The sequence below is a fragment of the Bacillus mesophilum genome, assembly GCF_008923265.1.
Taxonomy (GTDB): domain Bacteria; phylum Bacillota; class Bacilli; order Bacillales; family Cytobacillaceae; genus Cytobacillus; species Cytobacillus mesophilum.
In genome coordinates this window covers 576447-632478 of record NZ_WBOT01000002.1, presented here as the reverse complement: position 1 = coordinate 632478, position 56032 = coordinate 576447, and the positions used below count along the sequence as shown (strand labels likewise).

At 39.6% G+C, this 56032-nt stretch carries 69 protein-coding genes, 1 other RNA gene and 2 pseudogenes (1 of these 72 running past the window's edge); 56 read left to right on the top strand and 16 right to left on the bottom strand.

Annotated features, from left to right (window positions below; translation table 11 throughout):
• The 3 genes from aspS to F7732_RS08110 all read left to right on the top strand — a co-directional run.
• A protein-coding gene (gene aspS, locus F7732_RS08120) for an aspartate--tRNA ligase (protein WP_151573390.1) crosses the window boundary here: on the top strand, positions 1-263 show its 3' portion. 1513 nt of this gene lie to the left of the window's left edge; only the last 263 of its 1776 coding nucleotides appear in the window; its start codon lies off the left edge, out of view; its stop codon occupies positions 261-263.
• Between the two features lie 62 nt (positions 264-325).
• Positions 326-514: non-coding RNA, 6S RNA (gene ssrS, locus F7732_RS08115), on the top strand.
• A 183-nt stretch (positions 515-697) separates the two neighbouring features.
• Complete coding sequence (locus F7732_RS08110) at positions 698-1129, top strand: AraC family transcriptional regulator (protein WP_151573389.1); 432 nt, start codon at positions 698-700, stop codon at positions 1127-1129.
• Positions 1130-1442: 313 nt separating this feature from the next.
• On the opposite strand, the gene adhE is transcribed toward F7732_RS08110, so the two are convergent.
• Both adhE and F7732_RS08100 read right to left on the bottom strand, forming a co-directional pair.
• Positions 1443-4037, bottom strand: coding sequence for a bifunctional acetaldehyde-CoA/alcohol dehydrogenase (gene adhE, locus F7732_RS08105; protein WP_151573388.1), 2595 nt, complete (start codon positions 4035-4037; stop codon positions 1443-1445).
• A gap of 57 nt (positions 4038-4094) precedes the next feature.
• Entirely contained in the window at positions 4095-4322 is a 228-nt protein-coding gene (locus F7732_RS08100) for a hypothetical protein (protein ID WP_151573387.1), read from the bottom strand.
• Between the two features lie 446 nt (positions 4323-4768).
• Here F7732_RS08100 and F7732_RS08095 point away from each other — a divergent pair, with 446 nt between their 5' ends.
• Positions 4769-5536: a tRNA threonylcarbamoyladenosine dehydratase gene (locus tag F7732_RS08095; protein WP_151573386.1), complete on the top strand. Its 768-nt coding sequence runs from the start codon at positions 4769-4771 to the stop codon at positions 5534-5536.
• 263 nt (positions 5537-5799) lie between these two features.
• Here F7732_RS08095 and F7732_RS08090 read toward each other — a convergent pair whose 3' ends face one another.
• Positions 5800-6240, bottom strand: a complete 441-nt coding sequence (locus F7732_RS08090) for a hypothetical protein (RefSeq protein WP_151573385.1) — start codon at positions 6238-6240, stop codon at positions 5800-5802.
• A 132-nt stretch (positions 6241-6372) separates the two neighbouring features.
• Between F7732_RS08090 and F7732_RS08085 the strand changes: the two genes are divergently transcribed.
• The 5 genes from F7732_RS08085 to F7732_RS08065 are packed head-to-tail and all read left to right on the top strand — an operon-like array spanning position 6373 to position 10133.
• Positions 6373-7158 carry a hypothetical protein gene (locus F7732_RS08085; protein WP_151573384.1) on the top strand — a complete coding sequence of 262 codons (786 nt, stop codon included), beginning with the start codon at positions 6373-6375 and terminating at the stop codon, positions 7156-7158.
• Between the two features lie 5 nt (positions 7159-7163).
• A complete protein-coding gene (locus F7732_RS08080) occupies positions 7164-7532 on the top strand; it encodes a GntR family transcriptional regulator (protein WP_066443213.1) in 369 nt (122 codons plus the stop codon).
• Positions 7529-8242 carry an ABC transporter ATP-binding protein gene (locus tag F7732_RS08075; RefSeq protein ID WP_151573383.1) on the top strand — a complete coding sequence of 238 codons (714 nt, stop codon included), beginning with the start codon at positions 7529-7531 and terminating at the stop codon, positions 8240-8242. Before F7732_RS08080 ends, F7732_RS08075 begins: the two co-directional genes overlap by 4 nt.
• Positions 8243-8255: 13 nt before the next feature.
• Entirely contained in the window at positions 8256-9170 is a 915-nt protein-coding gene (locus F7732_RS08070; RefSeq protein ID WP_151573382.1) for an ABC transporter ATP-binding protein, read from the top strand.
• Between the two features lie 3 nt (positions 9171-9173).
• Positions 9174-10133 carry an ABC transporter permease gene (locus F7732_RS08065; protein WP_151573381.1) on the top strand — a complete coding sequence of 320 codons (960 nt, stop codon included), beginning with the start codon at positions 9174-9176 and terminating at the stop codon, positions 10131-10133.
• A 62-nt stretch (positions 10134-10195) separates the two neighbouring features.
• Here the strand turns inward: F7732_RS08065 and F7732_RS08060 are convergent, their stop codons facing one another.
• Positions 10196-11455: a replication-associated recombination protein A gene (locus tag F7732_RS08060; RefSeq protein WP_192913014.1), complete on the bottom strand. Its 1260-nt coding sequence runs from the start codon at positions 11453-11455 to the stop codon at positions 10196-10198.
• A 173-nt stretch (positions 11456-11628) separates the two neighbouring features.
• On the opposite strand from F7732_RS08060, the gene F7732_RS08055 reads away from it, so the two are divergent.
• The 10 genes from F7732_RS08055 (at position 11629) to F7732_RS08015 (ending at position 20287) form a co-directional block, all read left to right on the top strand.
• Positions 11629-12303, top strand: coding sequence for a YczE/YyaS/YitT family protein (locus F7732_RS08055; protein ID WP_151573379.1), 675 nt, complete (start codon positions 11629-11631; stop codon positions 12301-12303).
• Entirely contained in the window at positions 12300-12719 is a 420-nt protein-coding gene (gene cymR / locus F7732_RS08050; protein WP_066443218.1) for a cysteine metabolism transcriptional regulator CymR, read from the top strand. The genes F7732_RS08055 and cymR overlap by 4 nt, the downstream gene beginning before the upstream one ends.
• Before the next feature lie 559 nt (positions 12720-13278).
• Positions 13279-14418: a cysteine desulfurase family protein gene (locus tag F7732_RS08045; protein ID WP_151573378.1), complete on the top strand. Its 1140-nt coding sequence runs from the start codon at positions 13279-13281 to the stop codon at positions 14416-14418.
• Between the two features lie 188 nt (positions 14419-14606).
• Positions 14607-15722: a tRNA 2-thiouridine(34) synthase MnmA gene (gene mnmA / locus F7732_RS08040; protein ID WP_151573377.1), complete on the top strand. Its 1116-nt coding sequence runs from the start codon at positions 14607-14609 to the stop codon at positions 15720-15722.
• Positions 15723-16031: 309 nt separating this feature from the next.
• The gene (locus tag F7732_RS08035) at positions 16032-16682 is read left to right on the top strand and encodes a tetratricopeptide repeat protein (RefSeq protein WP_151573376.1); all 651 of its coding nucleotides are present in this window, start codon (positions 16032-16034) and stop codon (positions 16680-16682) included.
• A gap of 63 nt (positions 16683-16745) precedes the next feature.
• Positions 16746-19160, top strand: a complete 2415-nt coding sequence (recD2, locus tag F7732_RS08030) for an SF1B family DNA helicase RecD2 (RefSeq protein ID WP_151573375.1) — start codon at positions 16746-16748, stop codon at positions 19158-19160.
• 72 nt (positions 19161-19232) lie between these two features.
• Positions 19233-19382 (top strand): hypothetical protein, encoded by a 150-nt coding sequence (locus F7732_RS22585; protein ID WP_156495713.1) that lies wholly within the window; start codon positions 19233-19235, stop codon positions 19380-19382.
• Between the two features lie 34 nt (positions 19383-19416).
• A complete protein-coding gene (locus F7732_RS08025) occupies positions 19417-19911 on the top strand; it encodes a PRC-barrel domain-containing protein (RefSeq protein ID WP_338024081.1) in 495 nt (164 codons plus the stop codon).
• A 20-nt stretch (positions 19912-19931) separates the two neighbouring features.
• A complete protein-coding gene (locus F7732_RS08020; RefSeq protein ID WP_080844771.1) occupies positions 19932-20123 on the top strand; it encodes a hypothetical protein in 192 nt (63 codons plus the stop codon).
• A gap of 29 nt (positions 20124-20152) precedes the next feature.
• Positions 20153-20287, top strand: coding sequence for a YrzQ family protein (locus F7732_RS08015; RefSeq protein ID WP_151573374.1), 135 nt, complete (start codon positions 20153-20155; stop codon positions 20285-20287).
• 100 nt (positions 20288-20387) lie between these two features.
• Here the strand turns inward: F7732_RS08015 and F7732_RS08010 are convergent, their stop codons facing one another.
• A complete protein-coding gene (locus F7732_RS08010; protein WP_151573373.1) occupies positions 20388-20582 on the bottom strand; it encodes a hypothetical protein in 195 nt (64 codons plus the stop codon).
• A gap of 287 nt (positions 20583-20869) precedes the next feature.
• Between F7732_RS08010 and F7732_RS08005 the strand changes: the two genes are divergently transcribed.
• The 13 genes from F7732_RS08005 (at position 20870) to F7732_RS07945 (ending at position 35034) form a co-directional block, all read left to right on the top strand.
• A complete protein-coding gene (locus tag F7732_RS08005) occupies positions 20870-21952 on the top strand; it encodes an AI-2E family transporter (protein ID WP_151573372.1) in 1083 nt (360 codons plus the stop codon).
• Positions 21953-22272: 320 nt separating this feature from the next.
• Positions 22273-24906: an alanine--tRNA ligase gene (gene alaS / locus F7732_RS08000; protein ID WP_151573371.1), complete on the top strand. Its 2634-nt coding sequence runs from the start codon at positions 22273-22275 to the stop codon at positions 24904-24906.
• Between the two features lie 113 nt (positions 24907-25019).
• Positions 25020-25286, top strand: a complete 267-nt coding sequence (locus F7732_RS07995; protein WP_066443228.1) for an IreB family regulatory phosphoprotein — start codon at positions 25020-25022, stop codon at positions 25284-25286.
• A 2-nt stretch (positions 25287-25288) separates the two neighbouring features.
• A complete protein-coding gene (gene ruvX, locus F7732_RS07990) occupies positions 25289-25705 on the top strand; it encodes a Holliday junction resolvase RuvX (protein ID WP_151573370.1) in 417 nt (138 codons plus the stop codon).
• Positions 25706-25719: 14 nt separating this feature from the next.
• Positions 25720-26004: a DUF1292 domain-containing protein gene (locus tag F7732_RS07985; protein WP_066443231.1), complete on the top strand. Its 285-nt coding sequence runs from the start codon at positions 25720-25722 to the stop codon at positions 26002-26004.
• Positions 26005-26456: 452 nt separating this feature from the next.
• Positions 26457-27590 carry an endolytic transglycosylase MltG gene (gene mltG / locus F7732_RS07980; protein WP_151573369.1) on the top strand — a complete coding sequence of 378 codons (1134 nt, stop codon included), beginning with the start codon at positions 26457-26459 and terminating at the stop codon, positions 27588-27590.
• 516 nt (positions 27591-28106) lie between these two features.
• A complete protein-coding gene (locus F7732_RS07975) occupies positions 28107-28745 on the top strand; it encodes an O-methyltransferase (protein ID WP_240056565.1) in 639 nt (212 codons plus the stop codon).
• A gap of 5 nt (positions 28746-28750) precedes the next feature.
• Positions 28751-29680, top strand: coding sequence for a peptidase U32 family protein (locus tag F7732_RS07970; protein WP_151573367.1), 930 nt, complete (start codon positions 28751-28753; stop codon positions 29678-29680).
• 19 nt (positions 29681-29699) lie between these two features.
• On the top strand, positions 29700-30968 hold the full coding sequence (locus F7732_RS07965; RefSeq protein ID WP_151573366.1) for a peptidase U32 family protein: 1269 nt from the start codon (positions 29700-29702) through the stop codon (positions 30966-30968).
• Between the two features lie 3 nt (positions 30969-30971).
• Positions 30972-31607 carry a uridine kinase gene (udk, locus tag F7732_RS07960; protein ID WP_151573365.1) on the top strand — a complete coding sequence of 212 codons (636 nt, stop codon included), beginning with the start codon at positions 30972-30974 and terminating at the stop codon, positions 31605-31607.
• Between the two features lie 199 nt (positions 31608-31806).
• Positions 31807-32283, top strand: coding sequence for a transcription elongation factor GreA (gene greA / locus F7732_RS07955; RefSeq protein ID WP_151573364.1), 477 nt, complete (start codon positions 31807-31809; stop codon positions 32281-32283).
• A gap of 70 nt (positions 32284-32353) precedes the next feature.
• Positions 32354-34120 carry a peptidoglycan D,D-transpeptidase FtsI family protein gene (locus tag F7732_RS07950; RefSeq protein WP_151573363.1) on the top strand — a complete coding sequence of 589 codons (1767 nt, stop codon included), beginning with the start codon at positions 32354-32356 and terminating at the stop codon, positions 34118-34120.
• A 227-nt stretch (positions 34121-34347) separates the two neighbouring features.
• Positions 34348-35034 carry a YrrS family protein gene (locus F7732_RS07945; RefSeq protein ID WP_151573362.1) on the top strand — a complete coding sequence of 229 codons (687 nt, stop codon included), beginning with the start codon at positions 34348-34350 and terminating at the stop codon, positions 35032-35034.
• Between the two features lie 236 nt (positions 35035-35270).
• Here F7732_RS07945 and F7732_RS07940 read toward each other — a convergent pair whose 3' ends face one another.
• Positions 35271-35474 (bottom strand): DUF2536 family protein, encoded by a 204-nt coding sequence (locus F7732_RS07940; RefSeq protein WP_151573361.1) that lies wholly within the window; start codon positions 35472-35474, stop codon positions 35271-35273.
• Between the two features lie 174 nt (positions 35475-35648).
• Here F7732_RS07940 and F7732_RS07935 point away from each other — a divergent pair, with 174 nt between their 5' ends.
• The 6 genes from F7732_RS07935 to F7732_RS07910 all read left to right on the top strand — a co-directional run bounded on the left by F7732_RS07935 (position 35649) and on the right by F7732_RS07910 (position 40256).
• Entirely contained in the window at positions 35649-36287 is a 639-nt protein-coding gene (locus tag F7732_RS07935; RefSeq protein ID WP_151573360.1) for a class I SAM-dependent methyltransferase, read from the top strand.
• Between the two features lie 18 nt (positions 36288-36305).
• Positions 36306-37010 carry a 5'-methylthioadenosine/S-adenosylhomocysteine nucleosidase gene (mtnN, locus tag F7732_RS07930; RefSeq protein WP_151573359.1) on the top strand — a complete coding sequence of 235 codons (705 nt, stop codon included), beginning with the start codon at positions 36306-36308 and terminating at the stop codon, positions 37008-37010.
• Between the two features lie 17 nt (positions 37011-37027).
• The gene (locus tag F7732_RS07925) at positions 37028-37951 is read left to right on the top strand and encodes a PLP-dependent cysteine synthase family protein (protein ID WP_151573358.1); all 924 of its coding nucleotides are present in this window, start codon (positions 37028-37030) and stop codon (positions 37949-37951) included.
• Positions 37952-39088, top strand: a complete 1137-nt coding sequence (locus F7732_RS07920) for a bifunctional cystathionine gamma-lyase/homocysteine desulfhydrase (protein ID WP_151573357.1) — start codon at positions 37952-37954, stop codon at positions 39086-39088.
• Between the two features lie 180 nt (positions 39089-39268).
• Positions 39269-39526, top strand: a complete 258-nt coding sequence (locus F7732_RS07915) for a YrhC family protein (RefSeq protein WP_066443250.1) — start codon at positions 39269-39271, stop codon at positions 39524-39526.
• Between the two features lie 589 nt (positions 39527-40115).
• The gene (locus F7732_RS07910) at positions 40116-40256 is read left to right on the top strand and encodes a YrzI family small protein (RefSeq protein ID WP_080844821.1); all 141 of its coding nucleotides are present in this window, start codon (positions 40116-40118) and stop codon (positions 40254-40256) included.
• A gap of 396 nt (positions 40257-40652) precedes the next feature.
• Here F7732_RS07910 and F7732_RS22580 read toward each other — a convergent pair whose 3' ends face one another.
• Complete coding sequence (locus F7732_RS22580) at positions 40653-40820, bottom strand: hypothetical protein (protein ID WP_161598847.1); 168 nt, start codon at positions 40818-40820, stop codon at positions 40653-40655.
• A gap of 295 nt (positions 40821-41115) precedes the next feature.
• Between F7732_RS22580 and sigK the strand changes: the two are divergent.
• Positions 41116-41550: pseudogene (gene sigK, locus F7732_RS07905) on the top strand (RNA polymerase sporulation sigma factor SigK); the annotation flags it as partial.
• 113 nt (positions 41551-41663) lie between these two features.
• Positions 41664-42023: a hypothetical protein gene (locus F7732_RS07900; RefSeq protein WP_151573356.1), complete on the top strand. Its 360-nt coding sequence runs from the start codon at positions 41664-41666 to the stop codon at positions 42021-42023.
• Between the two features lie 25 nt (positions 42024-42048).
• Here the strand turns inward: F7732_RS07900 and F7732_RS07895 are convergent, their stop codons facing one another.
• Positions 42049-43605, bottom strand: coding sequence for a recombinase family protein (locus F7732_RS07895; RefSeq protein ID WP_151573355.1), 1557 nt, complete (start codon positions 43603-43605; stop codon positions 42049-42051).
• Between the two features lie 204 nt (positions 43606-43809).
• Here F7732_RS07895 and F7732_RS07890 point away from each other — a divergent pair, with 204 nt between their 5' ends.
• From F7732_RS07890 to F7732_RS07880, 5 genes are all read left to right on the top strand, one after another.
• Positions 43810-44055, top strand: a complete 246-nt coding sequence (locus F7732_RS07890; protein ID WP_151573354.1) for a hypothetical protein — start codon at positions 43810-43812, stop codon at positions 44053-44055.
• A gap of 84 nt (positions 44056-44139) precedes the next feature.
• Positions 44140-44496 (top strand): primase alpha helix C-terminal domain-containing protein, encoded by a 357-nt coding sequence (locus F7732_RS23025; protein ID WP_240056564.1) that lies wholly within the window; start codon positions 44140-44142, stop codon positions 44494-44496.
• A gap of 3 nt (positions 44497-44499) precedes the next feature.
• Positions 44500-44964 (top strand): hypothetical protein, encoded by a 465-nt coding sequence (locus F7732_RS23020; RefSeq protein WP_240056563.1) that lies wholly within the window; start codon positions 44500-44502, stop codon positions 44962-44964.
• A 62-nt stretch (positions 44965-45026) separates the two neighbouring features.
• Complete coding sequence (locus F7732_RS23015) at positions 45027-45962, top strand: DNA primase family protein (protein WP_240056562.1); 936 nt, start codon at positions 45027-45029, stop codon at positions 45960-45962.
• Positions 45962-46399, top strand: a complete 438-nt coding sequence (locus F7732_RS07880) for a hypothetical protein (RefSeq protein WP_151573353.1) — start codon at positions 45962-45964, stop codon at positions 46397-46399. Before F7732_RS23015 ends, F7732_RS07880 begins: the two co-directional genes overlap by 1 nt.
• A gap of 47 nt (positions 46400-46446) precedes the next feature.
• Here the strand turns inward: F7732_RS07880 and F7732_RS22575 are convergent, their stop codons facing one another.
• Positions 46447-46605: a hypothetical protein gene (locus tag F7732_RS22575; protein WP_161598846.1), complete on the bottom strand. Its 159-nt coding sequence runs from the start codon at positions 46603-46605 to the stop codon at positions 46447-46449.
• Between the two features lie 31 nt (positions 46606-46636).
• Between F7732_RS22575 and F7732_RS23230 the strand changes: the two genes are divergently transcribed.
• On the top strand, positions 46637-46768 hold the full coding sequence (locus tag F7732_RS23230) for a hypothetical protein (protein ID WP_275670918.1): 132 nt from the start codon (positions 46637-46639) through the stop codon (positions 46766-46768).
• Here F7732_RS23230 and F7732_RS23225 read toward each other — a convergent pair.
• Together F7732_RS23225 and sda are read right to left on the bottom strand one after the other, a co-directional pair.
• A complete protein-coding gene (locus F7732_RS23225; RefSeq protein ID WP_275670917.1) occupies positions 46765-46893 on the bottom strand; it encodes a hypothetical protein in 129 nt (42 codons plus the stop codon). The genes F7732_RS23230 and F7732_RS23225 overlap by 4 nt on opposite strands.
• 261 nt (positions 46894-47154) lie before the next feature.
• A complete protein-coding gene (gene sda / locus F7732_RS22570) occupies positions 47155-47295 on the bottom strand; it encodes a sporulation histidine kinase inhibitor Sda (protein WP_161598845.1) in 141 nt (46 codons plus the stop codon).
• Positions 47296-47433: 138 nt separating this feature from the next.
• On the opposite strand from sda, the gene F7732_RS07870 reads away from it, so the two are divergent.
• Both F7732_RS07870 and F7732_RS07865 read left to right on the top strand, forming a co-directional pair.
• Positions 47434-47700, top strand: a complete 267-nt coding sequence (locus F7732_RS07870; protein ID WP_151573351.1) for a hypothetical protein — start codon at positions 47434-47436, stop codon at positions 47698-47700.
• Between the two features lie 50 nt (positions 47701-47750).
• Positions 47751-48029 (top strand): hypothetical protein, encoded by a 279-nt coding sequence (locus F7732_RS07865; protein ID WP_151573350.1) that lies wholly within the window; start codon positions 47751-47753, stop codon positions 48027-48029.
• Positions 48030-48118: 89 nt separating this feature from the next.
• Here the strand turns inward: F7732_RS07865 and F7732_RS07860 are convergent, their stop codons facing one another.
• From F7732_RS07860 to F7732_RS23010, 3 genes are all read right to left on the bottom strand, one after another.
• A complete protein-coding gene (locus F7732_RS07860) occupies positions 48119-48478 on the bottom strand; it encodes a YybH family protein (protein ID WP_151573349.1) in 360 nt (119 codons plus the stop codon).
• A gap of 115 nt (positions 48479-48593) precedes the next feature.
• The gene (locus F7732_RS23350) at positions 48594-49040 is read right to left on the bottom strand and encodes a CBO0543 family protein (protein WP_151573687.1); all 447 of its coding nucleotides are present in this window, start codon (positions 49038-49040) and stop codon (positions 48594-48596) included.
• A gap of 37 nt (positions 49041-49077) precedes the next feature.
• Positions 49078-49386 carry a hypothetical protein gene (locus F7732_RS23010; RefSeq protein WP_240056561.1) on the bottom strand — a complete coding sequence of 103 codons (309 nt, stop codon included), beginning with the start codon at positions 49384-49386 and terminating at the stop codon, positions 49078-49080.
• Between the two features lie 637 nt (positions 49387-50023).
• Between F7732_RS23010 and F7732_RS07840 the strand changes: the two genes are divergently transcribed.
• A complete protein-coding gene (locus F7732_RS07840; RefSeq protein ID WP_151573347.1) occupies positions 50024-50326 on the top strand; it encodes a hypothetical protein in 303 nt (100 codons plus the stop codon).
• Between the two features lie 386 nt (positions 50327-50712).
• Here F7732_RS07840 and F7732_RS07835 read toward each other — a convergent pair whose 3' ends face one another.
• A complete protein-coding gene (locus F7732_RS07835) occupies positions 50713-51159 on the bottom strand; it encodes a hypothetical protein (RefSeq protein WP_151573346.1) in 447 nt (148 codons plus the stop codon).
• A 212-nt stretch (positions 51160-51371) separates the two neighbouring features.
• On the opposite strand from F7732_RS07835, the gene F7732_RS07830 reads away from it, so the two are divergent.
• The 7 genes and pseudogenes from F7732_RS07830 to F7732_RS07800 all read left to right on the top strand — a co-directional run bounded on the left by F7732_RS07830 (position 51372) and on the right by F7732_RS07800 (position 55563).
• Positions 51372-51662 carry a hypothetical protein gene (locus F7732_RS07830; RefSeq protein WP_151573345.1) on the top strand — a complete coding sequence of 97 codons (291 nt, stop codon included), beginning with the start codon at positions 51372-51374 and terminating at the stop codon, positions 51660-51662.
• Between the two features lie 139 nt (positions 51663-51801).
• Positions 51802-51939: a hypothetical protein gene (locus F7732_RS22830; RefSeq protein WP_192913004.1), complete on the top strand. Its 138-nt coding sequence runs from the start codon at positions 51802-51804 to the stop codon at positions 51937-51939.
• Between the two features lie 177 nt (positions 51940-52116).
• The gene (locus F7732_RS07820) at positions 52117-52335 is read left to right on the top strand and encodes a hypothetical protein (protein WP_151573344.1); all 219 of its coding nucleotides are present in this window, start codon (positions 52117-52119) and stop codon (positions 52333-52335) included.
• Between the two features lie 60 nt (positions 52336-52395).
• Positions 52396-52587 (top strand): hypothetical protein, encoded by a 192-nt coding sequence (locus F7732_RS07815; protein WP_151573343.1) that lies wholly within the window; start codon positions 52396-52398, stop codon positions 52585-52587.
• A gap of 342 nt (positions 52588-52929) precedes the next feature.
• Positions 52930-54651 (top strand): ATP-dependent nuclease, encoded by a 1722-nt coding sequence (locus F7732_RS07810; RefSeq protein WP_240056560.1) that lies wholly within the window; start codon positions 52930-52932, stop codon positions 54649-54651.
• Positions 54652-54714: 63 nt separating this feature from the next.
• A pseudogene (locus F7732_RS07805) lies at positions 54715-55017 on the top strand (sigma-70 family RNA polymerase sigma factor); the annotation flags it as partial.
• A gap of 192 nt (positions 55018-55209) precedes the next feature.
• Entirely contained in the window at positions 55210-55563 is a 354-nt protein-coding gene (locus F7732_RS07800) for a hypothetical protein (RefSeq protein ID WP_151573341.1), read from the top strand.
• Between the two features lie 10 nt (positions 55564-55573).
• On the opposite strand, the gene F7732_RS07795 is transcribed toward F7732_RS07800, so the two are convergent.
• Positions 55574-55954, bottom strand: coding sequence for a hypothetical protein (locus F7732_RS07795; protein ID WP_151573340.1), 381 nt, complete (start codon positions 55952-55954; stop codon positions 55574-55576).
• Positions 55955-56032 lie beyond the last annotated feature (78 nt).

Genomic DNA, 56032 nt, shown 5'->3' with positions numbered 1-56032 from the left:
TTGGCTTCTCAAAAGAAGAAGCGAGAGAGCAATTCGGCTTCCTTCTAGAAGCATTCGAATATGGAACACCTCCGCATGGCGGAATTGCACTCGGTCTTGACCGTCTTGTAATGCTGCTTGCAGGCAGAACCAATCTGCGTGATACCATTGCATTCCCTAAAACAGCAAGTGCAAGCTGCGTGCTGACAAATGCACCTGGTGAGGTTAGTGAGACGCAGTTAAATGACTTACACTTAGCTTTAAATCTGAAAAAAAGTGAATAATTGCCTATTCCTTACTCGTTGTAAGAGCTTTCATTTCATGATATAATGAGTTCAATTCATAAAGAGTCCTGATGTGTTCGTTGTTATACCTGAAATTTTGACCGAACATTATTCCTTCGGGAGTCCAGAGTTTCCAAGCCGCGTAAATGCCTCCATGTTAGAGGACTTGCAAATGCAGGAACAGGACACCCACCTGCTGAGTGCGGGTTCAAAACGAAGGCACATGAGGCGACGGCATGATTGGGACTCTTTAACTACATACTTGTGATTGAATGAAACCCTGCGCTAATTGCGCGGGGTTTTTTTTGCTGTTGTTTTAAAATAATTGGAAAAAATTTTAAAATTAATGGTGAAATTCATTTTAATGACTGTTACATTCATTTTGGACGTACAAACAAAATGGAGGTAATAAGGATGAAAAGAAAAATTGAAAATTGCCCGCAGCACGTATTGCGTATGTTCGGCATGTTGGACCTTATGGGATGGGGAATATTGAAGCGATGAGGAGAATAAAAGAGTGGGGAAGGGAAAACGGGCTGATGCAGGGAGTAGGGGTGATTGTGGGGCTATCCCATGACGATCCGGAAACGACACGGTCAGAACACTGCAGATATGATGCGGGAATTGTGATTCCTGAGGGAGTGCTTTTAGATGATCAAGTTAGTGAAGGGGTTCTTTTACCAGGAAGATATGCTATTTACGAAATTGAGCATACAGCTGAAGCGATTGGGACAGCCTGGGGCATGATATTTTTGGATTTGAAAAGAGATGGAATACTTGTGGACATGGATCGGCCGGCATTGGAGCGATATTCCGAAGAAAAGATAGAGAGGCATCTTTGTGAAATTTGTGTACCTGTTAAATAGTGGCGATTTAGCGGGTTTGATAGGAAACTCGGAAAATTTGATAGGAAAGTCAGGAATTTTGATAGGATAAACCCAAACTTTGATAGGAAACCGAGGTATTTTGATAGGATAAACCCAAACTTTGATAGGAAACCGAGGAGTTTTGATAGAATAAACCCCAACTTTGATAGGAAACCCAGAAAATTTGATAGCAAACCCAAACCTGCCTGGCTCATTCTCATGAGAAACAAGCATTCCAGGCTCAATATAAAGCAAAATTCATACACAAAGACAAAAAAACCGGAGATTTTCTCCGGTTTCACGTCTAATTTGATTACCAAGCCTGGCGATAAATCTCAGCGAGCTCCGTGATCAGTGGTAGTTTTGGATTAGCGGTTGTGCACTGATCTTCAAATGCACGTTCTGCTAAGAAATCAACTCTGCTTTCAAATATTTCTTTATTTACGCCGTTTCCTTGAAGGGTCATTGGTATTTCCAGTTCTTTTGCCAAGTCACAGACAGCTTGAATCAGCGAATTTACGCCTTCTTCTGTTGTCCGGGCAGGCAATCCTAGTGATCTAGCAATTTCAGCATAACGTTCGTTTGCAACAAAGCGTTCATATTTAGGAAATGCGGTGAATTTTTTTGGTTTGACTGCATTATAGCGAATCACATGCGGCATTAGGATTGCATTGGCACGGCCATGTGCAATATGAAATTCCGCGCCAAGCTTATGGGCAAGGCTATGATTGATTCCTAAAAAGGCGTTAGCAAATGCCATTCCGGCGATGGTGGAGGCGTTATGCATTTTTTCCCTTGCCAATTCATCTGCTCCATTACGATAAGCTTTAGGCAAATAATCAAAGACAAGCTGAATGGCTTTCATGGCTAGACCGTCTGTGTAATCATTTGCCATGACGGAAACATAAGCCTCAATGGCATGTGTTAAAACGTCCATGCCTGTATCTGCCGTAATATGCTTCGGAACGGTCATAACATATTGAGGATCAATGATGGCAACATCAGGCGTTAACTCATAGTCTGCCAAAGGGTATTTAATGTTTGCTTCTTTATCGGTAATAACAGAGAAGGAAGTGACTTCAGAACCAGTGCCAGAGGTTGTTGGAATCGCCACAAATTGTGCTCTCTCACCGAGTTTTTTATATTTTACGATTCTTTTTCGGATATCTAAAAACTTCTGCTTTAACCCAAAAAATTCAGTATCAGGATGCTCATAAAATAGCCACATTCCTTTGGCTGCATCCATTGCTGAACCGCCGCCAAGAGCGATAATCACATCTGGATTAAACTGTGCCATCTGCTCAGCACCTTTTATGACCGTTTCAATTGAAGGATCTGGCTCCACATCAGAAAAAATCTCACAATGGACATAGTCTGGACGCTTACGCAGATAATAAAGTACTTTATCGACATAACCGAGCTTCACCATACCGGGGTCTGTCACAATAAAGGCTTTCGAGATCTTTGGCATTTTTGCTAAATATTGAGTTGAATTCTTTTCAAAATAAACTTTTGGCGGGATTTTAAACCACTGCATATTATTATTCCTTTGTGCCATTTTTTTAATATTGATAAGATGTACAGCTCCTACATTCGTAGATACAGAGTTTCCGCCGTAAGTGCCGCATCCAAGCGTCAGTGAAGGCATGTAGGCATTGTAGATATCTCCAATGCCTCCTTGAGAGGATGGAGCATTTAAAATAATTCTGCCTGCCTTCATTCTTGTTCCAAATAAGCGCTGCACATGCTCACTGCTGGAATGAAGAACAGCTGAATGCCCTAAACCGCCAAATTCCAGCATTTCCTCACATCGTGTCAATCCTTCTTCAAGGCTGTTTACTTTATAGCAGGCAAGTACAGGACTTAGTTTTTCCCGGGATAATGGGTAGTCTGCGCCAACCCCTTTCAGCTCGGCTACAAGAATTTTTGTCCCTTCTAGCACATGGAAACCGGCTTTTTCAGCGATTGCAGCTGCAGGCATGCCTACGATTTCTGCATTGATGGCACATGTGTGTTCATTGATGACAAGTTTCTCAAGCTTCTTCTTCTCATCAGGATTAACAAAATAACAGCCATTTTCGATCATTTCATTCCTGACTTCATTGTAGATTTCTTTATCAATGATGACAGCTTGCTCAGACGCACAAATCATCCCGTTGTCAAAGGTTTTGGAGAGAATTAAATCATTGATGGACCGTCTGACATTGGCTGTTTTTTCAATATAGCAAGGAACGTTTCCAGGGCCAACCCCTAGAGCGGGCTTTCCTGAACTGTATGCAGATTTGACCATTCCGGAGCCGCCGGTTGCAAGAATGAGTGATATATCAGGGTGTGTCATTAATTGTTGTGTAGCTGCAAGAGATGGTGTTTCAATCCATTGAATACAATGTTCTGGAGCACCGGCCTGTATGGCCGCATCCCGCAGAATACGCGCCGCTTCACTGCTGCATTTTTGTGCGGAAGGATGAAAAGCAAATATAATAGGATTTCTTGTTTTTATTGATATTAGAGCTTTAAACATGGTTGTTGATGTTGGATTCGTAACAGGTGTCACTCCAGCAATAACACCGATTGGTTCAGCAATTTCATAGATGCCTTCATGATTGTTTTCATGGATGATGCCAACGGTTTTATCGTATTTGATATTGTGATAGATGTATTCTGTTGCAAACATATTTTTTATGATTTTGTCTTCGTAGACACCTCTGCCGGTTTCCTCTACAGCAAGCTTGGCAAGCGGCATATGCTGATCAAGTCCTGCAAGAGCCATTGCTTTGACAATACTATCGATTTTTTCCTGAGAAAAACTGCTGAAATTTTTTAATGCCTGCAGTCCATTGGCAGCAAGCTGGTCAACTTCTGTTAAAGCTGAAGCTTTTTCAGTTAGTTGTTTTTCATCAATAGCCATGATTAAACCCTCCAATTGAATTGTGAAATATTTCACATGATAGAATAAAAAAATAAACTATGCACTTACAGGGTTGCGGGGCACTTTTTTGAAAGTGATGTCCGTAAAGATTTTAGAGCTTCTTTTAACAATGACGACATAATTGACAGTCCAAATATAAGTTGGAATGGGATCATCCTTCGCAAAAAACATGGATTCAAATGCATCACCAATTAGTGCTTCAAACGACGTTTGCGTATACTCCTCACGATCTGTTGCGAAAGGCATCCACTCATAGACCATCATATCAATCACTCCTTTTCTTTTTCTGAATTTAGAATAGCATATGTCAGAAGGAATAAGATTGTGAAATGTTGAACAAATTATGAATTATGGTAAATTATTCTATTAACAAATTAGTTATGTTGTATTCTGCTGTTAGGTCAATTGATCAGATAAAGTAAGAAAGAGATCGATAAATCCTTAGAATTGATCGAGTGAATTAGGGAAATAATCGTATGTGGTGGGGAAATGATCGATAAGACCAAGGAAATGATCGATTGTTACCTTAAATCTGCTGTCGTCGGTTTCAATGACGCAAGCTCCAGGTTAAAAGCCGTTAACCTGGAAAGAAAGAGTGTAACTAATATATTCCTATCGAACTACTTGTATTTATAAAGAAGTATGATATATTCATTATCGGGTAAATGATAATAAATAAGATGATTACAATAGGTTGGAGTTGAATAAATATGTTGCATCAGTTTTCAAGAAATGAGCTTGCGATCGGCAAGGAAGGCATAGACATCATGAAAAATAGTACGGTTGCCGTACTGGGAATTGGCGGAGTAGGTACGTTTGCAGCGGAAGCACTTGCCCGTTCAGGTGTTGGCAGATTGATACTTGTTGATAAAGATGATGTTGATATCACCAATGTGAATAGACAAATTATTGCTTTACTTTCTACTGTTGGTCAGCCAAAAGCTGATTTAATGAAAGAAAGAATCAAAGACATTAATCCGGATTGCGAAGTCATCGCACTAAAAATGTTTTATACAGAAGAAACATATGAGCAATTTTTTGAATATGGTTTGGATTTTGTTGTCGATGCTTCTGATACGATTTCATATAAAATTCACTTAATGAAAGAATGCTTAAGCCGCAATATTCCTGTTATTTCAAGCATGGGTGCTGCGAATAAGATGGATCCAACCCGTTTTCAGATTGCGGATATTTCAAAAACACATACAGATCCAATTGCAAAAGTGATCCGTACCCGCTTAAGAAAAGAAGGCATTCGCAAAGGAATTCCGGTTGTATTTTCCGATGAAAGTCCAATTGTGATTCGCGAGGATGTGCGCAAGGAAGTCGGCAAAGATGATGCGGTGATCCGCAAAGCCAAAATGCCCCCATCTTCCAATGCTTTTGTTCCTTCTGTAGCTGGCCTTGTCATGGCGAGTTATGTTGTGAGGGAATTATTAAGCGATATTAAAATTTCAAGAGTAAAAGATGAGAAGTAAAAGTCCAGCAATGGGCTTTTTTTCGTTTTATGGGGATATGCGGCCATCTGGCTAATTGACTTGTTAGCCGGTTGGTTAGATTAGAAATGTCGATTGGCGGATAAATAGCTGTTTTTGGCGGATATTTCAAAAATAACGGCGGATATCCCAATTGTTAGCTTAACAAAAGAGCAGAATTCAGCCATTAATCACGTTCTTTAAAGTAAAAAACGGTCGCGAATCCGCACCAAGCACTGGTTTTCACAACTAATTTCCCTCAAATCTCAATGCACAACCCGCTTAATCTCTCCATCAAACAACATCGATGCCTCCTCAAAAAGTTTCGTCATTTCTTCATGCTGCTCCAAGGTTGCCTCATATTTGTCGCGTTTCTCCTCAAGCTGTGACTGTAAGGATTCGTTTTGCACTGACAACTCAGCTTGTATGCTTTTCAACTCTTCGTTTTCCTTTAGCAATCTTGGGAATTCTTCCAAAAATGCAATCACTTCTGATAAATGAATGTTTTTTTTATGTACAGCCTGCTCTTTGTTTAAGTGAAACCAGCGATTGGAACAGGCTGCGGCAGAACGGTTCAGCTTAGCGGCAGCCGTTTTAAATGCAGCTGCTTTCGGATCGCCATTCCCGGTATATTCGAGCACAGTTTCTCTCAGCAATTCATCGTCCTCATGGGTCCATTTTTGTTTTGCAGTCACGGTCATCATCATCTTCTTTCATTCAGCCTACTATTACCTTCACCTACTGCTGTTAAAAACATACAAAAATGGATTGACATTTAAAAATGTATTAGTGTATTATTTGACTAGTACACGGATACAGCAAAGGGGGCATTTATATTTGTGAAAGCCTTTAAAGGACTTTTAATCAAAGAAACAAAATTAATGAGAATTTGGTTTATATGGGGGGTCCTGCTGACCATAGCAGTTGCGGCTGCAGGCTATAGCATATCTCAATATGTGAATGACATGATTGTTTTTGAAGTGCTGGTGTTCATGATTCTCAGTGCACATGCGTTTTATTTGCCGATTTACCTGCTGCTGTCATTGAATGTGGAAGCAAAAACACAGTTATGGCTTCATAATCCGAACAGCGGTTATCAGCTCTTTTTTTCCAAGTTTCTAATAGGGTTTGTGTTTATGATGGTTTCTATTATTATTGCTTTCATCATTGCGATATGGGCGACAAAGAGTGATATAGGCAATTATTTCTTTGCTAAAGATCAGCTGCCTATGTTCATACTGACTGGTGTGTCATTAAGTATTATTGTCTATTCCTTCTATTTAGGAATATGGACATTTTTTTATTGGACCTTATATCATTCGCTAAAATTATATGGCTGGAACAGCGGATTGCGGTGGGGGATTTTAATATGTTTATGGGCTGTCTTATTTTATATTGAAACCCTGATTAATGAGCTCCCAATATATCAATCCTTTTGGGAACTTGGCGCCATTGATATGACCAGCCTAAAAACATTAAACTACGAACTTTCAAATCAGTCTTTTTCAGCCGAGCTTACAGCGAATCCTTTTATCTCACTTACAGAAATTGCACTCTATCTAATCCTTTTAATGGCAGTTGTTATTTTTTCCATTTGGATGCTGGAGAAGAAGGTTGAGGTGTGAATACGATGGGAGATCAGTTTCAAGCTTCAAAGCCGATTTATATGCAAATTGTCAGTAAAGTGCAGCAGCAGATTATTCGGGGAGATCTCCAGGCTGGAAGCAAGCTGCCTTCGGTTCGGGAAATGGCGATCCAATCAGGAGTGAATCCAAATACAATCCAAAGGACTTATAGTGAATTGGAGAGGACGGGAATAGTGTTGACGAAACGTGGTCAGGGAACTTTTGTAACGGAAGAGCACGGTGTTATTGCTGCTCTGAAAAGAGAAATGCAGGATGAAGTCATTCATTCCTTTGTCAATAGTATGAAAGAGCTTGGCGTTCCCCCTGAACAATTGATTCAAAAGGTAGAGGATTACTTGGAGGGGAGTTCATGATTGAGTTTGCAGAAGTTTACAAGAAGTACGGAAGAAAGAAAGCGATCCATTCCATGTCTTTCGCACTGGAAAAGGGAAAAATCTATGGATTAGTTGGTCCGAATGGAAGCGGAAAATCAACGACTTTAAAGTTGATTGCAGGACTCGCTTATCCCTCCGAAGGTAATGTCACAGTAAATGGGAAAAAACCTGATCGAAAAACGGCTGGAACAGTGGCTTACTTAACGGAATTGGATACACTCTATCCTTCTTTTACACCTAAGGATTTAATCTCATTTTACGACACGCAGTTTTCTGACTTTGATCAAACAAGGGCATATGAATTATTGAGTTTTATGTCATTAGAAAAAGATACAAAAATAAAGCATCTGTCAAAAGGAAGCCGCGGCAGGCTAAAGCTGGTTTTGGCCTTAGCGAGGGATGCAGAATATCTTCTACTTGATGAGCCTTTTTCGGGATTAGACCCAATGGTTCGAGAGTCAATTGTTAAAGGGCTGCTTACGTATATCGACTTTGAAAAACAAACTCTGCTGATTGCAACTCATGAAATTGCTGAAATTGAAGCCCTGCTGGATGAAGTGCTTGTTTTACTGAATGGTGAACTGATTGCACACGAAGAAGTCGAGGCGTTAAGAGAAGAGAAGGGCCTGTCTATTATTGAGTGGATGAAAGTGATTTTTCAGAGCAGTGCAAAAAGAAATGAAATATAAAAGAGGTGAAGATATGGAAAATTTTGTAGAAATTCAAAATGTTTCAAAAGTAATTAAAGGCAGAAAAATCATTGATTCCTTAAGCTTTGAGGTGAAAAGCGGCGAGGTATTTGGATTTTTAGGGCCAAATGGAGCAGGAAAAACAACAACGATTCGAATGATTGCTGGTTTGATCGGCATCACTTCAGGTGATATTCAAATTCTAGGCAGCAGCGTAAAGACGAATTTTGAAGAAGCTATTCAGCATGTGGGAGCCATAGTTGAAAACCCGGAAATGTATAAATTTATGAGCGGCTATCAGAACCTTGTGCATTTCGGGCGGATGTCAAAAGGAGTAACAAAGGAAAAAATCATGGAAACAGTTGAGTTTGTCGGTTTAAAAGACCGGATTCATGATAAAGTCAAAACCTATTCACTTGGAATGAGGCAGCGTCTTGGATTAGCGCAATGTCTATTGCATGATCCAAAAATTTTAATACTGGATGAACCTACAAATGGATTAGATCCGTCGGGTATTAGAGAGATCCGGGATCATATTCGGAAATTAGCAAGAGAAAAAGGCATGGCGGTTATCGTTTCAAGTCATTTGCTTTCAGAGATGGAAATGATGTGTGACCGCATTGGCATTATTCAACAGGGAAAACTTGTGGATGTACAGCTTGTTCATGATGTTATACAAACAGGTGAGAAACAGTTTGAGCTGGAAGCAGAGCCGGCCAATGCGGCGGTTGAGCTATTAAAGCAACAGTATCCAGAAAGTTCAATTGCTCTTTCCGATAAAAATATTTCAATTGTTATTTTAAAAGAAGAGGTACCTAATATTATATCAATGCTCGTTCAAAACGATATAAAGATATACGGACTAAAAGAAGTAAATAAGACACTAGAAGATCGATTCCTTGAAATTACAGCAAAAAAGGGGGAGTAGAAAATGCTGAACTTATTGAAAAATGAATGGATGAAAATTTTTAAACGTGCCGGCACTTATGTCATGATTGGTCTCTTGTTATTTTTTGTCACTGTCATGGCTGCTTTTATTAAGTATCAGGAAAGCGGCGGAACCGTGCCGGATAATAGCGATTGGCAGCGCGGCATCGAAATGCAGAACGAAACGCTGACGAAAGAATTAGAAGAATACGGTGATACTTTCACACCTGAAATGAGACACAGTTATGAAAGCGATATTGCCATTGGCCAATATCGACTGGAGCATAATATTTCACCTAATGACAGTTATTCTGTCTGGAGTTTTGTTCAGGATGCATCTTTTGTCATTGAGTTTGTTGGGATGTTTTCAATTATTATTGCAGCTGGAATTGTTGCCAGCGAATTTAACTGGGGCACCATCAAACTGCTTTTAATCAGACCGATTCGCCGGGAAAAAATCCTGCTTTCAAAATATGTAACAGTTGTTTTGTTCAGTTTAATGCTGCTCGCGCTTCTCTTTAGTTATTCTGCTATTTTGGGCGGTATCCTCTTTGGAACTCCTGGTGAAGTGTCGCCATATTTGCGCTATCAGGACGGTCAGGTAATTGAAACGAGTATGTTTGTGCATTTACTGACCTACTATGGATTAAACTCAATTAATTTATTTATGCTGACGACGATGGCCTTTATGATTTCAGCGGCATTCAGAAACAGTTCGCTGGCTATCGGTCTTTCTCTATTCCTTATGTTTATGGGAGGCACGGTGACAAGCCTGGTTGCGATGAGATATGATTGGGCGAAATACATTCTCTTTGCCAACACCGATTTGATGCAATACTTGGATGGTTCTCCCCTCATCCCAGGAATGACAATGGGCTTCTCGGTCATCATGCTTATTATTTATTTCTTGCTATTCCAGTTTATTGCTTTCTATACATTTAAGAAACGTGATGTGGCTGCATAATCGCAAAAATGCTTAGGACGTTAAGTGTCCTAAGCATTTTTTGTTCTTTCACCTAATGCTCATTATTTCATTAGTTTCTGATAAATCGCGGCAAGTGCCTGCTCAAATTTTCCTGTCAGTTTTGGAGCATAGTATTTTTTGTGTTTCAGTTTGTCCGGCAGATATTGCTGCTTCACCCATCCGGATTCATAATCATGCGGATATTTATAGTCAATTCCGCGTCCAAGCTCGGCTGCGCCTTTGTAGTGCGCATCCTTTAAATGATTCGGGACATCCCCGCTTATGCCGCTGCGGATATCTCCTAAAGCACTATCGATTGCTGAAATGGCTGAGTTTGATTTCGGTGATAGGCATAATTCAATGACCGCATTGGCAAGCGGAATGCGTGCTTCGGGAAAACCGAGCCGTTCGGCCGATTCGATCGCTGCTAATGTTCTGGCTCCTGCCTGCGGGGAAGCGAGCCCGATGTCTTCGTAGGCAATGACTAATAATCTGCGGCCGATACTGGTCAGATCACCTGCTTCGATCAGTCTGCCGAGATAATGCAAAGCTGCATTGACATCACTGCCGCGAATTGATTTTTGAAAGCCGGAGAGCACATCATAATGTCCGTCACCATCTTTATCATGATGGAAGCTTTTTTTCTGCATGCATTCTTCTGCAACAGCCAACGTAATATGGATTACATCATCATCGGCAGCTTTTGTTGATAATGCGGCAAGCTCTAAGGCATTGAGGGCACTGCGGACATCTCCATTTGAACTTGTGGCAAAAAAAGTGAGTGCATCCTCATCAATTTGGATGTTTTTATCTCCAAGCCCTTGTTCTTCATCATGTATTGCTCTTGTTAAGGCAAGCTTTAGATCTTCAATTGATAACGGCTTTAATTCGAAGATCTGGCATCTGCTTCGAATGGCTGGATTAATAGCATGATAGGGATTGCTGGTTGTGGCGCCAATTAATGTAATCATGCCGTTTTCAAGGTATGGAAGCAGAAAATCCTGTTTGCCTTTATCAAGACGATGGACTTCATCAAGGAGAAGAATGACTTTTCCGGACATTTTGGCTTCAGCCGCAACGATTTCCATGTCTTTTTTATTATTGGTAACGGCATTTAATGTACGAAAGGCAAACCGGGTGCTGCCGGCAATGGCGCTCGCAATCGACGTTTTGCCAATTCCGGGAGGTCCATATAATATCATCGAAGAAAGCTGTTTGGCTTTTACCATCCGGTCTATAATTTTTCCTTCACCAACCAAATGCTCCTGTCCGATGATTTCGTCTATTGTTTTAGGCCGCATTCTGAAGGCTAATGGTTTAATGCTCATAACAATCACTCCAAATATAGTGCAGGGAATTTTCTGCTATAAACATATCATAAACTGTCCTTTTGTATAAATGATTAATGCCTGCAATTATGCTATAATGACAAAAGTCTATAGAGAAAGTAAGGAATTTAAATATATATATAAGATCACATGGATGGGAAAAGAGGATGAATATGAAGAGAAGAGGCCAGATCGGTCCAAGATTTTCGGTTTACTTATTAGGATTGCTTGTGATGAGTCTTGGAATTGATTTGGTGATATTGGCTGATTTAGGAGCTTCACCGTGGGATGTTCTGCATGTTGGTCTTTATTATCAATTCGGATTATCGATTGGAAGCTGGTCCATTATTGTTGGCATTGCTGTGCTCATTGTATCAGCCCTAATATCAAAGGAAATGCCCAAGGCCGGTGCATACTTGAATATGATTCTTGTTGGATTGTTTATCGACATGTATATGTTATTGCCTTTTATGGATACTCCTTCAGGTATGACTGGAAAGCTACTGATGTTTTCAGCTGGTATTCTTATTAACTGTTATGGAATGGGACTTTATATATCAGCACAGCTGGGAGCAGGTCCTCGTGATAGTCTTATGATTGCACTTACTTCAAAGACAGGCTGGAAGGTCGGAAGAGTGCGTGCTGTGATGGAAATACTAGTATTAATTGTCGGCTGGCAGCTTGGCGGTCCTGTTTTTTGGGGAACCGTTTTTATTAGTTTATGTATAGGTCCACTTGTAGGAAAGGCATTGCCGCAATGTCAAAAGCTGACGGATCTATTTTTGGCGTCGCTACGAAAACAGCCTTTTATAGATAAAGAAAATAGAGGTGTAAATCCATGAAAATTTCAACTAAAGGCCGCTACGGCTTAACCATTATGATTGAACTTGCCAGAAAACATGGGGAAGGACCGATTTCGCTAAAGGTCATTGCCCAAAACAATGATTTATCAGAGCATTACTTAGAGCAGCTCATTGCACCGCTGCGCAATGCCGGACTCGTTAAGAGCATTAGAGGAGCATATGGGGGCTATATATTAGGCTCTGAACCGCAAAACATTACCGCCGGAGATATTATTCGCGTCCTGGAAGGTCCGATCAGTCCTGTTGAGGGTATTGAAGATGAAGAACCGGCAAAGCGAGAACTATGGATCAGAATCCGCGATGCGGTCAAAGATGTATTAGACAACACCACGATCGAAGACCTGGCGAATCATACAGATGACAACGCAGGGGATTCTTATATGTTTTATATTTAATGAGTGGAGATTAATGCTAAAATCCGCTTTGTTGAGAGGGATGGGTTGGGTTGGTGAAACCCCCGAACTTCGCCTATAGGGTAGAGATGGGTCGTTAAAAAGAGAGTTTAACAACTGAACCCCGTCTTTAGGATAGAGTTGGGTCGTTAAAAATGGAGTTTAACAACCGAACCTCGTCTTTAGGATAGAGATGGGTCGTTAAAAAGGGAGTTTAACCCCCGAACTTCCCCTTTAGGGTAGAGATGGGTGGTTAAAAATGGAGTTTAACAACTGAACCTCGTCTTTAGGATAGAGATGGGTCGTTAAAAAGGGAGTTTAACAACTGAACCTTGTCTTTAGGATAGAGTTGGGTCGTTAAAAAGAGACAATCTCCCTCCGAACTTCGTTTTTAAGAAGAGAGCTAGAGTGTTAAAAATATCCCTACCCCGGTACTTAACTATACGAGCCCTAAAAGAAAGTTAATATTTAAAATCTCCCCCCGAAAGCTAATTCCCTGCTTTCATAGGAAGTAAGACTAAAAGTCTGCAACGATATATTTCGAAAGTCAGAAGGTGAATTAATGGAACATATATATTTAGATCACGCGGCAACAAGCCCGATGCATCCAAGAGTGATTGAGAAAATGATGGAAGTGATGGGACAGGAGTTCGGAAATCCTTCAAGCATTCATCACTTTGGACGAAGTGCTCGTCATATTATTGATGAAGCGCGGGCAGAAATGGCAAAAAGCATTGGTGCTAGTCCAAATGAAATTATTTTCACAAGCGGCGGAACTGAGGCCGATAATCATGCGATTTTCGGAGCAGCAGATGCTTATCGCGATAAGGGCAATCATATTATCACAACTGAGGTCGAGCATCATGCGGTTTTACATGCCTGTCAGCAGCTTGAAAAGCAAGGGTTTACGGTTACGTATTTGCCTGTTGATGAGACTGGAAGAGTTTCAGCAGAAGCTGTTAAAAATGCACTAACGGACGAAACCATTCTTGTCACCATTATGTACGCCAACAATGAGATCGGCACGATACAGCCGATTAAAGAAATTGGTGAGCTTCTTGCTGATCATCAGGCTCTTTTTCATACAGATGCTGTCCAAGCCTATGGATTGCAGAAGATCGATGTGAAGGAATTGCAGGTCGATTTATTATCTGTCACGGCCCATAAGCTTAACGGACCTAAAGGGATTGGCTTTTTGTATGCCCATAAAAACGTCATGCTGTCATCTCGTTTGTTTGGCGGTGAGCAAGAGCGAAAACGCAGAGCAGGAACCGAGAATGTCCCTGCGATTGCAGGCTTTCTGGAGGCTATTCGTGTTGCACAGGAAGAACGGGAAGCGAAGACAGAGCAATATAAAAGCTATCAGCAGCTATTTGTACAAAAGCTCAATGAAAATGAAGTGAATTTTACCAGAAACGGATCACTTGATTATTCAATGCCACATGTACTAAACTTAAGCTTTCCTGGAACAAATGTAGAGCAAATGCTTGTGAACCTTGACCTTGCTGGAATTGCAGCATCAAGCGGTTCAGCCTGCACAGCAGGTTCTATTGAACCATCACATGTGCTTCTTGCGATGTTTGGAAAAGGAGACGATCGTCTGCAAAATTCGATCCGTTTTAGTTTTGGCTTATTCAACACAGCGGAACAGGTTGAAAAAGCAGCACTTGAAACGAGCAAAATTATAAAGCGATTAACATAAGGCGATACTCCATATGCTTGCTATATGTAAGAACTTTGGATGACGATATGCTTGGTGATTGGAACGGAATGGTGCGATACTCCTGCGGGTGGAGGCTCACCACCCGCCCCGCGGAAAGCGAGTACCATGGAGTGGAAATCATTTAAGATAACATAAATAAAAAGAAAAACAGAAACGTGGTGAAAAACATGAAAAAAGATCCAAAAGATACACGAGTAGTTGTCGGGATGTCTGGTGGCGTTGATTCTTCTGTGGCAGCACTTCTTTTAAAAGAACAAGGCTATGATGTCATCGGTATTTTCATGAAAAACTGGGATGATACGGATGAATTTGGCGTTTGTACAGCAACGGAGGATTATAACGATGTCATTAGAGTCTGCAACCAAATTGGCATTCCTTATTATGCGGTAAACTTTGAAAAGCAGTATTGGGAAAAGGTATTTACGTACTTTCTTGATGAATACAAAGCTGGAAGAACACCAAATCCTGATGTCATGTGCAATAAGGAAATCAAATTCAAAGCGTTTCTTGAGCATGCTGTCAGCCTAGGTGCCGATTACTTAGCAACAGGTCACTATGCACGGGTAGAATACCGTGATGGTGAATACAAAATGCTGAGAGGGCTTGATGAAAATAAAGATCAAACCTATTTCCTTAACCAGCTGACACAAGAACAGCTTTCAAAAGTAATGTTCCCGATTGGTGACATCGAAAAGTCTAAAGTTAGAGAATTAGCGGCGAAAGCAGAGCTGGCTACAGCAACGAAAAAGGATAGTACGGGCATTTGCTTTATTGGCGAGCGCAATTTCAAAGAATTCCTCGGAAACTACCTGCCAGCACAGCCGGGCAATATGGAAACATTCGACGGCAGAGTGGTGGGTCGCCATGATGGATTGATGTACTACACAATCGGACAGCGCCATGGACTTGGCATTGGCGGAGCAGGTGAACCTTGGTTTGCGATTGGCAAGGACTTAAAGCGCAATGTTCTTTATGTAGGACAAGGCTTCCATAATGAAAAGCTTTATTCAGACAGTATCACGGCTGTTAATGTTAGCTGGGTTTCAGATGAAAACCAGCCGCAAACATTCGAATGTACAGCAAAATTCAGATACCGTCAGGCTGACAATAAAGTAACAGTACAACTCGCCGAAGACAATACTGTTAAGGTTACCTTCCATGAACCAATCCGTGCAATCACACCAGGCCAAGCGGTTGTGTTCTATGATGGCGATGTCTGCCTGGGCGGCGGAACCATTGACCGAGTTTTCAAAAATGAAGACCGTCTTACGTATGTTGGGTAGTCTAAAACGTTTAATGATAAAAGATATGCTAAGTGATTGAAACGAGGAGAGCGAGACTCCTCAATAATGCTAGCTCCTTTTCTTCGTGCGGTGCTCATGCTTTGAAGCCCACTCAATGTCCTGTCGAGAAGTGGGAGGGTGAAACCTCACAGTGCTCGCGCTGAGGGTGCTCAACAGCCCCCCCGTGGAAAGCAGGTACCTGCAGTGGAAATTACTTTTACAAACAAGCCCTGAATTACTGAATTCAGGGCTTTCTTCCGTCCTAAAATAAAAATATGCTATACTTTCAGTGAATGGAGTGATTGTACAATGGATAAAAATCAGCAAGGTATTCAATATATGCAAGAAGGAAAATGGGAGGAAGCTGCGCAGGCCTTTATGGAAGCCATTGAAGAGCAGCCAGACAACCCAGTACTATACATAAACTTTGGCAACGTCTTAGCAGCTGTCGGCGATTCTGAAAAAGCGCTAAAATTCTATGAAAAGGCGATTGCACTCGATGAAAATGCCGCTGCAGCTTACTATAGCGCAGGTAACTTATACTATGATGAGCAAAACTTTGAAGAAGCTAAAAACATGTTTGAGCGTGCGATGCAAAAAGGCTTAAATACTGGTGATAATTATTTCATGCTTGGCATGTCTTTAATGGCGCTTGATCAGGCCCGCCTTGCATTGCCATACCTGCAGCGCAGCACAGAATTAAACGAAGAAGATGCTGAAGCCTTTTTCCAATATGGCCTATGCCTTGCAGGACTGGAATTCATTGAAGAAGCCATTGCACAATTTAAAAAGTGCATCAGCCTCGATGAAGAGCATGCCGATGCATATTACAATTTAGGTGTAGCATATGGTTTTCAGGAAAAAGAAAAAGAAGCATTGGAACACTTCGATAAAGCACTGGAAATTCAGCCTGATCATGTCCTTGCAGGTTACGGGAAAAAATTGATCGAGAAGGAATAGTGCTGGAGGTATTCTCACTCACTTAATCTGATGTTAAAAAGCCTTTGAAGGGAGGGACCATCAATGGAGGAGCAGGGCTCATTAAACTTATTTTCCGGTGCAGAAGAAAAATATATGAAAGGCAAGCATCTTGTGACGATTTTTCATAACGAGCAAAACATGTACACGGTGCTGCGTTTGCGGGTTGAAGATACAAATCATACATATGAAGATAAAGAAGCTGTGATCACAGGCTATTTTCCAAAGCTTCACGAGCATGAGACATATATTTTTTACGGAGAGTTAAAGGAGCATCCGAAATTTGGCGTCCAGCTTCATGCTACCCATTACCGCAAGGATATTCCGCAAACAAAGCAGGGCGTTGCCAATTACTTATCTAGTGATCTTTTTAAAGGGATTGGAACTAAAACAGCGGAAAGCATAGTGGAGGAGCTTGGAGAGAATGCGATCTCTAAAATTCTGAATGAGCCTTCTATACTTGATCGGGTTCCCAAGCTTTCCGGCGAAAAAGCAAAGCTTGTATATGATACGTTAATGGAGCATCAGGGGTTGGAGCAGGCGATGATTGCTTTAAATCAATATGGCTTTGGGCCGCAGTTATCAATGCGAATCTATCAGGCGTATAAGGAACAAACGGTTGATATGATTCAAAATAATCCATACAAGCTTGTTGAAGATGTGGAAGGAATCGGTTTTTCGCGCGCGGATGAGCTGGGATATCAGATCGGGATATCGGGCAGTCATCCAGATCGCATTAGAGCCGCATGCCTTTATATGCTTGAAACCGGCAGCATGCAGAATGGGCATGTGTTTATGTATGCAAGAGACCTTCTTCCGAGTGTTAAACAGCTGCTTGAGGATAATAAACGTGACCAGATCGAGTTCGCTGATATTTCCAAGGAAATTGTGAAGCTTGGGGAAGAAGGCAAGATTATGGCGGAGGATCAGCGCCTCTATTTGCCTCCGTTGTATTTTTCTGAAAAAGGAATCGTGACAAATATCAAAAGGATTCTGCAGCAGACGCAATATGATCAGCAATTTCCTGAATCAGAGTTTCTAATGGCATTAGGTGAGCTTGAAGAACGGCTTGGGGTCCAGTATGCTCCTTCGCAAAAAGAAGCGATCCAGAAGGCGCTGATGAGCCCGATGCTTATTTTAACAGGTGGTCCTGGTACGGGAAAAACAACAGTCATTAAAGGAATTGTGGAACTGTATGGCGAACTGCATGGGTGCTCGCTTGATCCTGGCGCTTATAAGCAGGAAGAAACTTTTCCTTTTCTGCTTGCTGCACCAACAGGCAGAGCGGCTAAACGAATGGCCGAATCAACAGGACTGCCTGCTGTAACGATTCATCGCCTGCTCGGGTGGAATGGCAGTGAAGGATTTGATCATCATGATGAAAATCCGCTTGAGGGAAAAATTTTAATTGTGGATGAAACGTCGATGGTTGATATTTGGCTGGCGAATCAGCTGTTTAAAGCTGTTCCAGAGAATATGCAGGTTATTTTAGTAGGTGATGAGGATCAGCTGCCATCTGTGGGACCGGGGCAGGTTCTTAAAGATCTTCTTAGGTCAGAAAGGCTCCCTACAGTCCGTTTAGTGGACATCTATCGTCAGGCTGAAGGCTCTTCCATTATCGAGCTTGCCCATGAAATGAAAAAAGGACAGCTTCCGGCAAATATTAGCGCTCCACAGCCTGACCGTTCTTTTATAAAATGCGGACCAGGACAAATTGGGGCAGTTGTTGAGAAAGTAGTTTTAAATGCGAAGAAAAAAGGCTATACAGCCAAGGACATTCAAGTGTTGGCGCCTATGTATAGAGGTCCTGCAGGGATTGACAAGCTTAATTTGATGCTGCAGGAAATCTTCAACAGCAACCCTGATGGCTCACGGAAGGAGCTGGCCTTTGGTGATGTAACATATCGGATTGGCGATAAAGTGCTTCAGCTTGTGAATCAGCCTGAAAATCATGTCTTTAATGGCGATATGGGTGAAGTTGTTTCCATTTTTTATGCAAAAGAAAATACGGAAAAGCAAGATATGATTGTGGTTTCTTTTGAAGGAGTCGAAGCAACATATACTAGACAGGATTTGAATCAAATCACACATGCATACTGCTGCTCTGTTCATAAATCACAGGGAAGCGAGTTTCCGATCGTAATTTTGCCGGTTGTGAAAAGCTATTATCGAATGCTGCGGAGAAATCTGTTATACACCGCAATTACAAGAAGCAGACAGTTTTTAATATTATGCGGTGAAGAGGACGCCCTCAGAATAGGTGTCGAAAGGGCAGATGAACAGGCAAGACTGACAAGATTAACGGAAAAATTGCAGGAAGGCATCATAGAGCAGGGTGGAGAAGTTCCACCTCAACCGGACGAAAACATGTCCTACGAAGAAATTTTGCTGGCTGCTGACCCAATGATTGGGATGGAAAATATAACGCCGTATGATTTTATGGAAAAAGAATATAGCTAATAGAAACAGTCTAAGTTAGGCTGTTTTTTTATGGGGAGTTTTACCAATCGACACAAGAAGGCGGGATCTCTAATGCCAAAGAAAAACGACAACAAGCTTACGTATGCAGAGATTGAGGCATATAAGATGAAAGAAGGCAGCTCACATGAGTTTTCAGAAGAGCTGGCTGATGGCGGAGAACGAAATCAGCGTTTTGATAAACCGCGCTACAATAAGAAATAAGCATTACTGCAGCATGTACTTGAATTGAATACTGATGTTCGGGAAGGTGGGAGCGCTCCTGAGGACATTTTCCCTTTTAAAAGGCTTGACCGTTTTTAACGCGAGTACAGGCGATAAACTTGGAAGTATTTGCGATTTATTTATTTCCCAGGAAGGACTCGTTAAGGGTCTGTTATTGAAAAAAGGTGCTCTCTTAAAGAAAACGTTTCTCATTGATATTAACGATGTATCTTCGTTTGGCTGGGATGGTGTAATGATTCCGAGTCCTGCTGTCATGAAGCCGATTCAAAAGGGCGGGGAATACACATGTGAAAGCCATAATCGCTTAACCGGCAAGATGCTGATGACCAAAGAAGGCGAAAAGCTGGGACTGCTGGAGGATGTATATTTTTCCGAAGAAGTGGGCACAATCGTAGGGTATGAATGTACCGATGGCTTTTTTTCAGATATGCTCGAAGGAAAACATGTCATTAAGACAGAAGAGCCGCCTGCGATTGGAAAAGACGCCATCATTGTAAATGTAAAATAAAAATGAGGTGTCTTACGTCTATGCTAAAGTGCCCAAATTGCGGGAGCAAGGATATCGGAAAAATTGGCATCAATCAGTATTATTGCTGGGGATGCTTTATAGAGCTATCATTATCCAAAGGAATAATCAATACCCATCAAGTTGAAGAAGACGGATCATTAAGTTCTCTTGACGACTTGTTTGCTGAAGATGAGCGCCGCTATTCATCGTAACGAAAATTTAGCGGATCGAGGTGTGTTAGATGAACAAAATTTTAACCTCAGCAGCACTTATCGGAGCTGGATATGCTGTTTACAATGCAGCTCAAAAAAACAAAATGTTTTCTTCAAGAAATATGAAAAAAATCCAGAAGAAAATGACAAAAGCATTGTTTTAAAATCAATACAGGGATACTAATTCGCAGATGAATTGGTATCCCTATTTTTATTATAATGGAGTGTTTCGTATGCTGATCTAAGCTATGAAGCTAAGTGTATTTAGTAAATGTCTGCTGAAGCAATGATCGCTATACTCCACATGATAAGAGTAAAAGAAATGGTAAGCCAAACGGTGTTTTTGGCTGTTTTTTCGTCGTTTTTTACCTTTTTTAAAATTGATACTAAATTCAAGCAAAACATAATACATAAGATAGGCATGAAAAACCAGCCAAAATACAGAGACGCAATCATCATAGGTTTTTTCTCCTCATTCCATTTCTTTAATACTTATAAGCTAAAATATGGTTGCTGTATAAAGTTTATTTTACCATTTTTGTTAATTTATTTCAGCAGATTTCTTTGTTTGTGAGACAAGTGCCCGCCAGCCAGAAGAATCGGTGTTAAAAGGACCCAAAGAAGCCCGCCAGCAAAAATTTCAATTCCTACCGGAACAATAAGTGCAAAAAACCTTCTCCTAAACAAAATAAATGTATGATTCCCCCTCTTCTCTCTCACACTATCCAGTGAGGGGGCGGACTTTAATGAATATCCCTATAAAGTGGTTTTACCGATTAGGGTTTTTGCTGCTTTTATTTATTGTTATTTTCGTTTTTTTAAAATTAAAGACATTGTGGCATCCAGTGCTGGATATTTTTTTGGCTGTATTGATTCCTTTCATTATCGGTGCTTTTATTACATATTTGCTTCATCCGATTGTGGAGCGACTACATGAAACAGGGATGCATCGGGGTGTGGCCATTTGCATTATTTATATTATTTTTTTCGGTGGAATTGGATTCGCTTTATATAAAGGGATTCCAGCATTTATCCTTCAGCTTAGGGATTTGACTGAAAGTGCTCCTCAATTTAGCGAGCAATATCGAAGCTGGGTCCAGATGATTCAGGAGAAAACTTCGATGTGGCCAGAAGGATTGCAGACAAGAGTAGATAGCGGCATTACGGCAGCTGAGGAAGCATTAGACAACTTGCTGACGAAAATTCTGGCTGTGATGATGAATTTTGTGAATGATATTGTGATGCTGTTGCTGATTCCTTTTATTTCTTTTTACTTGTTAAAAGATTATCCTCTTGTTAAAAAAGCGGTTTGGTATTTAACTCCCCGCAGGTGGCGGAAGGAAGGCTTGCTGTTTTTAAAAGATGTTGATAAGTCGCTAGGCAGCTACATCCGCGGTCAGCTGCTTGTTTGTATCGTCATAGGTTCCTTATCAGCCATTTTATTTTGGCTGTTTGGGATTAAATATTCTCTGCTGTTAGGTTTGATTATTGGCATAACCAATGTTATTCCTTATTTTGGTCCAATTATCGGTGCCATTCCGGCTGTCATTATTGCCGCAACGATGTCCACAAAAATGGTGCTGATTGCCATTGGGATTGTGCTGGTTCTGCAGTTTCTTGAGGGAAATGTACTTTCGCCTTTTATTATGGGGCACAGTCTTCATATGCATCCGCTCGTAATCATGCTTGCTCTTTTAGCAGGGGGAGAAGCAGCCGGAATCCTTGGATTGATTATTGCTGTTCCGATTCTGGCCGTGTTAAAAGTCAGCCTCCTTCATGCGAAAAAGCATTTTTCAAAAAAGAGGGAACGAGAGCCTGTGAAGCATTGACAAACCGCCTTTCTTATCGCTATAATGCGCTTATAAATGTATTTATACAAACAACATATTGATGGAACAAGTATGTTATAGACCACTTTTTAGAGAGGGGATTCCTAGGCTGGAAGAATCCCTGGGTGAAGGATAACAGAACGCTAATCCTGAATGCAGCTAATCCCTGCCGTCTTCCGCGTTAAGGATCTGAGAGATAGCAGGGGATGAGCTCTGTTATTATCAGGGTGGTACCGCGAGTATAGTCCTCGTCCCTGTTTTGGGATGAGGGCTTTTTGTATTTTCAAAAGATTTTAACTATTGTTAATGGAGGAATAAAGATGAAGAATTTATCAGGATCAGATATTCGCCGCCTCTTTTTAGAGTATTTTAAGGAAAATGGGCATGCTATTGAACCAAGTGCTTCCCTTGTACCGCATGAGGATCCGTCCCTTTTGTGGATCAACAGCGGTGTCGCAACGTTGAAAAAATATTTTGACGGCCGGGTTGTGCCTGAAAATCCCCGTATTACTAATGCGCAAAAATCAATTCGTACAAATGATATTGAAAACGTTGGGAAAACAGCTCGTCACCATACGTTCTTTGAGATGCTAGGAAACTTTTCTATCGGTGATTATTTTAAAGAAGAAGCGATTGAATTTGCATGGGAATTCTTAACGTCTGAAAAGTGGATTGGATTTGAAGAAGAAAAGCTTTCTGTAACCATTCACCCTGAGGATGATGAGGCTTACAGCATCTGGCGTGAAAAAATCGGAGTTCCAGAAGAACGCATCATTCGTTTAGAGGGGAACTTCTGGGATATCGGAGAAGGCCCAAGCGGTCCGAACACGGAGATCTTCTATGATCGCGGTCCAGAATACGGCAGCGATGAGAACGATCCAGAGTTATACCCTGGCGGAGAAAATGAACGGTATTTAGAAGTTTGGAACTTAGTGTTTTCTGAGTTCAACCATAATCCTGATGGTACATACACACCGCTGCCAAAGAAAAACATTGATACAGGCATGGGTCTTGAGCGTATGGCTTCTGTTGTGCAAAACGTGCCTACAAACTTTGATACAGACCTCTTTATGCCGATCATTAAAGCAACCGAAGAGATTTCCGGTGTAAAATATGGCGAAAACAAAGAAACAGATGTGGCCTTTAAGGTTATTGCGGACCATATTCGTACTGTTGCATTTGCAATTGGTGATGGAGCATTGCCATCCAATGAAGGCCGAGGCTATGTACTAAGAAGATTGCTTAGAAGAGCGGTTCGATACGCGAAGCAAATTCAAATTAACCGTCCGTTCATGTTTGATTTAGTTGACGTCGTAGGCGATGTGATGAAGGATTTCTATCCGCAGGTTACAGAAGGAAAAGACTTTATCCAAAAAGTAATCAAAAACGAAGAAGAGCGTTTCCATGAAACATTAAACGAAGGATTGGCGATTCTTTCGACGGTTATGAAAAGTGAAAAAGAAAAAGGCAGCACAGTAATTCAAGGAACAGATGTGTTCCGTCTTTATGATACTTACGGATTCCCAGTTGAATTAACAGAAGAGTATGCGGAAGAAGAAGGCATGACAATCGATCATGATGGCTTTGAGCGTGAAATGGAACTGCAACGTGACCGCGCACGATCTGCTCGTCAGGATGTTGATTCCATGCAAGTGCAGGAAGGTGTGCTTGGAGACTATAAAGAAAAAAGTGAGTTTGTCGGCTACGAAAATCTTTATAGCGAAGCAAACGTTTTGGCCATTATTAAAGATGGTCAGTTTGCAGATGAGGCAGCAGAAGGGGACGAAGTTCAATTTATTTTAGATCAAACGCCTTTCTATGCTGAAAGCGGCGGACAAATCGCTGATAGAGGAACTCTTGAAGCTGACGGAGTGATCGTACATGTAAAAGACGTACAAAAAGCTCCAAATGGACAAAACCTGCACCGTGCAGTCGTTTCAAAAGGAACGTTGAAGGTGAACAGCTCTGTGAAGGCAGTTGTGGATGCATTTAACCGCTCTAAAATTATTAAAAATCACACAGCTACTCACTTGCTGCACCAGGCATTAAAAGATGTTTTAGGAGCGCATGTCAATCAGGCAGGTTCACTAGTTGAGCCAGATCGCCTCCGCTTTGACTTTTCACACTTTGGCCAAATTACGGCAGAAGAATTAGAAAACATTGAGCAAATCGTTAATGAAAAGATTTGGCATAGCCTTTCAGTCAATATCGAGCATAAAGGCATTGAGGAAGCAAAAGCAATGGGTGCAATGGCATTGTTTGGCGAAAAATACGGCAAAGTGGTCCGTGTTGTTCAAATCGGTGATTACAGCCTTGAGCTTTGCGGCGGCTGCCATGTTCCGAACACATCTGTGATTGGTTTATTTAAAATTCAATCAGAGAGCGGAATTGGCGCAGGAACTCGCAGAATTGAAGCGGTAACAGGTGAGGGTGCATATGCGCTGATGAATGAGCAAATCATGACCCTGAAAGATGCAGCTTCAAAATTAAAAACGAATTTAAAAGATGTTCCGTCCAGAATTGATGTTCTTCAAGGAGAAATGAAACAACTTCAGCGTGAAAATGAATCATTAGCGGCTAAGCTGGGGAACATTGAAGCAGGAAGTCTTGTTGACATGGTGCAGGAAATCAATGGAGTGAAGCTGCTTTCCGCAAAAGTACAAGCTTCTGACATGAACAATCTTCGCAATATGGCAGATGATCTTAAGAAAAAGCTTGGTTCAGCGATTGTCGTTTTAGGCAGTGCAAATGAGGGGAAAGTAAACTTGATTGCTGGAGTAACAGAAGATTTGATTAAAAAGGGTTACCATGCAGGAAAGTTAGTCAAAGAAGTAGCTTCCCGCTGCGGCGGGGGCGGCGGCGGCCGTCCAGATATGGCTCAGGCAGGCGGCAAGGACCCTGAGAAGCTAGAAGAAGCACTGCAATTTGCGGCTGAATGGGTGAAATCAATTTGATCTCAAGCAAAAGTAGTGTAGAATGTAGGTAACCATCAGTGGTCATGCTCTAGAAGGCATTTCTGTGCGTGGCGACGAATATATCGCTCAAATGGTAAAGCGAGGTGTAAAACGTGAGCTCATTTGATAAAACAATGAGATTCAACTTTCCTGAGGAACCGATCGAACAGGATGTGAATGATGTGCTCTTCCAAGTCTATGGGGCGCTTCAGGAAAAAGGGTACAACCCCATCAATCAAATCGTCGGTTATCTGCTTTCAGGAGATCCTGCCTATATTCCACGCCATAAGGACGCTCGTAATGTGATCCGCAAGCTGGAACGGGATGAAATTATCGAAGAACTAGTCAAATCATACTTGAAACAGCAGCGAGAGGGATAAACATGCGGACGATGGGATTAGATGTCGGCTCCAAAACAGTCGGCGTCGCAATAAGCGATGCGTTTGGTTGGACAGCGCAAGGCTTAGAAACCATAAAGATCAATGAAGAAGAAAAGCAGTTTGGATTTGATCGAATTGGTGAAATTATTAAAGAACATGAAGTCAGTAAAATTGTTGTAGGCTTCCCGAAGAATATGAATGGCACAGTTGGCCCGCGCGGCGAAGCAAGCCAGTTCTACGGGAGAGAGCTTGAAAGACTTTTCGGTCTGCCTGTTGTCCTATGGGACGAGCGTCTGACCACAATGGCAGCAGAACGCGTGCTTTTAGAAGCAGATGTCAGCCGAAAGAAACGCAAGCAAGTCATCGACAAAATGGCTGCGGTCATGATTTTACAAGGCTTTTTGAATAGCCAAAATTAATGAGGTGAAAGAACATGGATCACGGTGAAAAAAATATTACAGTAGTAGACGAAGAAGGCAACGAGCAGCTTTGCGAAGTGCTATTTACATTTAACTCAGACGAGTTCGGAAAATCATATGTTTTATACTATCCAATTGGTGAAGAAGATGATGAAGAAGAAATCGAAATTCATGCATCAGCATTCATCCCTAGCGATGACAATACAGATGGTGAGCTTCAGCCGATTGAAACTGACGAAGAATGGGATCTGATCGAAGAGATGCTGAACACATTCTTAGCGGAGCAGGAAGAAGAATAAAAAGAAAAGCCTTCAGATTTTATCTGGAGGTTTTTTTTTGTGCTTTTAGATATACTTGCCAGCCGGCAAGTTTTTTTATGCTCATATATTTATAAATGATATTTGAAAAATAGCTAACAATATGCTTGTGGGTATAGCATTAGGATGTTGGGGCTCTGTGTATTAGCAGGGAGATGAAATTTATCAAGTGCAGATGTTAAAACACCAAGCAGAACATGATAGTAAACTCATTACGATCTCCTTTTTAAGTGTTTATGGACAAAGGTGTTTCGACAACATATTGGAGATAATTGTAATTTATTCATACTAATTGTAATATTTTGCGACTTCACTCAGAAAATATAGTATAATAATGCGAGATATGAGAGCAGAAGGGCAAATCCTCGAGTTTATGAGGTTGGGGTTGTTTATTAGAATTAGAATTCGCCCGCCCGAGTAGGAGGGAAAATCGTTTGTCATCAAATGAAACGAAAGATAAAAAATCTATTATTCGCCAAAAGCTGACTGAACGGCAAAGTGAAGCAAAAGTGGTTAGAAAGATTGTTTTTATCACCACAATTGTGCTAATCCTAATTATTGGTGGAATAGCTGGCGGTGGCTATTTGTATATTAACTCAGCTATTAAACCAGTTGATCCAGAGAACAATACTGTTAAGCCAGTCGAAATTCCAATTGGTTCATCTGTAACAGGCATTGCACAAGCGTTAGAAGATAACGGAATAATTAAGGACGCCAGAGTATTTAAATACTATGTCAAACTTAAAAATGAATCTGGATTTATGGCGGGCACTTATGATATGAAGCCATCCATGACTTTAGATGAGATTATTGGCAGTTTAAAAACAGGTTCGGTAATGGATGAGGTTGTTTTCCAGATGACTATACCGGAAGGAAAGCAGCTTGAGCAGATTGCCGGCATTATTGGAGAAAAAATCGGCCAGGAAGGCGATGCTGTATTTGAACAGCTCAACGATCAGGCATTTATTGAATCGTTAATGGCTAAGTATCCTAATCTACTAACAGATGAAATTTTAGGCGAGAATGTCCTTTATCCGCTGGAAGGATATTTATTCCCGGCCACCTATCCGTTTTATAAAGAAGATCCAACGGTAGAAGAGATAGTCACGGTCATGCTGGATAAAACAAATGCAGTGATCAATGAATACACTGGTGAAATGGATGCCCAGGAAATGACGGTGCATGAGCTATTGACTATGGCATCATTAATTGAAGAAGAAGCAACAGAGCAAGTAGACAGAGAGTCTATTTCGAGTGTCTTTTATAATCGAATGGAAACGGGCATGCCGCTGCAGACAGACCCGACCGTTTTATATGCACATGGTGAACATCTAGATCGAGTTTTATATGAACATCTAGAAATTGATTCCCCATATAATACGTATCAAAATACTGGATTAACGCCAGGACCGATCGCAAATGCGGGTGTATCCTCTATAGAAGCGGCACTATATCCTGCAGAAACCGAATACCTGTACTTCCTGGCAACAGGAACGGGCGAAGTGCTGTTCTCTACTACATTAGATGAACATAACCAGAAGAAAGCAGAGCATATAACAATTCAGTAGAATTCAATGAAAAGAAGGCTGTACTGGCCTTCTTTTTCTAATTTGTTTTAGCGAGGCGGTTTTCAACTACGTCCCATGAATGACCAAGCCCCTTGCACTTTTCTTGTTGTCTAGTTCCAGGGGCTAGGAGCTCGAGGTCATAAGGCAACCCAGCTAAAAGGTTAAAGAACAACCTTTCATCTGGCTTGCCTTATGCTTGTCGCTCCTGACCAAGCCCCTTGCACTTTTCTTACTGTCTAGTTCCAGAGCCTAGCCCCTCGAGGTCTTAAGCCAATCCAGTCAAAAGGTCAAAGAACGACCTTCCGCCTGGCTTGTCTTAAGCTTGTCGGGGCTGACCAAGGCTCTTGCACTTTTCAGTTTTTATGGTAAAATAGTTGAGGTGTTTATAGAGTAGACGATAGCGTCAATCACGGTGTGGGCCGAATGGCTCGTTTTTTGCAAAAGTGCTGCTTTTGTACATGCTCCAGTGAACGCTATTTTTTCATGTCTAAATGGATAATAAGAGGTGAGGGCAGTTTGCAAAATGATAAGCTGCATACTTATATAGAAAAATTAACGAATGAACGCCATCCGCTGCTGATGGAAATGGAACAGTACGCAGAGGAAAATGGCGTTCCTATTATGGAATTGGTCGGAATTGAAGCCTTGCTTCAGTTGTTAAGAATTCAGCAGGCAAAATCAATCTTGGAGGTCGGAACGGCGATTGGCTATTCTGCCCTTCGGATGGCACTGACTTTACCTGAAAGCAAAATTGTCACATTAGAGAGAGACGAAGAACGAATCAAACTTGCCGGACAATATATCCAGCGTTCAGGACGAGAAGAGCAAATCATTCAGCTGACAGGAGATGCGCTTGAACTGGAGCAGGAAGTAAAGCATCATGGGCCATATGATGCCATTTTTATTGATGCGGCCAAAGGGCAATATCAGCGTTTCTTTGAAATGTATGCTCCTTTTTTAAAAGACGATGGTGTCATTGTCACGGATAATGTTTTATTTAAAGGACTAGTGTGTGAAGACGAGATTGAAAATAAGCGTATCCGCAGCTTAGTGAAAAAAATAAATCTGTTTAACGAATGGCTTATGTCACATGAAGACTACGACACAGTGATTCTTCCTGTAGGTGACGGTATAGCAATTAGTAAAAAGAGGTGAATAATATGAAAAAGCCTGAATTGTTAGTGACTCCTAAGTCAGTTCAGCATATTGAAGAGTTAATTTCTGCTGGTGCAGATGCATTTGTCATCGGGGAACAGCGTTATGGTCTGCGGCTGCCAGCTGAATTTTCCAGAGAAGATGTGAAACAAGCAATACAACTTGCACATTCACACGGGAAAAAAGTGTATGTAGCCATGAATGCTATTTTTCATAATGACCGTGTAACAGAGCTTGATGAGTATCTCTCCTTTTTAAATGAGGTACAAGCAGATGCTGTTATTTATGGTGATCCGGCTGTTCTAATGGCAGCGAAAGCAGCTGCGCCAAAAATGAAGCTTCATTGGAATACAGAAACCACTGCGACGAACTGGTATACATGTAACTACTGGGGAAGAAAAGGTTCAAAACGAGCAGTTCTTGCCCGGGAAATTAATATGGATGCCATTATTGAAATCAAAGAACATGCTGAGGTTGAAATTGAGGTTCAAGTGCATGGCATGACAGCGATGTTCCAATCAAAGCGTTCCCTGCTTGGTAATTACTATGAGTATCAAGGAAAAGCATTAAAGGTTGAAAATAGAACACAGGAAGATAATATGTTCCTGCATGATAAAGAACGTGAAAATAAATATCCGATTTTTGAAGATGAAAATGGTACACATATCATGAGTCCCAATGATATCTGCATCATTGATGAGCTTCAGGAGCTCATCGAAGCTGGCATTGATTCATTTAAAATTGATGGAATTTTAAAAAGTGAAGAGTATATTACGACAATTACTGGGCTTTACCGCAAAGCGATTGATATCTGCAGCAAAGATCCAGACGAATATGAAGATATAAAAGACGAGCTTTTGCAGCAGGTAGAAGAAATTCAGCCGGCAAACAGATCGCTTGATACAGGCTTTTTCTTTAAAGAAACGGTTTATTAATAGCAGAAGGAGGCAGCATATGACGACCTTGAGTGATAGAGTTTCAGAAATCGTCGACGGAAAGCGTGTCATTGTGAAAAAGCCAGAGCTTCTTGCACCAGCAGGAAATCTGGAAAAACTAAAAATCGCTGTGCATTATGGGGCAGATGCTGTTTTTATTGGCGGTCAGGAATATGGCCTTCGCTCAAATGCGGGCAACTTTACGTTTGAGGAAATGAAAGAGGGCGTTGAATTTGCCCGGAAGTATGGTGCGAAAATCTATGTTACAACCAACATTTTTGCACATAATGAAAACATTGATGGTCTTGAAGACTATTTAAAAGGATTACAGGAAGCTGGAGTGGCAGGCATTATTGTTGCAGATCCGCTTATTATTGAAACATGCCGCCGTGTAGCGCCGGATGTTGAAGTGCATTTAAGCACGCAGCAGTCCCTGTCTAACTGGAGAGCCGTTCAATTCTGGAAAGAAGAAGGCTTAGAGCGTGTCGTGCTTGCCCGTGAAACGAGTGCAGAGGACATTCAGGAAATGAAGGAAAAGGTTGATATTGAGATTGAAACCTTTATTCATGGTGCAATGTGTATTGCTTATTCTGGACGCTGTACGCTGAGCAACCATATGACAGCACGTGATTCCAACCGCGGCGGATGCTGTCAATCATGCCGCTGGGATTATGATTTATATCAGCTTGAAGATGAAAAAGAAGTACCGCTTTTCACTGATGATGATGAAGCATTTGCGATGAGTCCTAAGGATTTGAAGCTGGTTGAATCCATTCCGCGCATGATTGAGATGGGCATTGATAGCTTGAAAATCGAAGGAAGAATGAAGTCTATTCACTATATTGCAACAGTTGTCAGCGTATACCGCAAAGTGATTGACGCTTACTGTGCAGATCCAGAAAACTTTGTAATCAAGCCAGAGTGGCTAAAAGAGCTTGATAAATGTGCAAACAGAGAAACAGCTCCAGCCTTTTTTGAGGGCGTACCTGGGGTTCAAGAGCAAATGTTTGGCAATCATAGCAAGAAAACAAACTTTGACTTTGTCGGACTTGTTCTTGATTATAATGAAGAAACACAAGTGGTTACACTGCAGCAGCGTAACTTCTTTAAACCGGGTGAAGAGGTTGAATTCTTTGGCCCGGAAATCGAAAATTTCAAGGTTGTTGTGGATAAAATTTGGGACGAAAAAGGCAATGAACTGGATGCAGCACGTCATCCATTGCAAATTGTACATTTCAAAGTGGATCAGCCCGTTTACCCGAATAACATGATGCGGAAGGAGATTTAAAAAATGAGTCGCAAACCAGTTGTTATCGGTGTAGCAGGGGGCTCAGGCTCTGGAAAAACAAGCGTTACAAAGTCTATCTATGAAAGCTTTAAGGGGCACTCTATCTTGCTGCTTGAACAGGATTACTATTATAAAGATCAGGGGCATCTTCCTTTTGAGGAACGGTTAAAAACCAATTATGATCATCCTCTTGCATTTGATAATGATCTGCTTATTGAACATATTCAAAAATTGCTTAATCATGAGGAGATTGCTAAGCCAGTCTATGATTATGCGATGCACACAAGATCAGATGAATTTATTATGGTTGAACCAAAGGATGTTATTATTTTAGAAGGTATTTTAGTCTTAGAGGACGAACGCCTCCGCAATCTTATGGATATCAAGCTTTTTGTTGATACAGATGCAGATTTGCGCATAATTCGCCGTTTGTTTAGAGACATTAAAGAGCGTGGACGTTCAATGGATTCTGTTATTGAACAATATGTGAACGTTGTTCGGCCAATGCATAATCAATTTATTGAACCGACGAAAAGATATGCTGATGTGATTATCCCTGAGGGTGGTCATAATCATGTGGCGATTGACTTAATGGTCACAAAAATCAAAACAATTCTTGAACAAAAGTCTATTTTATGAAACAATAGCATAGAAAATGTAAGGAACATATTTTCTTAAAAGGATTGACACATCGTGTTAATGCTTTATAATGGATGAAATAATGCGCGCCCTTTTTAAAAGGACGCGCTCCTGTGCATTTTAACTAAAATGTGAACAGTGTACATATATTTTGACACAAATGCCCTTTGGGTGTGTGAATACAGAAGGAGTGAAGATCTTGGCTACAGAAAAAGTATTTCCAATGACACAGGCAGGAAAAGAAAAGCTTGAACAAGAATTAGAACAATTAAAATCAGTTAAGCGTAAAGAAGTAGTTGAAAGAATTAAGATTGCCCGCAGTTTCGGTGATCTATCAGAAAACTCTGAGTATGATTCTGCAAAAGAGGAACAAGCATTTGTTGAAGGCAGAATCACAACGCTTGAAAATATGATCCGCAATGCTAAAATAATTGAAGAAGAAGATATGAGCACAGATGGTGTTTCTTTAGGCCGCTCTGTGACATTCGTTGAACTTCCAGACGGTGATGAAGAAACGTATACAATCGTGGGAAGTGCTGAAGCTGATCCTTTCGATGGGAAAATCTCAAACGATTCTCCAATCGCGAAAAGCTTGCTTGGACGCAAAGTTGGGGATGAAGTAACTGTTCAAACACCAGGCGGTGACATGAACGTCCGCATCGTAACAATTAAGTAAGCGGTTTTATTTTAACTTCATAAGTTTGAAATACCGAAACCTCGTCAAAACTTTTGACGAGGTGTTTTTTATGTGGAGAAAAAGAGCTGTTTTTATTTTAGCTGCTTGTATGATTCTGCTGTCAGTTCTATTAGGACGACTTGCACAGATCCAATTGCTTCAAACTGAAAATTTCACAGAGAATGGGATCAACTTATTAGAAGCGAGTGTACAGCAGAGATCTCAGGAAATGGTCTTAGATACCGGCAGAGGCAATTTTTTAGACCGTCATGGTAATCCGCTTACACATACTTACAAACCAGTACTTATACTATTTCCTTTTTTAGCAAACATGGATTGGGATGTGAAGCTGGTTTCTGATATAACAGGAGCTTCAGAATATGCCTTAAGACATGCGGTTGAGCAGGCAAAAGAGCCGATTGCTTATGGAGAACCAAAACCGCTGGAGCTGACAAGTGCGCAAATGGATCAAATCAACGAGCTGCAAATTCCTGGCGTTTTTGCGGTAGATAAGAAATATCATCTTCTGGATAATCCCGCAGAACAATTAATTGGCATCACCAGTATGAACAAGGAGGTCGTCCAGCAGCGTTATCCGGACAAGCAGCTTTCTGAAGATACGATGGTGGGCGTTACCGGAATGGAGAAAAGCTTCGACGAATTTCTGCTGCCAGAGGGAAATTCTAAGCTTGTTTATCATGTGGATGCGATTGGAGGGCCTTTGTTTGGAATTGATGTTAAATATGTTGAGCCTGCAAACCCGTATTATCCCGTCAATATTCGGACGACACTTGATCATGATCTCCAAGAAATAGCCGAAGAGCTTACAGACAAGCATGAAATTAAGAGAGGCGGTTTAGTATTAATCGATATTGAAACCAACTCCGTGCTTGCATCGGTTTCGCGGCCAGCGATTAACAAAAATAATCCTTTTGATGAAGAGACAGGCGGGAGCGAAAATCTCATGGTCAAGCAGCAGATTATGGGCTCTGTTTTTAAGACGGTCGTAGCCGCTGCTGCAATTGATTATAAACTGACCGACTCTAGCCGTTTGTTTGATTGCAGCAAAACAATTACTGGTGATCCTGATTTAAACTATGATCATGGAATGCTGAATTTTAATGATAGTTTTGCGAGAAGCTGTAATAATACATTTGCCACACTGGCAAAAGAATTAAAAGAGATCGACCCGCATATATTGGAGGAGTACGCCGAAAAGCTCTCATTGACAGGCGGAGTTGGCTGGCATGGGGATCTCTATCATCTTGAAGACTTCCATCAGCTGCAGGACGAAGAAGAAGGCAGAGTCTTTTTATCAGAGGATGCGAGAGAGGACAGTAATTTCGTCGGTTTAACAGGAATTGGCCAGCATGAGGTCCGGGCAACACCGCTTGCGGTTGCTAATATGATGGCAGCCATTGCAAGAGGAGGGAAAAAAGAAATGGTTCGTGTCGCATCTGGCGTAGAATATAAGAACCATACATCTTTGCTCGAATTTAAAGAAAAACCGCTTGCTGGAGAAAATGTATCTCCTTATACAGCCATAAATATGCAAAAGCTATTGAGAGAGGTTGTCCTCGATGAAGAAGGGACAGGCAGATGGTTTCAAAACTTGCCATATGCTGTAGCTGGAAAATCGGGAACCGCGCAAACTGGTGCTATGTCAGGCGGAGTCGAACTCCATAATAAATGGTTTGCAGGCTATTTTCCATACGAACAGCCGAAATATGCGCTTGTAGCCGTTAATCTTGGAGTACCGGCCAATTCAGGCGGAGTCAATCCTCTTTTTGCCGAAATGGTGGAAAAGCTGCATGCTTATGATCAGGAAAACAACTAATGTGAGAAAATGAAACTTTTGGACTGGCATTCCCGTCATATATAGGTGAATGCAGAGAGTTCTGCTGGTGCCATTTTCCCTTTTAGCCTGAAGAAGAATAGGATTCTTTTTGTTTTTCTGCTATTCATGGTAGAATGGTTTTCAGCAAATCTGTCTATAGAATTTGCATAAAAAATATGGACACAATATTGTCTAATTAAAGAATGTCTTTTTGGGAGGAGAACACGATGAAAGGCAATCAAGAGGAATATTCCAGATATGGAAAAAGATCAAAGCGTAAAAAAACCAACATCATTTTAAATAGTTTAATTGTGGTTGTATTATTGCTGATCATCATCGTTTCCTATACCGTTTTTTCAGGAAATGACAATGATAACCAGGCAGCAAACGGAACGGAAAATGAGGAACAGACAACAGAAACCAATGAAAATGAACCTGGCGACACCTCAGAGGATGTAACAGAGCCATCTGACACGGAAGATGAAGAAACACCACAAGATCAGGAAACGTCTGAAAATGAAAATGAAGAAAATGAAGAACAGACTTCTGATGAAGTAGCGCCGGCTGATTCCAGTCAGGATGTCGTTACAGAAGGAAGTGAGGGTTCCAACATCATCCGCACAATTCAAAATCCAGCGTGGCAGCCAGTAGGCACTGTGCAGACGGAGCACCCTGGTGCGATTTATGACTCTAGTTCAGTGGACTGGCAGGAAAGTGTGAAAGCGATCACCTATGCGACTGGTTTAGCCGAAGAAAATATGACCATCATCTTCCTTGGCAATAACGGCGTCAATAAATCCGTTGCAACAGTTCGCTCAAAAGACCGAACTGAAAACTACCGTGTTTATATTGATTGGATTGACGGCGAAGGCTGGAAGCCAGTGAAGGTGGAAGAGCTTAGGGAGATTCAATAGAAATTAAAGAGGAAAGCCACTCATGTGAGTGGCTTTTGCTGTTTAATGTTAGCTTGACGTACTAGTTCCACAAGTTGTCCAAGCTAATCGGGCATTTCAGCTTTTCTATATGTCTAGCTCCAGGCGCTGGGACTCGAGATCATAAAGGATAAGCCAGAGGAAAGGTCAAATACGCCCTTTCCTCTGGACTCATCTTAAGTTTGTTGTGCCTATGAAAGGAGCTTCTGCTTTTCTTGCTATTTCGCCTTAAAATGCACAACCGCCGTAAAAAAAGTTTTCCCTTTTTCATCCACATGCATCTGATGGCCAACATGATGAACGCGCAGCATTAAAGGTTTATTTTCCTCGATTTGAGCGTTGATTTTTGCCTCCAATGCTTTTAAGTCGACCGCCTCGAAAAATTCCACTTTATCTTCAATATAATCAAAATGAATATTCATGAGTTTAAGATCCTCTCTTTTACGATGTTATGCTTATTTTATACCAATAAAAATTTCTTGAAAAGGAGAGTTGATAATTGAAAGTTGACACTTCCTATGGTACATTGGGAACAAGTTTTGATTTAATTCATAGTATACTCATAGGAATTATAAGTTTATGGAGAGTGAGTACAAATGGGAAAAGAATTTCTAGAGCTTTTTGAAAATTGGGCAGACAGTTATGATGATACCGTTACAGGGCATGATATTGAGTATAAAGAAGTCTTTAAACATTATGATCCTTTATTAGAGGAAGTGGCAAAACGCTCTTCTGGAAGGGTGCTGGAATTTGGTCCGGGCACGGGGAATCTGACAAGGAAGCTATTAGACAATGGTTTAACTGTTACGGGTATCGAGCCTTCCCCCGCGATGAGAAAAGTAGCACAAACCAAGCTAGCCGGGGAAGCTGAGATTCTCGATGGCGATTTCCTTCACTTTGCGATCAAAGGACAGGTGGATACGATTGTCAGCAGTTATGCTTTTCACCATCTGACAGATGAAGAGAAAGGCTATGCCATTAGCAATTATGGAAAACTTCTTCCCTCTGGTGGTAAAATAGTGTTTGCGGACACAATGTATGAAACCAAGGACGCATATGAGGAAGCAATTGCTTCTGCACAGGAAAACGGCTTCCATAATTTAGCTGAAGACTTGCAAAGGGAATATTACACAACCATCCCTGTTTTAAAAGCCTTCATGGAACAAAACAACTTTACAGTAACATTTTCTCGTGTAAATGATTTTGTCTGGATTATGGAAGGAGTTAAAAAATAAGGAAGAGGTAAAAAAACAATGAAAATCGCAATTATCGGAGCAATGGAAGAAGAAGTAACGATCCTACGAGACAAAATAACGAATCAAACAGTCGAAACAATTGCAGGCTGCGAATATACAACAGGTGAGATGGATGGAGCAGATGTGATCCTGCTTCGTTCTGGAATTGGAAAAGTCAATGCGGCTATGTCTACAACCGTTTTATTGGACCGCTTTAAGCCGGATTATGTCATTAATACAGGTTCTGCTGGCGGCTTAAATCCAAAACTGAATGTAGGAGATGTCGTTATCTCAACAGAATTAAGGCACCATGATGTGGATGCCACGGCTTTTGGCTATGAATATGGCCAAGTGCCGCAAATGCCTGCAGCTTATACGGCGGATGAAAAGCTTGTGAAAATTGCAGAAGAGTGTGCAAAAGAATCAGGCGACATTCAAGTAGTGCGCGGATTAATCGCAACAGGAGATTCGTTTATGAGCGACCCTGTACGTGTAGAGGCAGTGAGAGAAAAGTTTGAAGATTTGCAGGCAGTTGAAATGGAAGCAGCTGCAATTGCACAGGTTTGTCACCAATTTAACATTCCATTTGTCGTGATTCGATCTCTATCCGATATCGCCGGCAAGGAATCTGATATTTCATTCGACAAGTTTCTTGAAACAGCAGCATTGCATTCAGCAAACTTAGTCATGAGCATTACTTCTTCCATTAAAAATAATGGCTAAAAAAGGAATTGATTGGCTTGAACGTATATAAAAACATTCACGAATTAATCGGCCATACTCCTATCGTTGAAATCACCCAGTTCAAGCTTCCGAAGGCTGTCCGCCTTTTTGCGAAGCTCGAATTTATGAATCCTGGCGGCAGTGTGAAAGACCGCCTTGGCCAGGAGCTTTTACATGCGGCTTTTGCCAGCGGAAAGTTGAAGGAAGGCGGCACTGTGATTGAGCCGACAGCCGGAAATACGGGCATTGGCTTGGCGCTTGCTGCCATCAATCGTGGAGTAAAGGTCATGGTCTGCATGCCCGAGAAATTCAGTATCGAAAAGCAGGAAATAATGAAGGCACTAGGAGCGGAAATTATCCATACGCCAACAAGCGAAGGAATGGCTGGTGCCATCAGAAAGGCGAAGGAATTATTAAAGGAAATTCCTGACTCATATTGCCCGCAGCAATTCGCAAATCCGGCTAATCCAGACACCTACTATAAGACACTTGGACCAGAACTTTATAAGCAGATGGACGGTCAGTTGGATATTTTCGTAGCTGGTGCAGGAACCGGCGGCACATTCATGGGAACAGCCCGCTACTTAAAGGAACAGAATGACCAAATCAAAACAGTGATTGTGGAACCAGAAGGCTCTATTTTAAATGGAGGACAATCTGGCCCTCACAAAACAGAAGGAATTGGCATGGAGTTTTTGCCAGACTATATGGATCCTGCTTATTTTAACGAGATTCATACCATTTTGGATATTGATGCGTTCGCACGAGTAAAAGAGCTGGCACAAAAGGAAGGTTTACTGGTTGGAAGTTCTTCAGGAGCCGCTTTTCATGCTGCCCTGGAGGAAGCGAAAAAGGCACCGGAAGGAACCAATATCGTGGTTATTTTCCCGGATGCCAGTGAACGATACTTAAGTAAAAAGATTTTCGATGGAGGTATTTAAATGAAAAGAAAAACAAAGCTGATACACGGCGGTATCGCAGGTGACCCGCATACTGGCGCTGTATCTGTTCCCATTTACCAGGTTAGTACTTACAAGCAGGAGAGCGTAGGAAAGCATAGCGGGTTTGAATATTCCCGTACAGGCAACCCAACTCGCCATGCGTTAGAAGAACTGATCAAAGATTTGGAAGGCGGCCATGCTGGATTTGCCTTTGGTTCAGGAATGGCGGCCATTACAGCTGTTATGATGCTGTTTAAGAGCGGCGATCATGTGATTTTAACAGACGATGTTTACGGGGGTACTTTCCGTGTTATGTCAAAAGTGTTAAATCGCTTTGGAATTGAGTCTACGTTTGTAGATACAAGCAATTTGGACAATATTGAGAAGGCGGTTCAATCGAATACAGTTGCATTGTATTTAGAAACACCGACAAACCCGCTTTTGAAAATTACAGATATCGAAGGTGCAGTGGCAGAAGCGAAAAAGCATAATCTGCTGACAATCGTTGATAATACATTCTCAACTCCTTACTGGCAGACACCAATCGAAAATGGTGCTGATATTGTTCTGCACAGTGCAACGAAGTACATTGGCGGCCATAGTGATGTCGTGGCAGGACTAGTGGTTGTGAACAGTGAAAAATTAGCAGAAGATCTGCATTTTGTGCAAAATTCCACAGGCGGCGTACTTGGACCGCAGGATTCTTGGCTGTTGATGCGCGGCATTAAAACATTGGGCGTGCGCATGGAAGAAACTGAGAAAAATACACATGATATAGTAGAGTTCTTAAAAAATCACCCTGCTGTTGAAAAGGTATTCTACCCAGGTCTAGAAGAGCATCCAAACCATGAGATTGCCAAAAAACAGGCTGGTGGCTTTGGCGGAATGGTTTCCTTTGATGTCGGCAGCGGCGAAAATGCTGATAAGCTTCTTAAAAAGATTAAATACTTCACGCTCGCAGAAAGCCTTGGTGCGGTAGAAAGCTTAATTTCAGTGCCAGCACGAATGACACATGCATCGATTCCGGCAGAACGCAGAGCGGAACTGGGCATTACAGAAGGTCTTGTGCGCATTTCGGTTGGATTAGAAGATGCGGAAGATTTAATTGAAGATTTGAAGAATGCGTTGGAAGATTAATACTGATGCTTGAGACTCTCCTTGACGGGGAGTCTTTTTTTAGCAGTATGGGATATGTGCTTATGCAGCTGAATCACGGTTTTATTTACAATATTTACATATACTATCACCCTGCCAGGCATGTTACAGTAGATTTATAGTTTTTAAAGAGAGAGACATACACATCAACGGGGTGATGAGATGAAACAAAATGCAAAAGGTTTATATGAAAAAATGCTAGATTTCAAACGATTTGCGATCTCCCTTCTGGCTGTAGGCTCGTTTTTTTATTTAGGAATGATCTTGCCAACGGAACAAGCATTGGCTGATTCACATATTATGACAGCAGCATCTGTCTTCTTTTTAGCAGGAGCGATCTTCTTTTTTGTGCGCTCACGTAAATGTCGTTCTTTACTTGCAGAAACTGAAGGCGGCGACGAATATTTAATGAAGAAATAAAAACGCCTGAGAGGCGTTTTTTTGTGCGGTTCTTTTGTGCGGTTCTTTTGGGGGTGCAGTGCTTTGTGTGATGTGAGGGAAGGGGTTTGGCGGATAAAATGTCGTTTTTGGCGGATAAATGAAAATAACGGCGGAAATTTTTTTAAAAGCGCGGATAAAATCCATTTAACGGCGGAAATATTTCCTGGACAGCGGATATCTGATTTTCGAAACAGCAAATACATACGAAATGTTTGCTGTTTCGCGGCCATTCAGTAGGCAAGTCAACATTTTTGCACAATTTTTCAAATTGTTGTTTACAAAATTGGTTTTTGTGGATATACTTACCAATGTAAGTGGAAAATTCTAAAAGGAGGTCGAAGAAAATGATGATGAAATTTAGTGTTATTGAACAATTGAATCAAACTTCATATGTAACGAATTCGACCGACTTGGACTGGATCGCTTAATTTAATTTTATCTATCCATGCCGCAGGGAGATTCGTTTCCTGCGGCATTTTTGTGCCCTTTTGCCGCAGGAGCAGTATGCCCTGCGGCTTTTTGCTGCCCAAAAATAGGCTTAAGGATAGAAAAAAAGGAGGTGGTATGCATGACCCTAAATATTCTGTTTTTCACCGTTACCATTCATAAGCGCAAGATGACAACAGAAGATGCTCTTCGCGAAGAAATGTGTCACAAGCTAATGGAAGAAAACCGTGATCGTCAATTCTCACTTTACGGCAGATTTTAATTTTAAGAACAAAATTACAAGGAAAGGCGGGGAATAAGATGTTATTTATGATGCAAGGCAGGCTGGCAATATTCTATGTGGAGAAGGACTCCACCTAACGGCAAAGGGGAGTGGTATACATGTCATTGCATATACTCATTTTCACATTAGGTTTTAGGCGCAGAAAAACCAAGAAAAGTCACATGGATTAACAAAATGTTCACAACCCCTTTGATCCACCATGAATCAGCTATGCTACATTAAAGGTAAGAAATGGTGATAAGGGGTGGAGGCATGTTTATAATCGTGATGGGATTGGTTATATGCGGATCAATTGGCTGCATTATCGCCGCCGAAGTCAGTGTGGAATAGAAGAAAAGGATCAGCATCTGGGTGCTGATCCTTTTTAATATTGAGCTATTGCCGTCTATCCCTCGGAAAAAACCACAAAAATGCCACAATCGCAATCGCCGCAGCCATAATAAGAATCGGCCTTAGGGCAAATCCATTAAAAATAAGCTCTCCAGTTGAAGCCAAAACAATGATGATGAGCGTAATAGCCAAGATAATTTTCTGTGCAGGCAAGTCTCTAACCTCTTTCAACTATGATATTTTTATCATACAGAAAAAGGGGAGAGTTTGTCTAATGAGGCATAAAATTCACCCAAGAGATCATACGAAGCAGATGGTCTGAATAAGGCGTATTATTTTAAAAAATTATTGAACAGAAAATTATTGCTCTTAAGTCCGCTATGACTGTACGAAATAGGTTAAACCCAAATAATGCTAATTAAAATATGAAGTAGGACAGACAAAAACAACTCCGCCCTCACATAGGAATTAGGTATAGGAAAAAGTCTTGAAAGCGGGGGTGGCAGAAATGTCCGGAATTTTAACAGCACTCGGATTTATGGTAAAGGAAATCATCTTCCTTGTTTCATACGTAAAAAACAATGCCTTTCCACAGCCGCTGTCAGCAGCAGATGAGAAAAAATATTTGCGGCTAATGGCAGAAGGCGATGCCCATGCGCGCAATATGCTGATTGAGCATAACTTACGGCTTGTTGCCCATATTGTGAAAAAATTTGAAAATACAGGTGAAGATTCTGAAGACCTGATCTCGATTGGAACAATCGGCTTAATCAAAGCGATTGAAAGCTATTCAGAAGGCAAAGGAACAAAGCTCGCGACATACGCAGCCAGATGTATTGAAAATGAAATCCTCATGCATCTGAGAGCGCTGAAGAAGACAAAGAAAGATGTCTCACTGCATGATCCGATTGGGCAGGATAAGGAAGGGAATGAATTAACCCTAACATGTTATCCGTTCTAAAAAATCCCTTAACAAAAGGGTTTCTTACAGCCGAAATTGTTGTACAATGTATGTATATAAAAAGTGAACGAATTTCTAGGGAGGAGAATTTCTTAATGAGTGAACAATTGCTGCAGCAGCTCTTACAAGAGTTAAAAGAAATAAAGACAGCACAGCAGACACAGAATTCTTCAATAAAATCACTGAAAGCTTCAATGGGAGAGAAATTTGCAGAAGTAAATAATAATTTTGAAGATGTAAATATCAGATTTGATGAAGTAAATAAAAGGTTTGAAGAAGTAAATACAAAAATAGATAAGTTATCAGATAAAATGGATCTGCAGCATATTGAAAATGTGAATGCGGATAATCGTTTGATGAATGATTTAAATACGTTAAAAGATAGTGTGATCTTTGTTAATCGCAAAGTGGCTGACGCTGAGCTTGAAATCAATAGCCTGAAAAATCGCATGTAAGAAAAAGCCCTCTAATTGAAGGGCTTTATTTATTTAATTTTGGATATAGGATCAATTGAAAGTCATCACGCCACTGATGTTTTTCTTTCCGATAAACAGCTTTTTCAAGAACACTCTTGAGAAGGCTGTTTTTCCGTTTGGGATCATCGCTTCTGTAATAGAGATCCAGGACATGTTCTACCTGTGGAATAATTTTTTGTTTGGCTTGCTGCCGTTCTTCTTCCAGGCTTAGTGAATCTTTAGCTGATTCGATGGCAGCGTTTATTTCCTCTGTACGCTGAGATAAATGCCGAGATCGTTCTAAGAAAACTTTCTCCGTATAAATTCCACGCTCCAGTAAATCGTGTAGCTTGTGCTGCTGCTTCTCTGTTTCAACTAATTCACGTTCTAGTTTAACTAGTGCAGTTCGATTGAATTCTGCCAGCTCCAATTCGCCGTCGCTATCTTCATTTACTCTCATTTCCCAATCAGCTTTATATGCTTCTAACCATTGCTCTAAGGACTCTATAATTCGTCTTTCTATTAATTCAAAATTACTTGCCTTGTTATCACAGCGAGGATTGTTGTAGCACTTAATATGTGGCTTCTGTGTTGTGTAAGGACGGTACACCATCTTGGCTCCGCATTTATCACAAACAACAATACCAGCTAAAGGATTTGTAATGCCATTTACTAGCTGATAGGGAACATGATAACGACCTTTTAAGACTTCCTGTGCTTTCTGGAACAGCTCCATGCTGATGATTGGCTCGTGCTTCCCTTCAACATCAATCCATTGTTCTTTTGGTTTGGTTGCTATTTCTTTCGTTTTATGAGGATCAGAAGATTTCGTTGTCTTGGTCTTTCCCCATTGTATTCTGCCGGCATAAACAGCATTTTTGATTACACTTAAAACGGAGCTATTTGACCATTTGTTGCCTTTGGCTGTTTTATAGCCAAGCTCATTCAGTTTATTGGCAATCATGGCAGCCCCTATTCTTACTTCTGGATCATCATGGGTGTACCAGTCAAAAATCATTTTTACCACAGAAGATTGTTCTTCATGAGGTTCTAGTGATCGACCATCTTTTAAAGGCTTAATCTTATAACCATAGGGAGGTGTAGTGCCGATATAGTTCCCTGCTTCAACACTAGCCAAGCGACCACGCTGCAAACGTCTTGTGATGATCTTTAATTCTTTACGAGCCATAAACGCTTCAAACTCGCTATATTCTTCATCCCATTCATCATGAAGGTCATAAGTCTTTCTTGGTGTAATGATCTTAGTATTAGCTTCCTTAAACGTTTCTAAGATCAAGCCTTGCTCCTTCATTCCTCCACGGCCTAGTCGGTCCATATCCATGCAAATAACTGCATCATATTTATGTGCTTCCACTTCATTTAGCAGCTGCATCATGGCAGGACGGTGCATTAAACTTTCACCAGAAACGATCTCTTCATAAATCTTTATTATATTTAGTTGAAGTTCACTAGCAACCTTTAACAATGCCTTTTTATGTTTAGCTAATGTTTCCCCTTCACCACGTGATTCGGCCTCAATATCGGCTCTTGACTTCCTCAAATACATGGCTACTTTGTTCATGCTGTTCTTCACCCCGATCCCTATTTAATGTATATGCATTATCCTTTAATTTAGCATTTCGATGCACGTGATCAACTCGATACTGGCAAACCTCTTCGGAGACTTTGAACATCTTTGAAGAGAGAAAATTATCGTAAAAACAATCATTTTAAAAAATATAAATAAATTATCGGACAGCAGCGTTTTAAAAGGAAGGTGAAAAGAATGTCAACAAATACAGGGGTCGTCCCTCAATGCTTGAGTCATACACATGTTTCAAGAGGTGATTTGCTTATGAAGCAGAAGGTTTATGACGCAACTTATGAAATAGGCAATACAGTCGTTCATATTGTTGCACCGCCTAAAAAAACACAAGCAGAAGTGGATCAAATATTAAAAGAATTTCATCGCTGCGGTTGGTCCATTTTAGAAGAAATTGAAGAGAAGATGCGACAGAAAAAAGATCAATGAACAGAAAAATGGCAGTAGGTTTCGCCGACCTACTGCCAAATAATAAACATAAATAAATAGCTGCATGATGGTAAGCTGTCTGAAATGCCGATATACTTTGAGCGTTTGAAAAAGCTAAACAAAGATGGAAGGCCTTTTCCTGTTCCAATGAATGAAGGCGGACGGAATAATGCCATGTATGCTCACGCTTGCCGTCTTGTTGAATTTGGTTATGACCAGGACGAGATTCATGAGATTACTAGCTTTATTAATAAGTATTTGTTTTTACCGCCACTGGATCATAACGAGTACATAGCGACTTATAAAAGCGCCTTGCAACGAGTTCCAAGTGGGAAAATGTATGGAGGATCAGCACCTCCAGCCAATCCTCCAGTGAAGCAAGCAACCGATCCACAAAAAGAACCTAAATTCAATTTAACCGAAGTCGGCAATGCGGAATGACTTGTGCATCGAAACGGCAGCAATTTACGCTTTTGCATTGAATTTGAAGAGTGGCTGTTATGGAACGGTAAGACATGGATTGAGGATAAAAAGAAACAAATTGAGCGCATCGCTTTAAAAACGTTTCGTGAAATTTTTACAGAAGCAGCCAAGGAAGAAGATATGAGCCGAAGAAATGAGCTTGTCAAATTGGCGCAATCCAGTGAAAAAAGCTCCTTTTTCCTTAATAGTATAGCTCGATCCGAAGCCATGCTCCCGATCAGCCAGGACGATTTGAATAAGGATCGGTTTAAGCTGAATTGTGCGAATGGAGTTGTGGATCTGAAAACAGGAGACTTGCTGCCACATAATCGTGCTTTATATATGACGAAAAACACTCATATTAACTTTTTGAAAGAAGCTGAATGTCCAACATGGATCGGCTTTCTGGAGAGCATTATGAAGGATGAACAGGGAAATGTGAAATAAGATCTAATTGATTTTCTCCAAAAGGCAATGGGTACACGCTCACAGGAGATACGAATGAACAGGTGGCCTTTTTCCTATGGGGCACAGGCAGCAACGGAAAATCCACTTTTATAAACATCGTGAAAGATATATTAGGCGATTACGGCAAGCAAATGAACAGTGATACGTTTACGAGCAAGATGAATGATAACGGCATTAACAATGATATTGCCCGTCTGCATGGCGCAAGATTTGTTTCAGCTGTGGAGTCAGAGGATGGACAGAAATTATCCGAAGCGCTAATTAAGCAGCTAACTGGTGGTGAGCCGATAACGGCCAGATTTTTGAGAAAAGAGTTTTTCGAGTTCATCCCTGAATTTAAGATCTTTTTCACGACAAATCATAAACCGATCGTGAAGGGTGATGACGAGGGAATCTGGCGAAGAATCAGACTGATTCCTTTCACGCACACCATTCCACGTGAAGAAGTGGACAAGCAGCTGCCAGAGAAATTAAGAGCAGAGCTTCCAGGTATTCTGCGATGGGTAGTTGAAGGCTGCCTAAAATGGCAGGAAGAAGAACTTGGAGAGCCAGACGAAGTGAAGGCAGCCACAGACGAATATAAGGAAGAAATGGATCTCCTTTCAAATTTCCTTGATGAAAACTGTGTAGTCATGCCAGAAGCCAAAGTTGCAGTTAATGAGATCCACAAGACCTATATGAAGTGGGCCGAGGAAAACGGAGAATACCCGATGAAGCAGCGTGCATTCAGCAGCCGTCTGCAAATGCGTGGCTTCTCAAAACGTAAATCAACAGGCAACCGTACCTTCTTTTTCGGCATCGGTCTCCTGGCAAATTACAAGGATAAGTTACCTAATAGTTACTCAGTTACCCAAAGTGATGCAATTTCTAGTTTACCTCCTATAGAGAAAAAATTTGAGACTAATCTAGAGAACAGGTCACTAAGGGTAACTTTGAATACAAAAAGTAACTCTACAGTAATCGAGGAGGAAATTTAATGATTTATCAACTTCTTAACACAATGTATCACTTAATTATAAAAATAGAAGAAATAAACGGCAAAACAAAACTAGTCTATGAAACTGGATTCCTTGATGATCGTTTGAAAGCACAAATAAAAAAACATAAACAGGAGCTGATCCAGCGCCAGGCAGAAAACACAGCTGCCAGAAAGCTTGGCTTCCTTGTTTATGATCATGGGGAGCTTTACGAATACAGATACGGCCGTGGAGCCTTCCTTTACATTCAAAGGCTCCCATATAGCCGAGCAAGCACCTGGAGGGAAAACTATTTGCCAGGGCAGGCAGAAGCTTATAAGACGAAAACGATTGTGCATGATGTTTTGTTTGGGAAGGCATTTGAGCAGGCGGTGGGTTTGTTGAGTGGGTGGGGAAGAAGAGTGGAAGGGGTGTGGGTTAGACAATTTATTTTGTAATGTTTCATAAAAAAAGGCACCTTTAAGTGCCAATTAAATAGGTACAGTTATTTGCGATTGTTGTTAGAGGATGATGCTAAGTCATTAACCATTTTAGTAGCAGATGATATGGTTTTATCAATTTCTTTGCTAATTTCTAATGCCTGCGGATGATTTTGATCAATCTTACCAATAATTATATTTTTCTGTTGAAAATATTTTTTCACAATTATCGCCTCCTATTAAGGAGTATAAAATATGACGCTACGTGAGTTTCAACAAAAATTTTCAAGAATAAAAAATAAGAAAGCACAGAACTATATCTGTGCATGGCAAATTAATTATTCTCTCTTTGAAAAAAATTCTTTTAGACGTTATCAGTCCATTTAATATTCTTCATCACATGGATGTGTCCTGCCACAAGTATCAGGAGTAATGTTACCCGCTGCTGCTGGAGCAACTAAAGAAAAAGTTAAAACACTTATTAGACCAAGTCTGATTAACCATTTTTTCATTATTTCCACCTCCAATTGTATGAATATGTAAATATATTAACAGAAAAAATGTGAGTTGATTAATAAAAATTTGTATATTCTGAAAAAAGAATATTTTTGGCTATTAAGCCAACGTAAGGTAGATAGATCCAATTGATTAGAAGAATTACAAAATGTCCTTGGATCGCAATTGAAACGCATGTAAGAAAAGCCACCTCAAGAATTATTAAGTTTACTAAATAAAAAGAGCCCTTGCAGGCTCATTCAAATACTGGATAATAATTAGTTTTTGAGTTTCATTAAACCTCTTTTAATGATTTCACTTTGAAGCAGCTTAATGAATCTTTTATCAAGCTTCAGAGAAACCGCATCTTTAAAGGATCTAATTAGAACTGAATTATCGAGAACATTAAGTGATTTCAATTTTTTCTCTCCTAACGGGTCAATCACTTTTTTATCGGTCAACGAAAGATATTGTTTAATTACAAACAATTTTATTTTAATACCCTAAATAATTTGAGCTAAACACAAATTGCTAAATTTATTTATAAGGAGGCGGCTATGAAGCAACTTGATCTATTTTCATTCGAAAGAGATGTCAAAGTCGATGAAGTGTTTAGTTTGGCTAAAGCTTATGATCCAAATTTTGAAATTGCTGCAGTGTTCTTGCCAGATGAAAAAGCTTGCCTAGATGAACCTTCATTTGCAATAAAGCATGGTGGAAAATTGAGGTTTTATGAAATCTGTCGCGGTCGAGTTCATCCTTTTAGAGACAGAGTTCTTGATACAGCAGAGGAGCTGCCAAATAAACGGTGGATTCAGGTGTAATTAACAAAAGAGTAAAAATGTTTCACAAATAAAGAAAGGAGTTGGAAAACATGAATGAAAATACATGGGGATTTCAGTTTGTAAGAATTAATGATGCTGCTGACGGATTTGATACCTTATTAGCATTGAATATCGGGGATGAACATAAAACTAGAGAATTGTTTGAGGAAATATCTAATGAGTTTGAAGCTGTTAAAGGCGGTCCAGGATCTCCAAATTATATTATTGATTTGCTAGATGAAGAAGAAAGTATTATTGATGATATTTCCGTCACTAAGGAAGAAGCAATTAAAATAGCTGCAAAGCTTGGCCATAAACTGGCTGTTTAATAAACAGAGTAAGCAGTGTTTCCCATAGTCGAAGGAAAATAAGAATTAAATAAAAAAACGTCCACAAGTACAGGACGTCTTTCTCAAAGTCATTTTGGTAATGGGCTTAAATGCTCGTGGATAAGAAGCCATTCATCGGATTCTTTGACGAAGATGTTTGTGGCTCTTCCGCGACCACTTATAGTTTTTCCATCGATATAGCCTTCATAGAAATATGTATAAGTACACGTTGCTGAGTCGCTTCCGGAATATAGCCAATTCACATTTTTGGCTTGATAGCTTTCTTCCTGAACAATGGACCAACCATTTTCAAAGTATGCTTGAATTTCTTCGTGGGTTGTACAGGTTTGATCTGAGAAGAAATAAACAGCATTAGGATGAAGGGATTTTCTAACTTCTTCAAAATTATGAGTATTTGTAGCTTTGATGTAATTTTGTAATACCTTCAAATTAAACACTCCTGTCGTCTTAATTAACTATAATTGTAGCATAATTTTTAAGAGTAACTGGAGTTGTAATTACACCGTTTGGACTTAACGTAACAAAATGATATGAGTAGATCATTCACTCGACTATCGAACGATTTAGTTTATCTTTAAAAAACCATCTGTGGTAGATTCGCGAAAGATAAAATGTAAACCACATTGTTATTAAGCTCCAATACCATGTCCATTTTTTGTAGTTTATTAAGTCCGTGTATCTTACTGCAATTGCTTCAAAACCGGTAATCACACCCGAATATAAAAAGTAATGACAGAATTTAAAGACGGCATTTTTGTTCTCTGGGTAATGCAGATTAAATAATGTACACATTGCCGGGTAAACAAAATACTCAAATGTAAAACTAGACTTATTAGCTTTTCTGAAAAATAAACGATAAGGATATGTTATTAGATTTCTTTCAACCACAAGTAAACCAAACAGCCAAGTAATTACCTGTTTAAACAAGAATGATAGGTGAGCTTCACGGATTCTGTTTTTCGGAACAAATAATATTAATAAGAATGACATAATTATCCACGCGGATATCTCAATTCTTTTTTCTAATTTATTTTTCAATATATTTACCTCTTTGAAGGTCGGTTTCTGAATCTTTACTCTTCTCAAAAAGGATTTGAAAACCATAGTTCATTAAGGAAAATAAATAAAAAATAATAAAGATAGTTTTTCTGGAGTATTTCTTTAACTTGTAATGTCCAACTTTTTCAAAAAACGGACTGAGGACAAACGCAAATATTATATCAAATACTAAATTCGTTAAAGCATATAGAGTGAATTTTTTATATGTAAAGTGGAATACCCATAAATTTGTAGTGAAAAACGGTCCAATAATAAAGGCTATTGCATCAAAGACCATATACTTATATCCACCTTTAACCTTCCACCAACCGAAGATAGGGTTTAAAAGGGTTTGTATTAATATGATCGCTGAACAGAAAAGAGTAACAGGAAGAAACCTTTTAATGGATCGCTTTGGAAGAAAAAAGAATACTATTCCCCACAAAACTATTGCGTTAAATACTCTAAAAAAGTTGACCAGCATCTTGTTCACCTCGATTTTTTTAGAGTATGCAATTAAATATTAGATTATACAATGCTAATAAACATAATGATAGGAGTGTTTCTCCAAACAAAAAAGACCGATTATTCGGTCGAAATCAATTGACTAGTTTGTATCTAAAATTTTGAAGGATTCTTAACTTTGATTGAAGCCACTTCTCCACATTTTTTGCAAAAAGTAAATATGAGGAGAGAACTACCTAGAATTTTATCAATAGGGACAAGACTAGTATGGCCGTTACCTAATTGACCTTGAACAAATTTATCATTACCACATATCTTACAAATTTGTTTGGTTGTCATTTTATCACCTCAATTTATTTACGTTTAATTTGTTAAGAGGTTTCAAATTTGTTTTTAGTAAACACAAGGTAGGTTCTGAACATTCACAACTAGCTTCTGAAGGATTCGGAACCTATAAAGGGGGAAAGGATATGGCGTATTTAAGCCAGGTACGCTCTGAAGGAAAGCAATACATATATTTAACGGAATATTGCGGTAGGCAGCCATATACTGCGAAAACAGAGAGGCATGTATATGGGTTTGGAAATAGTCGAATTGCCTTATTAAAAATGAAACGGTGGCTACGTAAGTATGATTCTGAGTTTCCAGAACAGTTAATTGAACTTGGATATACAGAAAATGATTTAAGAGAATGGATTGAAACAGTAGAAACAGGGATTACTAAGAATGGCCGTAAATTTAAGATCACAACACAAAAACGTGCGGTATATTAATATAAATATATATTATTAAAATTACGCGGCAAAGCAGTTTTTGAATAAGATTTAAGTAGCTAAATCAATGAATTTTTGTTATAAAACAGAAGAACAAATAAAAATATAGAAATTTATTAAAAGTAGCAGGAAGGCTTTATCTTCCTGCATTTTTTTATAGGTTGTTTTCATATGGATTGTGGAAGTGCCTAAAATCGCTGACAAACTTCAAACTCACATTTTATTTGTTCCGGTTGCTTAGATTAGGGGAGATTTTGCATTTGATAAACGTGAGAATAAATGCTTATTTCAGCATGTCAACAATCAAATTATACAACAGTTGAATTTCTAAGAATTGCATAACAAATGACCTCAATTAAGAAGTCTTTAAAGAATTGGATTATATGTTATTTTAGGCTTTTTAACTTTTTATTTCGAAATATGACTCCAATTAAAATCAATATAATAAATCCAATAGATATAATGAAAAACGGGTTAGTTAAAATATTCATTATGTGAAAAGGTGCCTTATGAACATAAACAGCCTTCACCCATTGATTGCCTTCTTTTATCGCAATTGCATCGGAAGTTGATATTCCTTTTATTTCATAATATTTTGTTCCTATCGAATAAAAGTTTGAAGCATCTCCATAGTAATCACCAGTCATATCATCGGGAGTGGTCTTTACTTCTCCAATGACATTACCAATTACACTATTTTCGATAATTTCCTCTTGTTTAACCTCATAAACTTTTCCTTCCCAAACAACAAAAATAATAGCCCAAGATAATGCTTGAACAGATGAAGAAATCATAAATAGAAGTGATAGAGACAAAAGAGTTATTTTTTTCATATTAAAACACCTCCTAACTTATTTTTAAATTATTCAATTTAGACGAAGTAAACCCTCTTTTCGTTACAAATTATTTTATTAGTCAATATGTTTACGCAAATTTGATAAAACAACAATCTTTTATAAACAAGTCTTTTAATATAACCCAAAAATTTTTTTGGGATATTATCTTATGCTTGAACCTTTTATAGTTTGATTAAGAGGTGATCGCAATGGAACCAGAAACGGGCCAACCTATTGATTCTTCTCAAAGTGAGGAAGCAACAGATCAAGCTCCTGGTGCTGATCAGACATCCATAGACGAGGATAGAACGGTGAATGCTGTTTCTCAGGATAATCCGCAAGTTGTTGTTCCCGTTGATGTGCGAGAAATGACGGTCATTGAAAATGAAAAAGGCAAAGTTGCTATTATTCATGAGATAACGTTCGGTGAATTGATCGTTTCTACGCTGCTAATGGCATTAATCATCTTTCAATTTTTAAGTCGGATCATTAGGAGGTAGCGAACATGTATGAAGTTTTCGAACAAACTCCTGCTGAGATAGTTCTTACATATGTTTTGTTCCTATCGGCTTGTGCCCTGGCTTTTCCTATTATCTCTTTGATTTATACTGCAGCAACAAACTGGAGGGATAGGCGAGGATGAATGGAATAGGCGGATTGATGGCAAGTGCTTTCAGCTACTTCCTTGGAAATCCAGACATAATGACCTCTTTGATCACCTGGGCGGTTTTTATATCGATGGTGCTGACAGTTGTGGAATTTAGAAAAACAGGCTGAAAGGGGCGATATAACTTGTGAATTTGTCGGGAGTATGGGATTGGTCGTTCTTTTGGGAAAGTTTCGGTTTTTTATTAAGAACCTCGGCAAACTTCGTTATGATCATCGTGCCATAATCGCAATGGGATTATTGATCTCCGTCATTATTAAGGCTGTTAAGCAAAGTAGGGGATCATAATGAATCAGCTGCCATCCATGAACTTTTTCACAGAAGAGAGGATGCTGGAGTTTTGGGGATATGTAAGACAGCTTTTGTCCTCGGTTTCTCCAATGGTGATGCTAGCAGTTGCGCTGATTGCTCTAGGGTTATTTTTGGTTATTATCATCAATACTTTCAAGCAAGCAGCAAGTAAAAATGATGATGACGATGATGAAATTGAGGTAAAACATTATTAGTGTTAATCATCGGGACCCCCGATATTATAAAAAATTATTCCTTTTAGGAGGAACTCAAAAATGGAGGAGAATAATACAATGCTAGATTTAACAGGAGTATCATTACCGTTTGAAGTATCTGACATGGTTACAGCAGGGATGACTTTACTTGGATTAGTTGCAGGGTTTGTTCTTTTAAGACTTGCATTCAATTTCGTACCGAAATTCATTTCGCTAATTCTTGGTGCTTTCCGTGGGGGAAACAAAGCATAATAAGCAGCACATCAAAGGGGGAAGAGTGATTACGCTCTTGCCCTTTTTTATTCGTTAAAAATACCGATGAGAAAAATGAAATGAGGCAATATCATTATTATAAAAAGTATAACTTCAGATTGCTAAATAGGACGATAATGTGGGATAAAAATATAGATACCCATCCATCGGAAAAATGAAGAAAAAATTCATTATATTTAATAGTGATAAATCATTAAACAAAAGCTGTCATTTTCCGACAGTTTTTTTATTTTTAGGAGAATATTCTCAAAAAAGATAAAAATTAATAATTTGTATTTGGTAAAATAGAATCATTAATTGTAAAAAATATGTTAATTCGGGGTGGGCAATTTGAGAATTACTAAATTCAGTGTGACAAATTATAAAGTTTTTAGTGAGAAATTTACAATTGATTTTTCTGCAGACTCTATTGCAATTCTAACTGGAAGAAATAATACAGGGAAATCCACAATTCTTGAAGCAATTAACTGCTTCTTTGTTAAAGATACAAAGACAAATACTATTGCAAGTGATTGTTTTTCCGATACTAATAATGAAATTATACTTGAAGCAGAATTTTTGTCCGGAGAAGAATCGCATACTTTCTTTAAGAAATATCAAGCTGGATCACTACCAAAATACTATGGAACGGATACAAAAGAAATCAAGGCAAAACATCCTGAAAAAGATATTTTTGATGAAATAATCAATAATAAGCCTTACTATATTACTCCTGCTATGACTACAGAAGACATAAACCAACTAATACAAACTATGTATTCTCAAATAATAAAAAGTAAATTAGAAAAGATAGAATTAGAAATTGCCGATGAAGATCCAGATTACGAGATAATGAAACGAGAGTATGATCAAATACGTAAAGCATACCCAATTTTTCTTAAAAAGCTAAAAAAAAGTATAGATCTTGTTTTGGATAAAGTTAGTAACGATGTTTCTGGTGACTTACGTAAATTATTTTCAAATGATGAATTGGCTTTGGAAGTATTAGGAGGAGAGAGTGATGGTTTTTCGGCAAGTGATTTGGTTAAAAGTACAAGCTCCAGCATAGTTATTGACAGTAATAGACAAAAACAAATGCCATTAGCTAATCAAGGAACGGGCTTACAGAGAATGAGTTTGATTTATCTTATTCAAAATATGATTCAGAATAAGTTATTGGGTAATACAGAGGAAAAATTGTTATTAATTGATGAACCAGAAGCTTTTTTACATCCCGAAGCTGTAAGAGCTTTAAGTCGCTCTCTATATGAAATTGGAGCGAGAATGCCTTTGATGATTTCGACGCATTCTCCAGTTCTTATTGATTTGGCAGAAAAACATACGTCTATTCAAGTTTTTAGGGTTGGTGAAAATAAAGCAATTCAATTATATAAGTCAGCGACAACCCAATTTGACGACAATGATATAAAAAATATGAAAATATTAAATTATGTTGATTCTTATATTAATGAATTTTTCTTTGCCGATAAAATAGTTATTGTAGAAGGTGATACAGAATATATAGCATTTAAACATTTTTTTAAAGAAAAAAATGTAAATATACATATTATTAGGGCAAGAGGGAAAGCAACAATCTGTACTTTAATGAAAATATTGAATCAATTTAACACAAATTATGACGTAATACATGATGTGGATAATAACTATAAATTTTCATCTAAAACATTACAAGCACAATTAACTAATTGTAAAAATATATTAAAGCTTAAAATCAGTAATAACATTAGAATTTTTTCCTCAGTATCTAATTTTGAAGAAGCAATAGGTATAGGAGAAATAGAGAATAGTAAAAAGACACAGACGATATATAATATATTAAACGAAGTAGCTACAAGTGGAGTGTATAAAGAAGCAAGAAAAAAAGTAGAAAATCTATTTGATATTATCACCAATCAGAAAGAGATAAATCAATTGGATGATGGGTTTAAAGGTATAACATCTGAACAAGATTATGAAGATTTTTTTATTGGCCTTATTGCTGAAAAGAAAAAAGAAGAGCGAGAACAGCAAGAACAGGTTAACAATGAGGAAAATGTTAAATAGAATGTATAATTAAACTTACACATTCTTAATATAAAATTTAAACAAAACAGATAACATCCTCTTGGAAATGAAATCTCCCTAATCGACGTTCTCAAATCCGAATCCGAAGATGTCATCAACACAATCCAGCTTAACATGGAGCTTGAGAAGGTTCGTGAATACATTGATGTCCTCGATGGCCGCGAAAGAGAAGTGATTGTGGGACGGTTTGGACTGGACCTGAAAAAGGAAAAGACGCAGCGTGAAATTGCGAAAGAGCTCAACATATCCCGCAGCTATGTCTCCCGCATTGAGAAACGCGCTTTGATGAAAATGTTTCATGAGTTTTATCGGGCGGAGAAGGAGAAGCGGAATAAGAATACTTAGATTAATGATAAACAGCTTTTTCAAGGAGACCCTTTGAAAAAGCTGTTTTTATTGTTCTTGTTATTTGTTTTTTTACAATCATTAACATTTTAACCTTTTTGTAAATCAATAAATCAAATATAATTAACTCACTATGATGAAATTAAAAGCTTATCTATTATTTGCATAAATGAATCAAGAAGGTGAACTATATTGAAAGATTTTATTGTACGTAACATAATAATTCTTATTATTACCTCAATTATACTTACAGCAATTATGCTACTAGGCTCTTTTGAAAAACATGAAGATTTTTTTCCAACTCTATTAGTTGTATTTTTATATACTACACTTTTTATTTTCTTATACGGATTAATTTCATCTACCGTTGCAGAGTTGTTAACTAAATTTATTTGCAAAGGAAAGCGAAAATTAGTTAAAGTATTTGTTTATTTTGTGTCTCTTGCAATATTTTCGTATTCAGCACCAAATAGTGTGTATGTTTTGTATGCCTTTATTATTGCGATACTCTATTTTATATTAGATGAGATTTTAAGGGGAAATTAAATAAATGATTTTAAAATCGACTTTTTTTCTTAGTTAATTGTTCCTTCATTGCTTCATCAACAAAGTCCAACGCTTTAAGTCTTCTTTCTAAAAGTGTTCTTTGCGGACTGCCAGCTTTTGATCTGGCATAACTGCTTTCAATAGAAGGAATTAAAGCAAGAAGGGCTTTACGGGCATCTTTTAAATCTGCCTGGCTGTATAAATGTGTGATTCCGTTCCAATCACTTTCTAGCACAGCAAGTCCAATTTTACAGGCATCCAGCCGTTTTTTTACCAGAGTTGTATTTGCACCCTTTTCATTCATCTGGACATATGCTTTTTCCAGTTTTTTGATTGTTGATTGCATTGATTTGAGGGACTCAAATTGATCATCATTCAATATGATTTCCATGTTCGATTGTCCTCTATTTCCTATATTTTGAAAGGTAAATTATATAAAGATGGAGCGCCATCTTTATAACAGAATGGC

Excerpts from the sequence above, each read along its gene's own strand:
- adhE (WP_151573388.1), bottom strand. The coding sequence starts at position 4,037 with ATGGCTATTGATGAAAAACAACTAACTGAAAAAGCTTCAGCTTTAACA.
- F7732_RS08100 (WP_151573387.1), bottom strand. The coding sequence starts at position 4,322 with ATGATGGTCTATGAGTGGATGCCTTTCGCAACAGATCGTGAGGAGTAT.
- F7732_RS08095 (WP_151573386.1), top strand. The coding sequence starts at position 4,769 with ATGTTGCATCAGTTTTCAAGAAATGAGCTTGCGATCGGCAAGGAAGGC.
- F7732_RS08090 (WP_151573385.1), bottom strand. The coding sequence starts at position 6,240 with ATGATGATGACCGTGACTGCAAAACAAAAATGGACCCATGAGGACGAT.
- F7732_RS08080 (WP_066443213.1), top strand. The coding sequence starts at position 7,164 with ATGGGAGATCAGTTTCAAGCTTCAAAGCCGATTTATATGCAAATTGTC.
- F7732_RS08075 (WP_151573383.1), top strand. The coding sequence starts at position 7,529 with ATGATTGAGTTTGCAGAAGTTTACAAGAAGTACGGAAGAAAGAAAGCG.
- F7732_RS08070 (WP_151573382.1), top strand. The coding sequence starts at position 8,256 with ATGGAAAATTTTGTAGAAATTCAAAATGTTTCAAAAGTAATTAAAGGC.
- F7732_RS08065 (WP_151573381.1), top strand. The coding sequence starts at position 9,174 with ATGCTGAACTTATTGAAAAATGAATGGATGAAAATTTTTAAACGTGCC.
- F7732_RS08055 (WP_151573379.1), top strand. The coding sequence starts at position 11,629 with ATGAATATGAAGAGAAGAGGCCAGATCGGTCCAAGATTTTCGGTTTAC.
- cymR (WP_066443218.1), top strand. The coding sequence starts at position 12,300 with ATGAAAATTTCAACTAAAGGCCGCTACGGCTTAACCATTATGATTGAA.
- F7732_RS08045 (WP_151573378.1), top strand. The coding sequence starts at position 13,279 with ATGGAACATATATATTTAGATCACGCGGCAACAAGCCCGATGCATCCA.
- mnmA (WP_151573377.1), top strand. The coding sequence starts at position 14,607 with ATGAAAAAAGATCCAAAAGATACACGAGTAGTTGTCGGGATGTCTGGT.
- F7732_RS08035 (WP_151573376.1), top strand. The coding sequence starts at position 16,032 with ATGGATAAAAATCAGCAAGGTATTCAATATATGCAAGAAGGAAAATGG.
- recD2 (WP_151573375.1), top strand. The coding sequence starts at position 16,746 with ATGGAGGAGCAGGGCTCATTAAACTTATTTTCCGGTGCAGAAGAAAAA.
- F7732_RS22585 (WP_156495713.1), top strand. The coding sequence starts at position 19,233 with ATGCCAAAGAAAAACGACAACAAGCTTACGTATGCAGAGATTGAGGCA.
- F7732_RS08025 (WP_338024081.1), top strand. The coding sequence starts at position 19,417 with ATGTTCGGGAAGGTGGGAGCGCTCCTGAGGACATTTTCCCTTTTAAAA.
- F7732_RS08020 (WP_080844771.1), top strand. The coding sequence starts at position 19,932 with ATGCTAAAGTGCCCAAATTGCGGGAGCAAGGATATCGGAAAAATTGGC.
- F7732_RS08015 (WP_151573374.1), top strand. The coding sequence starts at position 20,153 with ATGAACAAAATTTTAACCTCAGCAGCACTTATCGGAGCTGGATATGCT.
- F7732_RS08010 (WP_151573373.1), bottom strand. The coding sequence starts at position 20,582 with ATGATGATTGCGTCTCTGTATTTTGGCTGGTTTTTCATGCCTATCTTA.
- F7732_RS08005 (WP_151573372.1), top strand. The coding sequence starts at position 20,870 with ATGAATATCCCTATAAAGTGGTTTTACCGATTAGGGTTTTTGCTGCTT.
- alaS (WP_151573371.1), top strand. The coding sequence starts at position 22,273 with ATGAAGAATTTATCAGGATCAGATATTCGCCGCCTCTTTTTAGAGTAT.
- ruvX (WP_151573370.1), top strand. The coding sequence starts at position 25,289 with ATGCGGACGATGGGATTAGATGTCGGCTCCAAAACAGTCGGCGTCGCA.
- F7732_RS07985 (WP_066443231.1), top strand. The coding sequence starts at position 25,720 with ATGGATCACGGTGAAAAAAATATTACAGTAGTAGACGAAGAAGGCAAC.
- F7732_RS07970 (WP_151573367.1), top strand. The coding sequence starts at position 28,751 with ATGAAAAAGCCTGAATTGTTAGTGACTCCTAAGTCAGTTCAGCATATT.
- F7732_RS07965 (WP_151573366.1), top strand. The coding sequence starts at position 29,700 with ATGACGACCTTGAGTGATAGAGTTTCAGAAATCGTCGACGGAAAGCGT.
- udk (WP_151573365.1), top strand. The coding sequence starts at position 30,972 with ATGAGTCGCAAACCAGTTGTTATCGGTGTAGCAGGGGGCTCAGGCTCT.
- F7732_RS07950 (WP_151573363.1), top strand. The coding sequence starts at position 32,354 with ATGTGGAGAAAAAGAGCTGTTTTTATTTTAGCTGCTTGTATGATTCTG.
- F7732_RS07945 (WP_151573362.1), top strand. The coding sequence starts at position 34,348 with ATGAAAGGCAATCAAGAGGAATATTCCAGATATGGAAAAAGATCAAAG.
- F7732_RS07940 (WP_151573361.1), bottom strand. The coding sequence starts at position 35,474 with ATGAATATTCATTTTGATTATATTGAAGATAAAGTGGAATTTTTCGAG.
- F7732_RS07935 (WP_151573360.1), top strand. The coding sequence starts at position 35,649 with ATGGGAAAAGAATTTCTAGAGCTTTTTGAAAATTGGGCAGACAGTTAT.
- mtnN (WP_151573359.1), top strand. The coding sequence starts at position 36,306 with ATGAAAATCGCAATTATCGGAGCAATGGAAGAAGAAGTAACGATCCTA.
- F7732_RS07920 (WP_151573357.1), top strand. The coding sequence starts at position 37,952 with ATGAAAAGAAAAACAAAGCTGATACACGGCGGTATCGCAGGTGACCCG.
- F7732_RS07915 (WP_066443250.1), top strand. The coding sequence starts at position 39,269 with ATGAAACAAAATGCAAAAGGTTTATATGAAAAAATGCTAGATTTCAAA.
- F7732_RS07910 (WP_080844821.1), top strand. The coding sequence starts at position 40,116 with ATGACCCTAAATATTCTGTTTTTCACCGTTACCATTCATAAGCGCAAG.
- F7732_RS07900 (WP_151573356.1), top strand. The coding sequence starts at position 41,664 with ATGAGTGAACAATTGCTGCAGCAGCTCTTACAAGAGTTAAAAGAAATA.
- F7732_RS07895 (WP_151573355.1), bottom strand. The coding sequence starts at position 43,605 with ATGAACAAAGTAGCCATGTATTTGAGGAAGTCAAGAGCCGATATTGAG.
- F7732_RS07890 (WP_151573354.1), top strand. The coding sequence starts at position 43,810 with ATGTCAACAAATACAGGGGTCGTCCCTCAATGCTTGAGTCATACACAT.
- F7732_RS23025 (WP_240056564.1), top strand. The coding sequence starts at position 44,140 with ATGCCGATATACTTTGAGCGTTTGAAAAAGCTAAACAAAGATGGAAGG.
- F7732_RS07880 (WP_151573353.1), top strand. The coding sequence starts at position 45,962 with ATGATTTATCAACTTCTTAACACAATGTATCACTTAATTATAAAAATA.
- F7732_RS23230 (WP_275670918.1), top strand. The coding sequence starts at position 46,637 with ATGACGCTACGTGAGTTTCAACAAAAATTTTCAAGAATAAAAAATAAG.
- F7732_RS23225 (WP_275670917.1), bottom strand. The coding sequence starts at position 46,893 with ATGAAAAAATGGTTAATCAGACTTGGTCTAATAAGTGTTTTAACTTTT.
- F7732_RS07870 (WP_151573351.1), top strand. The coding sequence starts at position 47,434 with ATGAAGCAACTTGATCTATTTTCATTCGAAAGAGATGTCAAAGTCGAT.
- F7732_RS07865 (WP_151573350.1), top strand. The coding sequence starts at position 47,751 with ATGAATGAAAATACATGGGGATTTCAGTTTGTAAGAATTAATGATGCT.
- F7732_RS23350 (WP_151573687.1), bottom strand. The coding sequence starts at position 49,040 with ATGTCATTCTTATTAATATTATTTGTTCCGAAAAACAGAATCCGTGAA.
- F7732_RS23010 (WP_240056561.1), bottom strand. The coding sequence starts at position 49,386 with ATGGTCTTTGATGCAATAGCCTTTATTATTGGACCGTTTTTCACTACA.
- F7732_RS07840 (WP_151573347.1), top strand. The coding sequence starts at position 50,024 with ATGGCGTATTTAAGCCAGGTACGCTCTGAAGGAAAGCAATACATATAT.
- F7732_RS07835 (WP_151573346.1), bottom strand. The coding sequence starts at position 51,159 with ATGAAAAAAATAACTCTTTTGTCTCTATCACTTCTATTTATGATTTCT.
- F7732_RS07830 (WP_151573345.1), top strand. The coding sequence starts at position 51,372 with ATGGAACCAGAAACGGGCCAACCTATTGATTCTTCTCAAAGTGAGGAA.
- F7732_RS22830 (WP_192913004.1), top strand. The coding sequence starts at position 51,802 with ATGAATGGAATAGGCGGATTGATGGCAAGTGCTTTCAGCTACTTCCTT.
- F7732_RS07820 (WP_151573344.1), top strand. The coding sequence starts at position 52,117 with ATGAATCAGCTGCCATCCATGAACTTTTTCACAGAAGAGAGGATGCTG.
- F7732_RS07815 (WP_151573343.1), top strand. The coding sequence starts at position 52,396 with ATGGAGGAGAATAATACAATGCTAGATTTAACAGGAGTATCATTACCG.
- F7732_RS07795 (WP_151573340.1), bottom strand. The coding sequence starts at position 55,954 with ATGGAAATCATATTGAATGATGATCAATTTGAGTCCCTCAAATCAATG.